The sequence below is a fragment of the Hymenobacter plasmatis genome, assembly GCF_020711255.1.
Classification (GTDB): domain Bacteria; phylum Bacteroidota; class Bacteroidia; order Cytophagales; family Hymenobacteraceae; genus Hymenobacter.
Genome location: NZ_JAJFAW010000021.1, coordinates 57,672 through 106,632 on the forward strand (window position 1 = coordinate 57,672; position 48,961 = coordinate 106,632).

General features: G+C 63.8%; 27 protein-coding genes (1 of these 27 running past the window's edge). 8 read left to right on the plus strand and 19 right to left on the minus strand.

What is annotated here, in order from left to right; genetic code table 11:
• Nucleotides 1-435, plus strand: partial view of an O-acetylhomoserine aminocarboxypropyltransferase/cysteine synthase family protein gene (locus LJ738_RS15180; protein ID WP_227787244.1) — the end only. Its footprint begins 945 nt before the window's first position; the window shows 435 of its 1,380 coding nt (coding positions 946-1,380); the start codon falls outside the window, past its left edge; it ends in the stop codon at nt 433-435.
• A gap of 118 nt (nt 436-553) precedes the next feature.
• Nucleotides 554-1,579: a homoserine O-acetyltransferase MetX gene (gene metX, locus LJ738_RS15185; protein ID WP_227787245.1), complete on the plus strand. Its 1,026-nt coding sequence runs from the start codon at nt 554-556 to the stop codon at nt 1,577-1,579.
• A 179-nt stretch (nt 1,580-1,758) separates the two neighbouring features.
• On the opposite strand, the gene LJ738_RS15190 is transcribed toward metX, so the two are convergent.
• Nucleotides 1,759-2,994 (minus strand): alpha/beta hydrolase, encoded by a 1,236-nt coding sequence (locus LJ738_RS15190; protein ID WP_227787246.1) that lies wholly within the window; start codon nt 2,992-2,994, stop codon nt 1,759-1,761.
• A 136-nt stretch (nt 2,995-3,130) separates the two neighbouring features.
• Nucleotides 3,131-6,088, minus strand: coding sequence for a DUF8693 domain-containing protein (locus LJ738_RS15195; RefSeq protein WP_227787247.1), 2,958 nt, complete (start codon nt 6,086-6,088; stop codon nt 3,131-3,133).
• A 174-nt stretch (nt 6,089-6,262) separates the two neighbouring features.
• Here LJ738_RS15195 and LJ738_RS15200 point away from each other — a divergent pair, with 174 nt between their 5' ends.
• Entirely contained in the window at nt 6,263-7,177 is a 915-nt protein-coding gene (locus tag LJ738_RS15200; protein WP_227787248.1) for a S66 peptidase family protein, read from the plus strand.
• Here LJ738_RS15200 and LJ738_RS15205 read toward each other — a convergent pair.
• The 4 genes from LJ738_RS15205 to LJ738_RS15220 all read right to left on the minus strand — a co-directional run bounded on the left by LJ738_RS15205 (nt 7,174) and on the right by LJ738_RS15220 (nt 12,524).
• The gene (locus LJ738_RS15205; RefSeq protein WP_227787249.1) at nt 7,174-8,538 is read right to left on the minus strand and encodes an alpha/beta fold hydrolase; all 1,365 of its coding nucleotides are present in this window, start codon (nt 8,536-8,538) and stop codon (nt 7,174-7,176) included. The genes LJ738_RS15200 and LJ738_RS15205 overlap by 4 nt on opposite strands.
• A 103-nt stretch (nt 8,539-8,641) precedes the next feature.
• A complete protein-coding gene (locus LJ738_RS15210) occupies nt 8,642-9,670 on the minus strand; it encodes a M28 family peptidase (RefSeq protein WP_227787250.1) in 1,029 nt (342 codons plus the stop codon).
• Between the two features lie 117 nt (nt 9,671-9,787).
• Nucleotides 9,788-11,272: a cysteine--tRNA ligase gene (cysS, locus tag LJ738_RS15215; RefSeq protein ID WP_227787251.1), complete on the minus strand. Its 1,485-nt coding sequence runs from the start codon at nt 11,270-11,272 to the stop codon at nt 9,788-9,790.
• Between the two features lie 64 nt (nt 11,273-11,336).
• Nucleotides 11,337-12,524, minus strand: a complete 1,188-nt coding sequence (locus LJ738_RS15220; protein ID WP_227787252.1) for an endonuclease/exonuclease/phosphatase family protein — start codon at nt 12,522-12,524, stop codon at nt 11,337-11,339.
• Between the two features lie 290 nt (nt 12,525-12,814).
• Here LJ738_RS15220 and LJ738_RS15225 point away from each other — a divergent pair, with 290 nt between their 5' ends.
• Entirely contained in the window at nt 12,815-16,321 is a 3,507-nt protein-coding gene (locus LJ738_RS15225; protein ID WP_227787253.1) for a DUF7948 domain-containing protein, read from the plus strand.
• Nucleotides 16,322-16,466: 145 nt separating this feature from the next.
• Complete coding sequence (locus LJ738_RS15230; RefSeq protein WP_227787254.1) at nt 16,467-20,531, plus strand: DUF7948 domain-containing protein; 4,065 nt, start codon at nt 16,467-16,469, stop codon at nt 20,529-20,531.
• Between the two features lie 237 nt (nt 20,532-20,768).
• Here LJ738_RS15230 and LJ738_RS15235 read toward each other — a convergent pair whose 3' ends face one another.
• The 3 genes from LJ738_RS15235 to LJ738_RS15245 all read right to left on the minus strand — a co-directional run bounded on the left by LJ738_RS15235 (nt 20,769) and on the right by LJ738_RS15245 (nt 26,984).
• The gene (locus LJ738_RS15235; RefSeq protein WP_227787255.1) at nt 20,769-22,037 is read right to left on the minus strand and encodes a lipopolysaccharide biosynthesis protein; all 1,269 of its coding nucleotides are present in this window, start codon (nt 22,035-22,037) and stop codon (nt 20,769-20,771) included.
• Nucleotides 22,038-22,197: 160 nt separating this feature from the next.
• Nucleotides 22,198-23,418: a glycosyltransferase gene (locus LJ738_RS15240; protein WP_227787256.1), complete on the minus strand. Its 1,221-nt coding sequence runs from the start codon at nt 23,416-23,418 to the stop codon at nt 22,198-22,200.
• Nucleotides 23,419-23,594: 176 nt separating this feature from the next.
• Entirely contained in the window at nt 23,595-26,984 is a 3,390-nt protein-coding gene (locus LJ738_RS15245) for a TonB-dependent receptor (RefSeq protein WP_227787257.1), read from the minus strand.
• Nucleotides 26,985-27,234: 250 nt separating this feature from the next.
• Here LJ738_RS15245 and LJ738_RS15250 point away from each other — a divergent pair, with 250 nt between their 5' ends.
• The gene (locus LJ738_RS15250; RefSeq protein WP_227787258.1) at nt 27,235-28,134 is read left to right on the plus strand and encodes a YicC/YloC family endoribonuclease; all 900 of its coding nucleotides are present in this window, start codon (nt 27,235-27,237) and stop codon (nt 28,132-28,134) included.
• Nucleotides 28,135-28,470: 336 nt separating this feature from the next.
• Nucleotides 28,471-29,007 (plus strand): hypothetical protein, encoded by a 537-nt coding sequence (locus LJ738_RS15255; protein WP_157780938.1) that lies wholly within the window; start codon nt 28,471-28,473, stop codon nt 29,005-29,007.
• A gap of 71 nt (nt 29,008-29,078) precedes the next feature.
• Here the strand turns inward: LJ738_RS15255 and LJ738_RS15260 are convergent, their stop codons facing one another.
• The 9 genes from LJ738_RS15260 to tatA form a co-directional block, all read right to left on the minus strand.
• Nucleotides 29,079-30,848 carry a M28 family peptidase gene (locus tag LJ738_RS15260; RefSeq protein WP_227787259.1) on the minus strand — a complete coding sequence of 590 codons (1,770 nt, stop codon included), beginning with the start codon at nt 30,846-30,848 and terminating at the stop codon, nt 29,079-29,081.
• 26 nt (nt 30,849-30,874) lie between these two features.
• Nucleotides 30,875-31,255 carry a glycine cleavage system protein GcvH gene (gcvH, locus tag LJ738_RS15265; protein ID WP_227787260.1) on the minus strand — a complete coding sequence of 127 codons (381 nt, stop codon included), beginning with the start codon at nt 31,253-31,255 and terminating at the stop codon, nt 30,875-30,877.
• A 154-nt stretch (nt 31,256-31,409) separates the two neighbouring features.
• The gene (sov, locus tag LJ738_RS15270) at nt 31,410-38,924 is read right to left on the minus strand and encodes a T9SS outer membrane translocon Sov/SprA (RefSeq protein ID WP_227787261.1); all 7,515 of its coding nucleotides are present in this window, start codon (nt 38,922-38,924) and stop codon (nt 31,410-31,412) included.
• A gap of 172 nt (nt 38,925-39,096) precedes the next feature.
• Complete coding sequence (gene ruvA, locus LJ738_RS15275; RefSeq protein WP_068190782.1) at nt 39,097-39,702, minus strand: Holliday junction branch migration protein RuvA; 606 nt, start codon at nt 39,700-39,702, stop codon at nt 39,097-39,099.
• Nucleotides 39,703-39,957: 255 nt separating this feature from the next.
• On the minus strand, nt 39,958-42,228 hold the full coding sequence (locus LJ738_RS15280; RefSeq protein WP_227787262.1) for an NADP-dependent malic enzyme: 2,271 nt from the start codon (nt 42,226-42,228) through the stop codon (nt 39,958-39,960).
• Nucleotides 42,229-42,342: 114 nt separating this feature from the next.
• Nucleotides 42,343-44,466, minus strand: a complete 2,124-nt coding sequence (locus tag LJ738_RS15285; RefSeq protein WP_227787263.1) for a LysM peptidoglycan-binding domain-containing protein — start codon at nt 44,464-44,466, stop codon at nt 42,343-42,345.
• Between the two features lie 136 nt (nt 44,467-44,602).
• Nucleotides 44,603-46,030, minus strand: a complete 1,428-nt coding sequence (gene gatA, locus LJ738_RS15290) for an Asp-tRNA(Asn)/Glu-tRNA(Gln) amidotransferase subunit GatA (protein ID WP_227787264.1) — start codon at nt 46,028-46,030, stop codon at nt 44,603-44,605.
• A gap of 31 nt (nt 46,031-46,061) precedes the next feature.
• Nucleotides 46,062-46,541, minus strand: coding sequence for a Sec-independent protein translocase subunit TatA/TatB (locus LJ738_RS21525; protein ID WP_317206805.1), 480 nt, complete (start codon nt 46,539-46,541; stop codon nt 46,062-46,064).
• Between the two features lie 14 nt (nt 46,542-46,555).
• Nucleotides 46,556-46,906, minus strand: coding sequence for a twin-arginine translocase TatA/TatE family subunit (gene tatA, locus LJ738_RS21530; RefSeq protein WP_317206806.1), 351 nt, complete (start codon nt 46,904-46,906; stop codon nt 46,556-46,558).
• Nucleotides 46,907-47,179: 273 nt separating this feature from the next.
• Between tatA and LJ738_RS15305 the strand changes: the two genes are divergently transcribed.
• Nucleotides 47,180-48,124, plus strand: a complete 945-nt coding sequence (locus tag LJ738_RS15305; protein WP_227787265.1) for a GAF domain-containing DNA-binding protein — start codon at nt 47,180-47,182, stop codon at nt 48,122-48,124.
• Nucleotides 48,125-48,367: 243 nt separating this feature from the next.
• Here LJ738_RS15305 and LJ738_RS15310 read toward each other — a convergent pair.
• Nucleotides 48,368-48,961, minus strand: a 594-nt coding sequence (locus LJ738_RS15310; RefSeq protein WP_227787266.1) for a murein hydrolase activator EnvC family protein, incomplete at its 5' end; no start/stop codon positions are given.

Consider the following 48,961-nt stretch of genomic DNA (forward strand, 5'->3'; position numbering starts at 1 on the left):
GAGCAGCACCCGCAGGTAGAAAGCGTCAACTACGCCGGCCTGGCCAGCAGCCCCTACCATCGCCTAGCCCAGAAATACCTCAAGCGCGGCTTCGGTGGCGTGCTCAGCTTCCAGCTCAAGGGCAGCAAGGAGTCGGCTACCCAGTTCATCGACAACCTGAAGGTTATCAGTCATTTGGCCAACGTGGGCGATGCCAAGACGCTCATCATCCAGCCCTCGGCCACCACGCACCAGCAGCTGAGCGACGCCGAGCAACTAGCGGCTGGCGTCACGCCGACCTCGCTGCGCCTTTCTGTGGGCATTGAGCACTTCGAAGACATCAAAGCCGATTTGCAGCAGGCCTTCGAGGCCATTGGCAACACCGCGGCGCTGCCCACCGAGGGCACCCAGGTAGGCGAGCCCGAGCTGGAGCACGCCCAACCCCTGGAAGTATAGCCCGATTGTCAGTTGTTGGCCGGGAGCCGCTGCCTATCAGTGGCTCCCACCATTAATCATCCCGATACCTAACCGCACCCGCCGATAACTGACAACAAGCAACTGGCAACTACCACCCATGAAAGACTATATTTTTAACCTGCCCGACCTGCTGCTGGAAAGCGGGGAAACCCTTTCCGGCGCGCACGTGGCCTACCGCACCTGGGGCCAGCTCAACTCCGACCGCGACAACGTGGTGTGGGTGTGCCACGCCCTCACGGCCAATGCCGACGTGCTGAGCTGGTGGCCGGGCCTGGTGGGGCCAGGCTGCTACTTCGACCCGGCCGACTGGTTTATTGTGTGCGCCAACGTGTTGGGTTCCTGCTACGGCAGCACCAGCCCACTCGATGCGGACCCGGCCACGGGCCAGCCCCGCTACCAGCACTTCCCGCGGCTTTCCATCCGCGACCTCGTGGCGGCGCACGAAGCGCTGCGCCAGGAATTGGGCCTGGAGGACATTCACACGATAATTGGGGGCTCGCTGGGTGGGCAGCAGGCATTGGAATGGGCAGTGCAGCGGCCGGATTTGTTCGACCACCTGGTGGTCATTGCCACCAACGCCCGCCATTCGGCCTGGGGCATTGCCTTCAACGAGGCGCAACGCCTGGCCATTGAGGCCGACCCGACTTACGCCGCCGGCCAGCCTGGCGGGGGCGACGACGGCCTGCGCGCTGCCCGGGCCATTGCCCTGCTCAGCTACCGCAGCTACTCGGCCTACGTCGACTCCCAAACCGACCCCGAAGACCACCTGCTGCGCGAGCACCGCGCCAGCACCTACCAGCGCTACCAGGGCGACAAGCTAGTGGCTCGTTTCGACGCCTACAGCTACGTGGCCCTGAGCCGAGCCATGGACACCCACAACCTGGGCCGCGGCCGGGGCGGGGTGCCGGCGGCCTTGCGCCGCGTGGGCGCCCGCACGCTGGTGCTGGGCATTACTTCCGACGTGCTTTTTCCGCTCAGCGAGCAGCGGGAGCTGGCCAATCACATTCCCGGCGCCATGTACGCCGAGCTGGATTCGCGCTACGGGCACGACGGCTTTTTACTCGAAACCGCTGCCATCACCCACTTTCTGGAGCTTTTCTACGCGCCCACGTTTGCGCATTGATGCGGTGAAATAGGTAGGGGCAGGGCTTGCCCCTGCCCGACCGTTCACGTTGATGCACGCGGCGCTGTCGTAGCTGGAGCTGCCAGTTGAGCTGGGTCAGGCTTGAACTCATTCGCGAAAAAAAGCAAAGGCCCCATTCGTACGAATGGGGCCTTTGCTTTTTCATTTCAGCAGCAGGGCTACTGGAATTCTATACGAACCGGTAGCTGCCCGGGAAACTTCAGCCAATACATGCCCACTTTTAGGGAGCCGCGCAGCACGGTTAGGTCCCGCCCGCTGGGGCTGAGGGTGCGCACTGCCCGCCCGGTGGCATCCAGCAAGTGGGCTTCGGCCAGCAGTGGCCAAGACTCGGGCAGTAGCACCCGCACGGCGTCTTCGGCCGGAAGCGGGTAGGCTTGTGCCACTGGTAATGCTTTAGCACTACCCGGTTTCATGGCGGTAATGACGGTGCCGGCCTGGCCCAGGCTGGGCCGCAGGAAATCGCGGATGGTGCGGAACGTGGTATCGGCGTAAGCGGCGTTGTTCTCGAAGGGAATGTGGCCAGCACCCCGCAACGTCCGCAGCGTGTTGCGGATGCCTACGGCCGTGGCCCGGGGATGCAGCCGGCCGCTGCCGTACACATACTTGGGTGGAAATACCGAGCCCACCCGGCCCTGAAAATACGGCACGGTGGCATCGGCGGTGCCATGGACGCTGCAAAGCGGCGCGTTCCCTGGCTCAATTAAGCTGGGGTTTTCGGTGGCACCGCTCAGGTTGAGCACGGCCAGCACGGCACTGCTGTAGCCAGGGTTGCCACTGGCCCCCTCGATGCCACCCAGGCCGGCGAGGTCTACATACGCCGGTACTTCGCTGGCCTTATCTAAGTAGCCCACTGCCAGCGCCGCAAAAGCCCCGGCCGACGAGCCGCCCACCGTAATGTAGTTGGGCTGAACGTGGTAGAGATTGGTGGTAGCGGCGTCTTTGCGGAAGAAGCGCACGGCCGCACGCAGGTCCTGCATGCCCCGAATAGCAGCCTTGGCCACTTGCGGCGTGTCGGCCGGCACGTTAAGGCCGGTGAACGGGAAGCCCAGCCGGTAGTCGATGCTAGCCGTGACGTAGCCTAACTTGGCAAACTGGGTGCACACGGCCACCATGTAAGGATCGGTGCGCGAGCCCAAGACAAAGCCGCCCTGGTGAGCGAAGATGATGACCGGCCGCTGGGGCGTTGCGTCGCCGGTGGGCTGGTAAATGTCCATCAGCAGTGTTTGGGTGGTGCCGGCGAAGGTCACGGCCGAGCCGTACGCCACGCCGGAAGCCACCGTCACGTTTGGGAAAATCGGCCGGTAGTAGCGGCCGCCCGTGGTATCAATCTGGGCCGAAGCGGTTTGCAGTCCCGCCAGCAGCAAAGCCGCGAAGAGTAGAAAAGCTGATTTCATAACATACAGTCTAAGACAGCAAAAGAATAAAATCAACCGGCCCACCCGGACGCCTCATCAACCCAGGATTTCACAAGCCCCAGGCCGGCCGGTATTATCAATAGTAATACCGGCCAGCAAGGCATTGGGTTTCCGCTTATTGCACCACCACGCGGCGCACCAGCGGGGTGCCCGCCACACGCAGATGCAGCTGGTACACGCCCGGCGCTAGCCCCAGCACGTTCACCTCGGCGTTGAGCAGCTGGCCGGTGGGCGCCGCCAACGACTGACTGCGTACGGTTTGGCCCAGGCCATTGGTGAGCCAAGCGGCCACCACCGGCACCCCGGCCGGCAGCGGAAGCTGCACCCGGAAGCTACCCGAAGCCGGGTTGGGGTACACCTGCAATTGGGCCGCCAGGGCTTGGGCTGCCGTGGTGGCCGTCACGTTGGCGGCGCGCAGCTCCAGCGCAAACCGGTTGGGCGCCGAGAGGCTGGCCAGCGTGAAGCGGTACTGGGTGCCAGCCGCCAGCGGGGTGCGGGTGCCGGTGAGGGCATCGGTCAGGGTGAGGGCGGTGCCGGGAGTGAAATTGACCAGGTCCTCGGCGGCCAGCACGTACGTGCCCGTGTGGGGAGCGGTGAGCGCCAGCGGCACCACGGTCGCGGCCGTGAGCAGGGGCAGCCCGTTGATGGCCAGTTCGTGGCCGGCCGCTACGGAGGCCAGGTTCAGGCCACTGGGGTTGGGCAGCTTGTCGGCATCGTAGGCGAGGTCGGGGCCGGCGGTCGCGCCGGCTTCGAGGTAGAGGTAGGTTTCGTCAAGGGAGCCGGGCGTGGCCGCATCGGCTAGGGTCAGGCGCAGGCGCGGCCGGGTATCGGCGGTGCTGCGCTGCAGCGTGGCGGCGTTGGCCCCCGCAAAGTCCGTGATTCGGGCGCGCAGGTTGAAAGTAACCGTGACGGGGGCCGTGGCGAGGGAGCGCACAAAGAAGCCCTGGCCCAGCGGCACCGTGCTACCGACACCGCCCATGCCGTTGAGGTACGTGCGGTACCGGCCCTCGTATTGCTTGGTGCTCACGAAAATGTACATGGCCGAGCTCATGCCCGCTGGCACCGTTACGTTGTCCCAGTTCAGGGCCGAGGCAAATGGGTTGCCGAGCAGGTGCCAGCCGGCATCGGGCGAAACCGCCGCGGCGAGGCTCACGGGAATGTCTTCGTTGTTGCGGCTGAGCGGCCCGGTGAAGGCCAGCGTCTGGTTGGCCTTCAGGTTGACGGCGTAGCCCTGGCCCCGCACCAGCGGCGCGGGGGCGTTGTTAAAATCAAGCGGCACAAACCAGCCCTTGTCGAATGCCGAGTAGCTCGTGGCGGGAGACGTCGCCACCCGGCCCTGCTCGTAATCGAACAGGTTGGGGAAGGGCACCACCAGGTCGGGACGGGTGCTGGTGTTGTAGGCCGGCGTGAGCACCGGCGTGAACGAGGCCGTGGCCAGGTCTACGGTCTTCACGTTATCGACCGGAGTGGCCAGGTGCCGGTAGCCCAGGCCTGGATTCACCGCAGGGTCTATATAGCGCTGCACGGTGAGTGCGCTGGTGAGGGTGCCGGGGCCGGGTGTGGACAGGGCCGTGCCGGCGGGGCCCGACAGCAAGGTGAGCGCGCGGGTGCTGTTGTTCAGGGTGCCGCTGGTGGGCAGCAGCCGCTGGCTGATGCTCAGGGCGTTGGTCAGGGTCACCGAGTTGGCGGCTGGCAAGGCTATTTCCAGCTCGCGCACCTGGGCGGGTAGGCCGGAGCCGGTTACCTGGTCGGTGGTGCCTTCGTAGGCATAGCCGGCACCGGAGCTGAAAATCCGGGTGCCGGTGTTACGGATGGCGCCCGTGGCCCCACTGGCCGCAATGCCCTCGGGACTGCAGATGCGCAGCGTGGCGCCGGCCTGCAGCTCAAAGCTGCCGGGGCCGTCTACTACGAAGCAATTGGTTTTCAGCGAGCCCGGCGTCTGGCCGGTCTGGCTTTTCACCACCAGCGTGCCGTACACCGTGATGTTGCCCAGCAGCACGGCCTGGCTGCTGTTGATGGTAATATCCTGGTAAGAGCCCCCGGCTACGTTGGTGGGCGTGCTGATGACCAGGCTGGGATACGACGGCGCCGTGACCGGAACCAGGAGCGGCCGCAGGAACTCGCGCATGTCGCGATACGCGGTATCGGCATAGGCCAGGCCCGCAGCGGTGGTGCTCTCAAAGGGCACGTGGCCCGCACCGCGCAGGGTGCGCAGGCGGTTGGGCACGCCCACCGTAGTAGCGTAGGGGTTGAGCCGGCCGCTGCCAAACACATACTTGGGCGGCAGCAGCGAGCCCACCGTGCCCTGCAAGTAGGGCACGGTGGCATCGGCGGTGCCGTGCATGCTGTACAATGGAGCATTGCCGAACTCAATGAGGCTGGGCCGCTCGGTGGCGCCGCTCAGGTTGAGCACAGCCAGCACCGCGCTGCTGTAGCCGGGGTTGCCACTGCTTCCTTCAATGCCACCCAGACCGGCGAGGTCCACGTAAGCGGGCACCTCGCTGTCTTTGTCTAAGTACCCAACTTCGAGGGCCGCAAACGCCCCCGCCGATGAACCCCCAACCGCGATACGGCTTGGGCTGACCCGATAGGTATTCGTAGTAACGGCATCCTTGCGGAAAAAGCGCACCGCCGCGCGCAGGTCCTGCATGCCCCGGATGGCGGCTTTGGCTACCTGCGGGGTATCGGCCGGAGCTCGCAAGCCCGTCAGCGCGAAGCCCAGCCGATAGTCGATGCTGGCCGTGATGTAGCCCAACTTGGCAAACTGGGTGCACACCTTCACCATGTAGGCATCGGTGCGCGAGCCCGTGACAAAACCGCCCTGGTGAGCGAAGATGATGACCGGCCGCTCGGCAACAATATCGCCGGTGGGCTGGTAAATGTCCATCAGCAGCGTTTGAGTAGTGCCGGCGAAGGTGACGGCCGAGCCGTACGCCACGCCGGAAGTCACCGTCACGTTTGGGAAAATCGGCCGGTAGTAACGGCCGCCGGTGGTGTCGATGGGCGTTTGGGCCGAAGCCGTGTGCCAAACGCTGAGCAAGAGCAACAACGCGAAAAGTAAAGTAGACTTCATAGAATCAGGAAAAGGGTGCCGATGGTAAAAGCTGTGCCGTGTGCTTGACGCAGAACCAGCCCCCGAGGTTGGCTCCTTGCTTCCCCAAACTTAACCGACAACACCCGCATATAGCACCACGGTAGCATAGCCGCCAAGTCCTGCGTTATTTGCGGTCGTTTTTTTCCGTTTTCTATGTCGGCATTATTTCCTCCCGCTTTGCAGCGTGGCCAGCGCGTGGCCATCGTCAGCCCCGCCCGTAAAATCAGCGCCGCCGAGCTGGCCCCCGCCATCGCCACCCTGGAAAGCTGGGGCCTGGAAGTGGTGCTGGGCGACAGCATTGCCGGCGAGCACCACCAGTTTGCCGGAAACGACGACCTGCGCCGCCGCGACTTCCAGCAGCAGCTCAACGACCCCAGCATTCGGGCCATTCTGTGCGCCCGCGGTGGCTACGGCACCGCCCGCATCGTCGACGGGCTAGACTTTTCGCGCTTCGCCCAGCAGCCCAAGTGGATAGCTGGCTTCTCCGACATCACCGTGCTCAACGGCCACCTGCTGCGCCTGGGCTACGCCAGCATCCACGGCGTGATGCCGGTGCTCTTTCACCAGGAAGGCGGCGAGCGGGCCCTCGAGAGCCTGCGCCGCGCCCTGTTTGGCGAACCGGCCCTGCCCATTGGCGCGCCCTGGCACGAGCTCAACCGGCCCGGCACGGCCACCGGGGAGCTAGTGGGCGGCAACCTAAGCCTGCTGCACACCGTCACGGGCACGGCCTCGCAAGCCAGCTTCGAAGGGCGCATTCTGTTCCTAGAAGACCTCGATGAGTACCTCTACCACATCGACCGCATGATGCTGCACCTGCACCGCAGCGGGCAGCTGGCCGGGCTGGCCGGCTTGGTGGTGGGCCACTTCTCAGATATGCGCGACAATGCCGTTCCCTTCGGCACCACGGCCGTGGAAATCATCGATTCCTACGCCCGGCACTACAATTTCCCGGTGGGCTACGGCTTTCCCATTGGCCACGAGCCCACCAACGACGCCGTGGTCGTCGGCCAGGTCATGCGCCTGGATGTGACGGACGCCGGCAGCACCCTCGAGCCCGAGCGGGCCTAGTTCGCGGGCCGAGTGGCTGGCTGCTCGGCTTGGCCCTGCAGAAACTTCAGTACCGCGGCGTTGAATACCTCCGGGTTCTCGCGCGGGGCGTAGTGCGTGAGGCCGGGCAAAATCTGCACCTGCCCGTGGGGCAGGCTGGCGGCAATGAGCCGCGTGTGGGCATCCTGAATGAGGTCGTGCTCGCCCGCCAGCACCAGCGTGGGCGCCGCAATACTGGCCAGGTCTGCGGCCTTCATGTGGGGGTAGTCGAGCAGGAGCACCATCAGCGGCCGCACCTGGCGCGCCTGCTTGTTAATGGGCCAGAGCAGCGTGGTCATCCGCTTACCCTGGTGCACTTCCTTGAGCGTGGCGGGCGTCACGGCCAGGGTATCGGCCCAAAGGTTTGCGCCCATGGTCACCAGCTTTTTCACTTGCTGCGGGTGGTGCTGGGCCAGGCTCAGGCCGGTGTTGCCGCCGTCGCTCCAGCCCACCACGTGGGCCGCGGGAATGTGCAGGGCCGTGAGCAGCGCGCTCATATCTTCAGCAAAAAGGTCATAGCTCAACGTCTGGCCATTGGTAGTCGACTGGCCCTGGGCGCGGGTATCCACGGCAATGACTTGGTAATGCTTGGCCAGCTCCGGAATTTGGCCATTGAAGGCACTGATGGACTGTCCGTTGCCGTGCAGCAGCAACAGTGGCTCGCCGCTGCCATAGGTTTCGTAGTACACCTTGATGCCGTTGACGGCCACGGTATGCCCGGCGGGGGCATTCTTGCCGTACTGCACCACGTTTTTACCGGTTATTTCCAGGTAGCGGTTGCCTGGGCTGCCGGCGTCTTCGGTCACGGTGCGGTAGCTAAAGCCAGGCACCAGCGTAATGGGCCGCCAACCGTTGGGGAAGCCGCTGACACTGTCGGCTGCGGCTACGTTGAAGTCGCCGTTGACCAGCGGCAGCGGCTGCCAGCGGCCTTTGGCCGTTTCTACTTCCACCGTAAAATCGTCGAAGCCAAACGCGCCGTTCAGGTACACTTGCCCGCACAGCGTGAGCGAGCCCGCGGTGCCGGGCAGCTTGCCGTGGCTCGTGTAGGTGCGCCAGCGGCCGTCGCGGTGCCGGGTACGCATCCGGCCAAACTCAGTGCCGCTGCTCTTCACGTATTTTTTGTGGGTATCCAACACCACCGCGAAGACGTTGGCATTGCTGCTGTCGCCGGCCAGCGCCGCTACTTTCACCCGGGCGCTCACGCGGTAGGGCCGGCCGGCGTAAGGCCGCACGTCTACCTGCTGCCGAAAGAAAAAAGTTGGGCTGACGACGGTCTTGAGCTGGGCCTGCGCCAGCGAAGAAAAACTGATTGCCAGTAAACCGAGCAGGTAGATAAGGCGCATGCCGCAGAAAAAAGAGTGCGTAAAAACAGTAGAGGCGGCGGGTGCCCGGAACGTTGCAATTCCGGGTACCCGCCGCCTCAAATCTCACTTAGAATCGGAAGCCTTAGTCGATGTACAGCGACTGCACCATGGTCTGGCCCACGGCCTTCAGGGTTTTGCGGTCGATGATGCTCATGTTGTCGGTGGTGGCGTGGTGGTAGGCCGGGAAGTAGTCGTCGCCGTAGGGAGGATGGTCGTAGATGTCCAGGGTCGGGATGCCGGCCTTGTTGGTGTACACGTGGTCGTCGGTGATGCCGCCGGTGTCCTGGAAGCGGAAGTAATCGGAGTAGCCCAGGCGGGCGGCGGTATTCCAGATTTTGTCGAGGGCGGTGCGGGCGTTGGTGCGGGAGGTTTCCTCGCGGGTGAAGCTGCCGCCTTTGGCGCCCACCATGTCGAGCAACACGCCGTATTCGGCCTTGTAGTTGGCGGGCAGCAAGTGGGTAGACCAGTATTGCGAGCCCAGGCACCAGGAGTCGGTGCTGCTGCCTTCGAGTTGGTTTTTCAGCTTGGCCTGGGTGCCGTCGTCGTGGCCCCAGTCTTCGGCGTCGAAGAGGATGAAGTCGACGCCCACGTTGGGGGCCAGGCTATCGGGCTGCTGGCTGAGCACGCGGGCTATTTCCAGGGCCACGGCCACGGCGCTGGCGCCGTCGGAGGCACCGTCCATGGGGGCGTTTTTGTGGGTCTTGTCGGCATCGGCAAAGGGGCGAGTATCCCAGTGGCCGAAGATGGCCACGCGGCGGGCAGCCTGGGGCTGGTACTGGGCGATGATGTTGCGGCCGTGGATGTTGGTGCCGTCGAAGGTCATGGCTTCGAAGGGCTGCTGCATCACCTTCAGGCCGTAGCTCTTGAACTTGGCCACCAGCCAGTCGCCGCAGGCAATGTGGGCCTTGGAGTTGGGCACGCGCGGCCCAAACGCCACCTGCTTGGCCGTGAACGCATAAGCCGAGTCGGCATTGAAGACGGGGGCCTTGGGCAGCTTGGCTTCGGCAGGAGCGGTGGCCTCGGAGGTTTCGGCCGCTTTTTTGTCCGGGCAGCCGGTGAGCAACAGCAGGCCGGCCAAGGCGGCCAGGGGAAGGCGAAGTTTATGAAGCATTAAAAGTGTCATCCTGAGCTTGCGAAGGACCTTATCACGCCTGCGCTACAATAGCTTACTAAATCTGACGAAAGCAGCCGTGATAAGATGCTTCCTGCGTCAGCATGACAAAATTCCTTATTCTTCGCTGTAGGCCCACTCCACCCCGGCTTTGGTGTCTTTGATGACGATGCCCTGCCCTTTGAGCGCGGCCCGAATCAAATCTACTTTGTCGTAGGCCTTGTCGGCTTTGGCTTCGGAATAAAAGCTGAGGGTGAGCTCCAGCAGTTGCTCGGCGTTGGCCCGCGGCTCGTCCTGCAAGCCCAGAATGTCAACAACCAGGGTGCGGTAAGCGGCCACCGCCTCGGCTAGCACCGGGCCCGACACCTCGGCCATCGCGGCCGGTGTGGTGGCCAGAGTATTGAACTTGCGCAACAGGTTGAACAGGCTCGCAATGGTGCGGGCCGTGTTCAGGTCGTCTTCGAGGCCCGTGAACAGGTCGGCCATGAGCTTGCGCAGGTCGGCGTCGCCGGGCAGTTCGGCCCCGTCGCTGCTGGGCACCAGCTTCTCTATCAGGCGCAGGCCGTTCATCAGCTTGCGGTAGCCCTTGCGGGCGGCCTGCAGGGCGTCGTCGCTCACGTCGACGGGCGAGCGGTAGTGGGCCTGCAGCAGGAAGAAACGCACCACCATGGGCGAGTAGCCCTGCACCAGCGGCCCGGCCGGCCCTTTGAACATCTCGCCCAGCAACACGAAGTTGCCCAGGCTCTTGCTCATCTTGGTGCCGTTCACGGTAATCATGTTGTTGTGCATCCACACCCGCGACTCGTCGGTGTGGGTGTGGCTGGCCTGGCACTGCGCGATTTCGCACTCGTGGTGCGGAAACATGAGGTCGAGCCCGCCGCCGTGAATGTCGGACAGGTCGCCGAGGTACTTACGGCTCATGGCCGAGCACTCGAGGTGCCAGCCGGGGAAGCCTTCGCCCCAGGGCGACGGCCAGCGCATGATGTGCTCGGGCGCGGCCTTTTTCCAGAGGGCAAAGTCCAGGGGGCTGCGCTTTTCGTCCTGGCCGGCCAGGGTGTCGCGGGTGCCGCCCAGCTGGTCCTCGATGCTGCGGTTCGAGAGCTTGCCGTAGCGGTGGGCCTCGTTGTACTTGGGCACGTCGAAGTATACCGAGCCGTTGACTTCGTAACCGAAGCCGTTGGCCACGATTTCCTCAATCAGCCCAATTTGCTCGGTGATGTGGCCGCTGGCCTGGGGCTCAATATCGGGCGGCAAGCAGCCCAGGGCCAGCATGTTCTGCCGGTAGCGGTTGGCGAAGTGCTGGGCCACCTGCATGGGCTCGATGCGGGCCGCGCGGGCGGCTTTTTCCATCTTGTCTTCGCCGGTGTCGGCGTCGCTTTCGAGGTGGCCCACGTCGGTGATGTTGCGCACGTAGCGCACCTGGTAGCCCAGGTAGCGCAGGTAGCGCGTGAGCACATCAAACACCACCGGGCCGCGGGCGTTGCCCAGGTGGGCTTCGCTGTATACGGTGGGGCCGCACAGGTACACGCCCACCTGGGGCGCGTGCACGGGCTGGAATTCTTCTTTCTTGCGGGTAAGCGTGTTATAAAGCGAGAGCGGCATGGAGCAAAGGTAGCGGGCGGGAAAACGATAAGTCCCTTCTCAAACGGGGAGGAACACTTCTGGTTCAGCGACGCAGCTCGTAGAGGCCTTCCACCGGAAAATGGTCGCTCCACGTGATTTCGCGGTGCACCTGGCAGCCCAGCACTTCCCACTGCGGGCTGGCAAACTGCTGGTCGATGCGCAGGCCGGGCAGCTTGCCATTGTAGGTAGCCCCGATGCCGTTGCCCACGGTGGCCCAGGCATTCTGGAGGTGGTCGGCCAGCTGGTCGTAGGGGTAGGAATAGGGCAGGTCGTTGAGGTCGCCGGTCAGCAGCACGGGGTAGGGCGAGCGGGCCACGTGGGCCAGCACGGTATCTATCTGGGCCCCGCGCGCTTTGGCCCCGTTACGGAAGCGCCGCAGCAGGTTGGGGGCTTTCTGGCGCAGGCCGGTGCGGCTTTCGGTGGCGGCCACGATGTCGGTTTCGGCCATGCTCATGCTTTGCAGGTGCAGGTTGAACACGCGAATGGTATCGGGCCGGCCCCGGCCGGTGCGGTTGGCGGGCCGGGCCAGGTCGGCCCACATGGCGTGGTTTTGCGAGAGCCGGCCGAAAGGAATGGTGCCCCGCCGCACAATGGGAAAGCGCGAGAAAATGGCCAGCCCAAACTCGGCGCCGATGCCGTTGGTGAGCGTGACGGAGATGAAGGAGTGGCGGCCGCTGCCGCGCCCCAGCTGGTCGTCGGTTTGGAAGATGTTCTTGTCGTCGCGGGAGCCGTGGGGCTCGTTGTAGTACTCCTGCAGGCAAAGCACATCGGCTGGGCTCTGGGCCAGCCAGCGGATGAAATCTTTGGACGAGGCATTGTTGGCGTCGCGCAGCTGCGAGTACACGTTGAAAATGCGCACGTTGGACGAGAGCAGCAGCACATTGCCCGCAGAACGCCGCGTCAGAAAAGACGTGTGCAAGGTTTTCCCACCGGTGAGCTGCACCTGCTTGGCTTGCACCGCATCGGCCAGATGGGTGGGGTGCAGTGGCAGGCCGCGCTGCACGTGGGGCCAGGTAAGCCCCAGGGCTAAAATGGGCAGCACCGCCACGCGCCAGTTGCGCCGCAGCCAGTACAGCGCCAGCAGGGCAGTGAGGACCAGAGCAATGGGCGTCGTGAGGGCTCCAAACACCACGGGCCAGAACGCGCTGGCGGGCACCTGCTCGCAGGCAATGGCCAGCAACAGCCAGCCCAGGGTGAGCAACGTAATTTTAAAGGCAAAAGAGCGGCGCACGGCACGAGCAACAGGGGCCGCAAAGGTAGCGGCCGAGGTTGAAGGCCGCAGCCGGCTAAAAGTTTATTTATCTTTCAAACCCCGAGCCCAATCTGGCTTTAAATGCAATAAGCTCTACTTGAAATGATACCCGGGCCCAGGCCTGCATGAAATTTGCACGGCCGCCGCTCGGGCCGCTGGGCATCTTCACATTTTGCGCCGGCTGCTCACAATTTCCACTTCCCCTCTTTCCTGCCTTCCGCGCTTATATGGCTCCACTTTTCCGCGCTGTCTACCAACGTCTTCTGGTCTTGCTTTTACTACTGGCATTGCAGCCGGCGCAGGCGGCACCGGCCCGCCCCGCTTCGGTGGAGCCGGCCGCGGCCAGCCTCGAGTTTATTCAGAACAAAGGGCAGTGGGACCGCCGCGTGCGGTACGAGGCCGCGTTGCCGGCCGGCCGGCTCTTTGTGCAGGCCGATGCCCTCACCTACGCTTTTGTAGACGCGGCCCTGATGAGCAACCACCACGGCGGCGGGGGCACGGCCAACAAAACGGCCGCCAGCTCAAGTGGAGCCAGCTCCAGCTTTGCGGCCCACGCCTACACCGTGCATTTTGAGAAGGCCAGTTCCCGCGTTCGCCTCACGGCTGAGACGCCCACGGCCGGGGAGCGCAACTACTTTGTGGGCAGCGACGAGCGGCGGTGGGCCCGCCACGTGGGCGCGTTCCGGCGCCTGCACTACGCCAGCCTGTGGCCCGGCATCGGCCTGACGCTGTACGAAAACACCGGCCAGCACCTGGAGTACGACGTGGAGCTGGCCCCCCACGCCAACCCTGCCCAAGTGGCCCTGCGCTACGAAGGCGCCACCTCCCTGACCCTGGACGCGGCTGGCAACCTGCTGGTGCGCACCACGGTGGGCAGCACCACCGAGCTTGCGCCGAAAGCCTGGCAAACCACGGCGGCGGGCGTGTGCCAGCCCGTGGCCTGCCGCTACGTGCTGGCGGGCAGCACCGTACGGTTTGCGCTGGGCGCCTATGACAAATCCCGGGCCCTGACCATTGACCCCACCGTGCTGTTTGCCACCCTAACCGGCTCAACGGCCGACAACTGGGGCTTCACGGCGACTTACGACAACGCCGGCAACCTGTACTCGGGCGGCATTGTGTTCGACAACTACGGCGGCACTTTCCCGGCCACGCCGGGCGCCTACCGCACCAGCTTCAGCAGTGCGATGGACATGGCCCTCATCAAGTACAACACCACGGCGACCGGCCCGGCGGCGCGAGTGTGGGCCACCTACCTGGGCGGCAACAGCGCCGACTTCCCACACAGCTTGGTGGTGAACACCCAGAACGAGCTGGTGATTATGGGCAGTACGTCGTCGACCAACTTCCCCACCACGGCCGGGGCCCACCAACGGCTCTTTTACAGAGGCACGCCGCTTGACCCCTTCCGGGCCGGGCGGACGCCGTATGACATGCCCAACGGCTCGGACATCGTGGTGAGCCGCCTCAGCGCCGACGGCAGCGCGCTGCTAGCCAGCACTTATATCGGCGGAAATGGCAACGACGGGGTATTAGCGGACGGCGCGCTGGCCGCCAACTACGGCGACACCTTTCGCGGGGATGTAGTGCTCGATGGGGCGGGCAACATCTACATTGCTTCCACCACAAACTCGCGCGATGTCTTTCTGGGGAGCCAGGGAAATCCGCTAGACAGATTTTTGGCACAAGGTCCTGGCTATAATGTTCTTGTGTGCAAACTCACACCGTCGCTTTTTATGCAGTGGGGCGGTATTTTCGGGGGGAGTGGGGCCGATGCCGCCTACTCGGTGCAGCTTGATGGCCAAGGGCGCGTGTACGTGTGCGGCGGCACTACCTCGACCAACTTTCCGGCCACGGCCGGGGCCTACCGCAGCAGCCCGCTGGGGGGCATCGCCGATGGGTTTGCAGCCCGCATCAGCGCCGATGGCCGCACGGTGGAGCGCGCCACGTACATCGGCACGAGTGGCTACGACCAGGCCTATTTTCTGCAGCTCGACGCGGCCGGCAACGCCTACCTGCTGGGGCAAACGCTGGGGCAGTTTCCCATCACGACCGGCCTGTACGGCACGGCCGGCGGCCCGCAGTTTATTCAAAAGCTCAACCCCGACCTCACGGCCAGCCTTTACAGCACGGCCTTTGGCAGCCGCGGCGGGGCGGGCAACGGGCCCAACCTGGTGCCCACCGCCTTTCTGGTGGACGACTGCGAGCGGGTGTACATCAGCGGCTGGGGCGGTGTGGACAACGGCGACTACCTCGGCGGCACCACCAGCGGCCTGCCCGTCACGTCCACTGCCGTACAGCCCACTACCGACGGCTCGGACTTTTACCTGGCTCAATTTGGGGCGGGCATGACCAAGCTCGACTACGCCACCTTCTTTGGGCAGCTGGGCGGCCCGCCCGACCACGTGGACGGCGGCACGTCGCGGTTTGACAAGCGCGGCATTGTGTACCAGGCCATGTGCGCCAGCTGCGGCGGGGGGCCGGTGGGCTTTCCGGTGCCGCCGGGCGCGGGCAGCTACACCGCCCGCAACGGCAGCGCGCGCTGCAACAACGGCGCTTTCAAAATGAACTTTGAGGTGATACAGGCCGACCCCGGCCCCCGGCGCTACGTGTGCGTGAACGACGGGGCCGTGACGCTGGGCGGCAGCCCAGCGGGCGGCGTGTGGAGCGGGCCGGGTGTGCAGGCCATTCCGGGCGGGGGCTACCGCTTTGTGCCCACAGCCGTGGGGCCGGGGCAGTACGTCATCAGCTACACGGTGGCTTCTACGGGCACCTGCCTCAGCACCAAGGCCGTGCGCTACCTGGTGGCGCCGGCCATTGTGCCCACGCTGGCCCCAGTGCCGCCGCAGTGCATTACGCAGCCGGCGGTGGCCCTTACGGCCACGCCGGCCGGCGGCACGTTGAGCGGACCAGGGGTGGCAGGCGGGCGCTTCGACCCGGCCGCGGCCGGCGTGGGCACCCACACCATTTCGTATGCCGTCTCCGACTCGTTGGGCTGCGGCGTCATCAGCCAGCAGGTGACGGTGAGCCGGCCGCCCACCGTGACACCCGGGCGCGACACCACGCTCTGCGCCGACCTGCGCCAGCCGTTTCAGCTGCGGGGCCAGTCGCCGGCGGGCGGCACCTGGACGGGCAATGGCGTGACGGCCAGCGGCTTTTTCACCCCGCCCAACACCAACAACCGCGGCGGCATTTTCCCGCTCACCTACACCGTGGCGCAGGGCCCGTGCCAGGTCAGTGCCACCCGCACCGTGGTGCTCACGCCCACCTCGACCCAAAACGTGGGCCTAAACCTGCCGGTGTGCGCCGCGGCGCCCCAGTACGCAGGCCTCGCGCCCTTCGACCTCCCGCTCACGCCCGTGCTGCTGGCACCCAACGCTATTTACCGCTGGGACTTTGGCGATGGCAGCCCCACCAGCACGGAGGCTACGCCCACCCACCGCTACCTGAAAGGCGGCAGCTACCACATCACGCTCACTGCGCGCTACGGCAACTGCCAGGTGCTCACGGGATTTTCGCCGGTGGAAGTCGGCGAGGTGTTCGTTCCCAACATCATCACGCCCAACGGCGACGAGAAAAACCAGACTTTCCGGCCCCTGTTCACCTGCCGCCCGGCCTCGCTGGAAGTGTACTCGCGTTGGGGCCAGCGGGTGTACCAGACCGACGAGTACCACAACAGCTGGGACGCCTCCGGCCTGCCCGATGGCATCTACTACTACCTGCTGCGCGACGCCGACGACCGCAGGGTGAAAGGCTGGGTGGAAGTGCGCCGCTAATACCGGCCGCTGAAACCCCGCGAAAATTTCAGCTCAATTCCAGCAGGCTACCTCTTTTTATCTCAAGCCCGAAAAATGGTGCGCGACCCGCCATTTTTCGGGCTTTACCTTTATGGTTCTGCTCTATCTCTATTCATCGATTTGAATGAAACTACCGCTACTTTTTAAGGCAGCTTCCCTTCTACCCTTCCTGGCCATTGCCAGCTTAGCTCAAGCCAGCGAGCACCCCCACCCGGCCGAAAGCAGCCTGGAATTTATTGAAAACAAAGGCCAGTGGGATGCGCACGTGCGGTACGCCGCGCCTCTGCCCGGCGGCCGGCTGTTTGCCGAAGCCGATGGCTTGACATTTTCCTTGCTGGCCAACGGCGGCCCGGCTCAACTGGGGCACGACGGCCCCAGCACCGCGACTGAGGGCCCGGTGCGCGGCCACGCCCTGACGCTGCATTTTGAGGGTGCCGCCCCGGCCTCCCTCACCGCCGCAACCCCCACGGCCGAACACCGCAACTACCTGCTCGGCAACGACGCCCGCCGCTGGGTCCGCGACGTGCGCGGCTTTCGGGAGCTGCACTACGCCGGCCTGTGGCCCGGCGTGAGTGCCCGCGTGTACGAAAGTGCCGACCAGCACCTGGAATACGATTTTGAGCTGGCGCCCCGGGCCAACCCGGCGGCCATTGCCCTGCGGCACGACGGCGCCGACGGGCTGGCGCTGGACCCCACCGGCAACCTGCTGGTGCGCACCAGCGTGGGCACCATGACCGAGCGGGCCCCGCAGGCCTGGCAAACCGACGCCGCCGGCCGCCGCAAGTCGGTGGCCTGCCGCTACGTGCTGGCGGGCAAGCTGGTGCGCTTTGCCCTGGGCACCTACGACCCCGCCCGCCCGCTGACCATCGACCCAGTAGTGGTGTTTGCATCCTACACCGGCTCTACGGCCAATAACTGGGGCTTTACGGCCACTTACGACGACGATGGCAACATGTACTCGGGCGGTATCGCCTTCAGTGAGGGCTACCCCACCAGCCCCGGGGCCTTCCAGACCACGTTTGCGGCGTTGATTGACATTGCCATCATCAAGTACAACACCAGCGCGACGGGCCCGGCGGCTCGGGTGTGGGCCACCTACCTGGGCGGCAACGGCGCCGACTTTCCGCACAGCCTCGTGGTGAACAATCAGGGCGAGCTGCTGGTGTTGGGCTCGTCGGGTTCCAGTGATTATCCGACTTCGGCCACTGCCCTGCAGCAGCGCTTTGCTGGGGGCACGCCGTCGTCGCCCTTCGGCTCGGGCCCGCCTTTTAATTCGCCCACCGGCTCTGACCTGGTGATTACGCGCCTGAATGCCAGCGGCTCCGGGCTGGTGGCTTCCACATACCTGGGCGGCAGTAAGAACGACGGCCTGCTGCCGCTGGACATTTTCCTGTCGCCTTCCGGAAGCACGCTGCAGCTGGCCCACAACTACGGTGACGCGTTTCGGGGCGACATTCAGGTGGACGCCGCCGACAACGTGTACATCGCCTCGCACACCATGTCGGAGGACTTCCCGCTGGGCACGGGCTTCGGCCGCACCTACCGCGGTGGCTCTTCCGATGGGGTGGCGTGCAAGCTCACGCCCACGCTTTCTAGCCTAGCCTGGGGCGGGTTTCTGGGCGGCTCGGGTGCCGACGCGGCGTATTCCATTCAAATTGAGCCAACCAGCGGCGACGTGTACGTGGCCGGCGGCACCATCAGCCCTGACTTCCCGGTGACGAGCGGAGCCTACCGCACCACCCGGCCCGGCAACGTGGACGGCTTTGCGGCCCGCATTGCGGCCAATGGCGCTAGTGTACTGCGCGCCACCTACGTGGGCACCAACGCGTACGACCAAGCCTACTTCCTGCAATTGGGCACCGACGGCGGGGTGTACCTGCTGGGCCAGACGCTGGGGGCATTTACCCTCACGCCCGGTCTGTTCAGCACCACCAACGGCACGCTTTTCATTCAAAAGCTGGACGCCAACCTGGGCCAAAGCCTGCTATCCACCGCCTTCGGCAGCACCGACCCCGCCAACGCGGGCAAGGTGAGCGTTGACCCCACGGCGTTTCTGGTGGACCGCTGCGACCGGGTGTACGTGTGCGGCTGGGGCGGCTCATCTAACCGCAGCGGCCCGGACACCTACCTGGGAAGCAACGGCAGCACCACGCGCCTGCCCACCACCGCCGACGCCGCCCAGCTCACCACCGACGGCTCGGACTTTTACCTGGCTCAATTTGCGGCCGGCCTCACGGGGCTGACCTACGGCACGTACTACGGCAGCAGCACCGGCGCTGGCGAGCACGTGGACGGCGGCACGTCGCGCTTCGACCCGCGCGGCATTGTGTACCAGGCCGTTTGCTCGTGTTTTGCGCGCACGGGCTTCCCCATTCCGGCGGGCGCCCACACCTACTCCACCACCAATAACAGCGGCACTGGCCAGAGCTCGCTCTGTAATAACGCCTCCTTTGTATTCAACTTCCAGCCCGGCACGGCCAACGCCGGCGCCGACCAGGAAGTGTGCGCCACGGCGGGCCCGCAGCCGCTGGTGGGCACGCCGGCCGGCGGCATCTGGGCGGGGCCGGGTGTAAGCGGCAGCTTGGCCACAGGCTTTGTGTTTACGCCTTCGGTGGCCCTCGTCGGGGTGCAAACCCTGACGTACACCTACATCAGCACCGGCCTGTGCACTACTACCGATGCACGGCGCGTGGCCGTGGGCCAGCCGCCGGCGGCTGTGGTTATCTCGCCGCTGCTGCAGGCGGCTTACTGCCGGCCAGGGCCCGGCTTGCCCCCGCTACCGCTGGTGCCGTTGTCGGCCACCCCGGCGGGCGGCACCTTTAGCGGCCCCGGCGTGAGCGGCAGCCTAGCTACGGGCTTCGTGTTCTCGCCCAACCAGAGCACCGGCACTGTGCAAATAGTGTACACGCTGAACGCCGATGGCTGCGTGGTGCAAGGCTCGCGAGACGTCACCATCGGGAACGGCGTGAGCGCCGGCGCCGACCAGACGCTGTGCGCCGAGGCCGGCGCGCAGGCGCTGGTGGGCAGCCCGGCCGGTGGCACTTGGTCGGGCCCGGGCGTGAGCGGCAGCCTGGCCACGGGCTTTGTATTTACGCCGTCGGCGGCGCTGGTGGGCCCGCAAACCCTCACCTACACCGCCACCAGCACCGGTACTTGCAGCAATACGGCCACCCGCCTCGTGACGGTCACGGCACTTCCAGTGCTCAATTTTGCGCCCTTGCCCCAGCCGGCTTACTGCTTGCCCGTGGCCGGCGCCCCGGCCCTACCCGCAGTGCCCTTGGTGGCCATGCCGGCGGGCGGCACCTTCAGCGGCCCCGGCGTGAGCGGAAGTGCTGCCACGGGCTACTTTTTCTCGCCCACTCTCAGCGCCGGCACCTATCAACTGGTGTACACCCTGAGTTCCAACGGCTGCGTGCTGCAGGCCAGCCAACCGGTGACTTTGACCAGCCCGTTTACCGCCACCGTGGCCGCCGATACCGTGCTGTGTCCGGGCAGCACCCGGCCCTTTGCGCTGCGTGGCAGTCCGGCGGGCGGCACTTTCACCAGCCCGGGCGTGAGCGGCAGCGCGGCTTCGGGGTTTGTGTTTACGCCGTCGGCCAACTTTTCGGGCTCGGTGAGTTTGACCTACGCCGTAACCCGCGGCGGCTGCACGGCTACGGCCACGCGTCGGGTATCAGTGGCAGTACCGCCTACTTTGCTGGCCTCCTGGCAGCCCGTGGCGTGCCCCGAAACCCGGCTAGCGCCACTCACACTACGCTTCGCGGTGGCTAGTTCCAGCGGCTCGGCGGCCCCGTCGGTGGTGTGGGATTTTGGCGATGGCAGCAAGTCCACCGAAGTCAGCCCCACGCACACGTACGCCACCCCCGGCCTGTATCAGCCGCGCGTGCTGGTGCGCTACAACCAGGACCGTTGCGACATCACGGCCACGGCCCCGCCGGTGGAGGTGAAGGAGCGCAACATCCCCAACATCATCACGCCCAACGGCGACGCCCAAAACCAAACCTTCAAAATTGGGCCCGACTGCGTGCCGCGCCTACAGGTGTTTTCGCGCTGGGGCCAAAACGTGTTCGAGTCCGCGAATTACCACGACGAATGGGACGCCCAGGGCCAGCCGGCCGGCGTGTACTACTATCTGCTAACGTATCCCGACGGCCACCGCCTGAAAGGCTGGGTGGAAGTAGTGCGGTAAGCGGCGCGGCGCTTAATGAAGAATGAGGATTTGGCGGACAGCTCCCCTCCTTACCAAGGAGGGGATGTTTGAGCGTTAGCTCAAACGGGGGTGGTTAAGCCGTTGCACGATTCCAGCCCAACTCGTTCGCCCATCGTTCAACGAGGGCAACCACCCCAGCTCAACTTGGCAGTTGAGCGTCCCCTCCTCAACTGAGGAGGGGAGTTGTCCGCCGTGCCCGGCCCCATTCCTCATTTTTCATTCCTCATTCTTAAGAAAGCGCCGCGTCACCCATTGCACGTCGTTCCAGCCGGGGAGCAGGTCGCGCCATTTGGCGTTCATGGCTTGGCGGTAGTGCCAGAACAGATAGGCCACGCTGGCCATGTAGGAAGCCGACATGCCCAGCGCCGCGCCTACCATGCCCAGCCGCGGTACCAACAGCAGGCACACGGGTACCGTCACGGCCAGGCCCAGCAGCGCGGCGCGGTTGTTTACGCCGTAGCGGGCAGTGCCACTGAAATAGGTGCTGGCCTGCATGCCGGCGCCGTTGATGAGAATGCCCGGCGACAGGGCGAGAATGACGCTGCGCGCCGCACCGAACTCCGGGCCGAAAATGGCCGCCAGCCACCCGGCCGGCACGGCGGCCAGCACCAACACCGCCCCCGCCGTGGCCAGGAGCGTGAGCCGGCTGCCGCGCAGGGCCGCGTAGGTTTGGCCGCGCTTGTCAGCGGCGTTTACCAGGGCCACGTACTGAATTAGGGCCGTGCTGCGCGGAATCAGCCAGATGGCTTCGGCCAGGGCTACACCTACCGAAAGGACGCCCAAGGCCCGGGCATCGGCCAGATAAGCCACGGCGTAATAGCCGAAGCGGTAGTTGGCAAAGGACAGCAAATTGGAAAAGTGCGCGCCCCGGCTATGGCGGGCGAGCTCGCGCGCCGAGGCGTGGCGGCGCACCCAGCGGCTCCCCCAGGCATCGGGCAGGTGCAGCAGCAAAACGATGCTGATAAGCCACGGCAAACCGTAGGCCACGTAGTTCGCATAATAGTACGCATCTACCGTGAGCCAGTGCCAGGGCCCGAAAGCCAGCACCAGCGCCCCGGCCAGCAGTGCCGCCTGGGCGGTGGTCAACACGTTGTAGGCACGCTCGCGCTGCCGGCCCAGCAGCAGAAACACGTTGACGGAAAGCAGCACCTGCACCAGCGTCACGGCTCCCAGATGCAGCGCATACTGCGGGCCGACAGGCCGCAGCAGGTACACGGCGGCGGCTCCTGCCACGCTCACCACCAGGGCCCAGCCATAAGCCGGCAGCAGCAGGTGCCACACGTTGCGCCGCGGCACCAGGTATATCAGCGACGAGCCGCCCACCAGCCCAGCCAGGAGCACCAGCCCCGACATATCGGTGAAGAATAAACTGACCTGGCCGCGCCCCGCTGCCCCCAGATACCGCGCCGTGAGCCACACCACCGCAAAGCTGAGCCCCGCCGTGAGGACCCGCGCCGCGAAGTGCTGAAGGATGCGTTTTATCATAGGGGCGAACAGGCCGGCAAACTTAGCTTAGCCGCCTACCATGTCCTGCCCTTGCGCACAATGCCCGCCGAAGAGCGCTAGACAGAGGCCGGGTTGAAAGCTAGGTTGAGCTACTGATTTTGGCCCAATCCGGTGCTTTTATACCCAATTCTCACTTTTATTACCCGTTTAATACTTTTCGATATAATTGGCCGAATTTCTGGCCCACCGCTGCTGGGGCGCACTTGGCTGCGGCATCGGCATGTAGTTGAGCTGCATCGAAGCGGGCGGTGCCGGCGAGCACTGCCGTCAGGGCTTTTTCCAGCCCAACCTCGTCATCGGGCTCCACCAGTAGGCCGAAGGCATTATCGGGCTGGAATAGCTCGGGGACACCACCGGTGCGCGTGGCCACCACCGGGCAGCCGCAGGCCCGGGCTTCCAGCAGCACGCACCCAAAGGTTTCGGCCCGGCTAAACGACACCAGGGCTGTGGCGCGGGCCATTTCCGCAGCCACTGCTTCGTGCGGCAGCTTGCCGAGGAACTGCACGGTGCTATCGGCCAGCAAGCCTAGGGTAGCGGCGTATTCGTGTAAATACGCTTCATCGGGCCCGTAGCCGGCTATGCGTAGGCGCAGCCCTGGCCAGGCCGCCCGCAGGCGCGCTACCACGCGCAGCACTCCCGATAGGTTCTTCACCTGGTCGTGAAAGGCCGAAACGTGCAGCAGCGTGGGAGACTCCACGGCCTGAGCTGAGGCTTCTTGAGCTAAAGTGACTGGAGCGCCGGCCGAGGCCAATTGCCGGGGCTGGAACAGGGCTGTATCCACCACATTGGCGATGACCACGGAGCGGGCATTCACAAACCCAAGCGCCGCCATGGCATCGCGCAGCCCACCCGATACGGTGTGCAGCGCGGCCGCCCGGCGCACCACGGCACGCGTGAGCACCCGGCGCAGCCAGGAGATGCCGCCGACGCGTTGCGGCAGATACAGCGTCCAGTGCTCGGTGATGACGAAGGGGATGTTGCGCGCCACCTTCAGGGCCCAGGCAAACAGGCCCGTGCGCAGCAGCACGTGCACGTGCACCAGGTCGGGGCGCTGGCCCCAGTGGCGGCGCAGGCGCCGGTAGCCGCGCAGCAGGCACCAGAAGTAGAGCAGCAGCTTCAGCGGCTTGTCCAGCGCGGCCAGGCCGGTGGGTGCGGCTCGGTAGCAGTAGCGCAGCGTAGGCCAGGGTCCGCTGAAATCTTCTTCTGCGTCAATCAGCCCCGGCAGCGGGCCCCGGGCCACGGCGGCGAAGAGTACGGCTCCTTCCACGCCTCCAAACGCGGCAATTGCTGCCACGTGCCGCCCCACAAAGTCGCCGTCCTGGTCGTCGTAGCGGTGCGGGTACCACTTGGGCAGATGCAAAACACACTTCTTCAATGAAGAATGGGGAATGAAGAATGAAGAATGAAGAATTCTCACAAATAACGACCCCATTCAATTCCTCATTCTTCACTCCCCATTCTTCATTGCAATTCCAAACGCAAAAAGGCCGCCGCATCAATTGATGCGGCGGCCTTTTTGCGTTTGGAATTGCTGCGTTAGAACGAGTAGCGCAGGCCAAGCTGCCCCTGCCAGCGCGAGGCCAGCTGGTCGATGGAGTAGGTGGCCGGCGTGCCGTAGGTGAAGGCCGGGCGGTTGAAGGTGGCCGTGTTGTAGTTGGCCGAGATGTTGCCGGCGGCATCGGCGAAAGCCACTTGCGTGAGGCCGGTGCCCAGGGTCGAGTTGAAGGTGTTGGGCACGAAGTACTGGCGGCCCCAGTCCTTGTTCAGGAAGTTGCCGAAGTTGATGATGTCCAGCGAAATCTGCAGAGTGTGGCCGCTGGGCACTACGCCGGCTTCGTTGGCTTCGAGCTTGCCGAGCTTGGCTTCCATCATCAGGCGCACGTCGGCCTGGTTGTTCCAGGGCGTGCGGCCGGCGTTGCGCTCGGCGTACTGGCCGCGACGGGTTTTCAGGTACGAATCGTTGTTGAGGAAGCTGTTGAGGGAGGCGTATTGGGCACCCGAGGCATCCAGGGCGTAGCCGTTGGGGTTGGCCGTGGTGACGGGGGCCGCGCCTTTGTTCACCAGCACAATATCCGAGTTGCTGCCGGGGATGTAGGCCAGCTCCACGTTTTGCTGGCCGTTGCCCAGGAAGTTGTTGTTATACACCCAGGTATAGGGCGAGCCGCTGGCGTAGGTGAGCACCGAGGTGAGGAAGCCGGTGACGCGCGGCGTCAGGGCCTTGTGCAGGTTGAGCGAGGCCACCACGCGGTGGCGCAGGTCGAAGTTGGAGTAGGCCAGGGCCGGGTCGTTCACGTTCAGGGCGGGGTTCAGCTCCCAGTTGCTCTGCGGCGAGTTCCGGATGCCGTTGCTGATGTCTTTGCTCTGGCCGTAGGTGTAGGCCACCGAGGCGTCGAGGATGTTGCTCACCGTTTGGCCCACCGAGCCGGTGAGCTGGTAGCGGTAGCCTTTCTGCGTGTTGGTCAGGAAGAAGGCGTTGGAGAAGCTCGGGTTAACCTTAGTGCCGAAGGTGCCGGCCGTGTAGCGCGGGCTCTGGGTGGGGCCGCCGGCCAGGTAGGTCACGTTGTCGGCCAGGTTGATGTTTTCAAACTTCACGTCCTGCAAGGTCTTCGTGTACAGGCCTTCTACCGAGAGGCGCGTGCCGGTAGGCAGCTTGAAATCGACGGCCAGCGACGAGCGCCACACCTGCGGCATCTTGAAGTTGTTGTCAATCAGGTTTACCTCGGTGGTGCCGGCCTTCAGGTTGGCGGGGTTATAGGCCGCGGTGGGCAGCTGGGCGTAAATCTTGTTGGGGTCCTGGTTAAGCGTGTACACGGTGCCCGCGCCGCCGTTGGTGCCGCGGATGTTGTTCACATCTACCGAATTGAAATTCACGCCGTTGTTGTAGTAGGCATAGCCGAACCAGGCAAACGGTACCCGGCCGGTGAAAATGCCCGAGCCGCCACGCACCACCACCGACTGGTCGCCTTTCACGTCGTAGTTGAAGCCCAGGCGGGGCGACGCCTGCACCTTGCCCAAGTAGCCGTTGCTCAGGTCTTTCCAGGCCGTGTGCGAGTACGTCTGGTTCAGGGTATTGGCGTCGTTCTGGGGGTTGTTCACCAGGCCAGAGTTCAGGGCCGGTTTGGTGGGCAGCGAGGCGATGTCGAAGCGGATGCCCGGGGTGATTTTCAACTTGTCGTTCACGTTCCACTCGTCCTGCAGGTAGGCGCTGTAGAAGTTGATGTTGAACTGAGCCGAGGGGTTGTTGAAGTTATAGGCGTAGGAGTTGTCACCGGCCGTGCCGTTGTTGTAGGTGCCGCGGATGCGGTTGGGCTTGTCGGCCAGGAAGTCGGCCACGTTGTTGTACTCGATGCGGCCGTTCCAGGAGTTGATGAAGCCGTAGTCGATGTTGTAGAACTCGTTGTGCGTGCCCAGCGTGAGGGCGTGGGCGCCGGTGTAGAACGTGAAGTTGTCGGTGAGTTCAAAGGTCTTCTGGCGTTGGTTGAAGATGCTGGCTTCGCGGTCCGAGCCGAGCAGAATCTGGTTGGAGCCGCCGCCGAAGCCTTTGCTGGGGTCGGTGCTTACGGCGTTAATCTGCACCGCCGGGAAGAGCATGGCCTGGCCGCCGAGCAGGTCGCGGTAGTCGTGGATGTTGGTGTAGCCCACAATCAGGTTATTGGCCAGCTTGCTGCTGAAGTTGCTTTTCACTTCCAGCACCGTCGAGTTCTGGATGTTGTGCTGGGTAAAGTCCTGCGAGCCAAACTTGAACAGGCTGCCCGAGCGCTCCAGGTTGGTGGCTTCGGAGCTGATGAAGTTGTGGCGCAGGGCAATGCTGGTTTTGTCGTTGAGGTTGAAGTCCAGGCGCCCAAACACCTTGTTGCTGTTTGCGTGGATGTTGTAGGCGCCCGCCTCGCCCACGTTGTAGTTGTAGCTGGTTTGCAGCTTGCTGGCAATCTGCTGGGCCAGCTCGGCGGTGATGGGCGAGTTGGCCTGGCCCACGCCGTAGAACTGCGGCTCGGTGCGGCGCGCGATTTCGGCGTTGGTAAAGAAGAACAGCTTGTTTTTCACCAGCGGCCCGCCCAGGCGGAAGCCGGTCTGGTAGTCGTGGTAGGCCGTGCCGATTTTCGATTCGGCCCCGTCGATGCTTTTGCCGGTCACGTTCTGGTTGCGGCCGTAGCCGTACACCGAGCCGTGGAAGTCGTTGGTGCCGGAGCGCGTCACGGCGTTGATGGAGCCGCCGGTGAAGTTGCCCAGTTTCACGTCGTAGGGCGCCACCTGGGCCTGAATCTCCTGAATGGCATCGAGCGAAATGGGATTGGCGCGGGCCGAGCCGCCGGGCAGGCCGCTGGTGCCGCCCTGCCCGCCCAGCGAGGGCGAAAAGCCGATGGCGTCGTTGTTCACGGCACCGTCCAGGGTGATATTGTTGTAGCGGAACGAGCTGCCCGCGAAGGAGTTGTTCGAGTTGCGCGGGTCGAGGCGGGTGAAGTCCTGGATGCTGCGCGAGATGGTGGGCAGCTGCTGCAGCGCCTCGCGGCCCACGGTGGTGCCGGCGCCGGTTTTGGTGGCTTGGGTGTTGCCCACCACCACTACTTCGGCCAGAGCCTGGGCCTCGGCCGCCAGCACCAGGTTGAGCCGGGTGGTGTTGCCCAGCGTCAGGAAGACGCCGCCGATGGTCTGGGGCTTGTAGCCCACGTAGGTTACTTGTACTTCGTAGGGCCCGCCGGGGGCCAGGTTCGGGATGTTGAAGCCGCCGTCTACTTCGGTGGCCGTGCCGCGCTTGGTGCCGGTGGGCTGGTGCGTGGCCACCACCGTTACGCCAATCAATTCTTCGCCTTTATCAGAAACCGCCTTGCCGCTCAAAGCGGAGGTGGTGACCTGTGCAGAAACCGCCTGCGACCAGGCCAGAAGTACCAGCAGAAACAGATGGGTAAAAAAATTGCGAATCGACATAAGTCAGGGGTTTGATTTCGGGCACAAAGTTCTGGCCCCAAAACGGCTAACCCTTGCTCAGGTCCATTTCCTAATTGTTGTATTTCAAGCACATACTTAACACAGCGGTAACATTGCCCGCAGCAGCTCCAGCGCCTATTGGCCGCCGTACCCTGGCGCGGGCCGGCAGTTGCTTATCCAAGCCGGGGTTTCTTTGTTGGCTCAACGGCTGCATGCGGCCGATTCCCCGACACCTCAGCTCATTGACCCCATGCTTATTTCCATGACCGGCTACGGCCAGGCCCACCGCGAAACCGATTCCTACACCGCCGCCGTGGAGCTGCGCTCCGTCAATTCCAAAACCTTCGACCTGACCCTGCGCCTGCCCCGGTTCCTGATGCCCCACGAGTTGGAAATCCGCAACACCCTGGCCAAGGCCCTGCTGCGCGGCAAAGTCAACCTCAACCTCGATTTTGTGCGGCCCGCCGCGGCCCGCGCCGCCGCCACTCTTAATAAGGAAGCCCTGGTGGCCGCCTTCCAGGAGCTAAAAAGCGTGGCCGACAGCCTGGGCCTGCCCACTGGCGAAGACACCCTATTGGCCGCCCTGCGCCTGCCGGGCGTGATTCCCAGCGCCTCCGAAGCGCGCGATGCCGAGCCCGCCGCCGAAGAAGTGGCCTGGGTTGAGCTGCAGCCGCTGCTCACCGAAGCCATTGCCGCCATGCAGCAGTTCCGGCAAGACGAGGGCACCACGCTCACCGTCGAAATATTGAGCTACGTGGCCACCATCCGCCAGCAGCTGGCCGCAGTGGAAGAGCACGACCCCGCCCGCATCGAGCACGTGCGCCAGCGCCTGGCCGGCCACCTGGCCGAGCTCACCAGCCACGAGCAGTTCAACGCCACGCGCTTCGAGCAGGAGGTGCTCTATTACATCGAAAAGCTCGACATTGCCGAAGAGAAAGTGCGCCTAGCCGCCCACTTAGCGTATTTCGAGCAGGCAATCCACCAGCCCGACGAGGCCGTAGGTAAGAAGCTCGGCTTTCTGGCCCAGGAAATCGGCCGCGAAATCAACACCATCGGCTCCAAGGCCAACGATGCGACCGTGCAGCACCTGGTGGTGGGCATGAAAGAGGAGCTGGAAAAAATAAAAGAACAGCTAAATAACATTCTTTAAGAATACAATATTTTACCGGTTTAGAACTATTCAAGCAACGCCACCCGTGACCCATCCCTCAAATAAACGAGGATAAATTGTACTTTAAGGTTAATATTTACAATCTAAAAAGTGTATAAAGCATTTTGGCAGGAGATTTGAGTAAGGCAACGCATTCCTTTTGACTATTTACAACCCACCGAATCTTAAGCTGTTATTGATAAAAAGGCTGGGTCAGCTCCGGCACTTTAAAAAATAATTGCAATATTTGTGTTCGAAAAGTTGGATACCTGATTATTGTATCTAACTTGGGTCTAACAAAGGCTTTTTAGTTACTCACTTTTTATCCCCTTTAGTATGAAATCTACACTTCTACTCTGTATCCTGGGACTGTTACTTACGGCTGCGCGTCCGGCATCCGAAATTGAGCTGGTTAAGAAGCGCGTGCTAAGCGAGCGGGTGGAAATCCTGATTCCCAAAGGCTTCGAGGTGATGACCGAAGAGCAGATGGACTTCGCCTATGCCAAAGCCCAGAGCCGCCCGAGCGTTATTTTCACCAACAACAACCTGGTGAGCCTGGCCTTCAACTACAGCGACAACGACGCCGACCAGGACATGGTCGACATCTACGCCGCCTCGTTTGGCAAGACCTACCACAAGCAATACAAAGACGCCACCTGGTTTGGCGACGGCGTGAAAAACATCAACAACCGCAAGGTGGGCTACATGGAATTCATGAAGCCGGAGATGGGCCACGAAGTCTACACGCTGGTGTTCTTCACCGATGTGGAAGGCAAACTGATGATTTGCACCTTCAACTGCGCCGACCGCCAGAAGCCCGAATGGGAGCCCATCGCCAAGCAAATCATGCTGTCGGTGAAAGCCAAAGGCTAAGCAACCCCACTCGATATAATTATTCGTTAGCTAAAAGCCCCTGCAGCCACTGCAGGGGCTTTTTTTGTGCGTTATCGGGCGGCGCCCAGCTCGTTCAGGAAGTCGCGCACGAGGCCAAACGCCCCAGCAAAGCCTGCCAACGACAACGCTTCCGGCCGGTCGTTTACATCGTGGTACGCGGTGCTCCCGCCGCGCGTGTAGATGAAAAAGGCGGGCACGCCGACCTCGGAGAAGGGAAAGTGGTCGGAGTTGGCAGCGCGGCCGCGGGCGCTCAGCGCAGGCAGGTAGTGGTGGGCCTCGTTGAGCGCCAGCAGGCGCTGGTAGGGCACCTCAAACACTTTGCCGTTGACGACGGTGGCGCCCTGCTCGCCGGTGCCCAGCAAGTCCAGGTTCACCAGAAACTTGATGCTCTTGAGCGGCAACAGCGGATGCGCCACAAAGTAGGAGGAGCCCAGCAGCCCGGCTTCTTCGGCCCCAAATAGGAGAAAGACCACCGAGTAGGCGGGCCGGTTTTCGGGGCGGGCGTAGTGCGCGCCCAGCTCCAGCAGCAGGGCCACGCCGCTGGCATTGTCGTTGGCCCCGGGGAAGTAGGTGCTTTTGCCCATCATGCCTAGGTGGTCGTAGTGCGCCGTCACCACCAGGAACGAATCGGGCTGGGCGCTGCCGCGCACGATGGCGGCGAGGTTCTGGGTTGGGTACTGGCGAATCAACTTAGCCTCGACTTCCAGATGCACGCCTTTCATCTGGTTCGGCTCGGTGGTCGCCGCCGGCCAGTCGGCCGCGGTGGGCAGGGCCAGCAGCTTTACCTGGGCGCTTTGCCCACTGGCCAACGAGGCCGTCAGCTTGGGCACGAGCGTGATGCGGGCGGCGGCCGTTTCCAGGGCCTGGCGTAGGGCCGGCCAGTGGGCCAGCTGGCTTTCGTCGCGCGCTGTGAGCAGCACAGCCCCTGGCAGGCGGGTAAGTTGAGCTATGCTGCGTTGGCGTACCAGGGAATCTGTGAAGGCCAGCGTATCGAGCCGCACCAGCCGGCTGCCCCAATCCAGCTTGCCACTACCCGAATTGGGAGCGGCGATAAAGTCCCGGCCCGGCTGCAGATGCCTGGGCTGAGGCTTCCCGCGAACGGGGCCGGAGGGCAATACATCGAGTTGTAGCTTCCCCGGAAAGGTATTCACATCCAACGTAAACGGCTGGGTATAATCCTGAGCCAGCGGCTGCAGCTTCAATTCACGCAAGCGCCCCCGCAGGTAGGCGGCCGCTTTATGCTCGCCCTGCTGCACGTAGCCCCGGCCGTGCAATTCCGGCGAGGCCAGCTTCGCGATGGTGCGGCGCGCTCGGAATAGGTCCTGAGCTGCCGCCGGCGCGGGCCGGGCGCCAATCGCCGCGCCGGCCAGCAGCAGCCCAACCCAAGCTGGAAACCGGAGCGGCGAGCGGCGGGCCAGGCGGGCCGCCCCGGCCGTGGCTACACCCACCGCCAAGGCGGCGCCGATGGCGTCGCTCAGCAAGTCGGTCCATTCGCCGTGGCGGCCCAGGGCCATGTTGTATTGCAGCACCTCAATCAGCCCACCGAATACGATGCTGCCCAGCAGCGCGGCCCGCCCGGCGCGGAGGGCCAGCGCCGGCCAGCGGCGCTGCCGCCGCAGCGAAAACCAGCTCAACCCGGCCAGCACCAAAAACACGCCCGCGTGGGCGGCTGTGTCGAACGACAACAGCTCCCACACGGGCGTGACGGGCATCTTATCGGCGGGCGTGAGGGTGAGCACCAGCACCACGGCGGCCCAACCCAGTGGGAGGGACGCATACGGGCGTGGGGCCGGCCGCTCCGGCTTGCCGAGGGGTAGCATAGACAAAGCGGGCCGAACGGCCGGGCTTAAGCGCCTACCAGCTCGCCGTAGGTTTCGGCGGTCAGCAGGTCTTTCAGCTCCTCGGGGTTGGCAATGGAAATCTTCACCATCCAGCCATCGCCATAGGGGTCCGAGTTCACGGTTTCGGGGGAGTCGGCCAACTTGTTGTTCACTTCCAGCACGGTGCCGGTGATGGGGCTGAACAGGTCCGAAACGGTTTTCACAGCCTCCACGGTGCCAAACACGTCGTGCCGGGCCACTTCCTTGTCGAGCGTGTCAATGTCGACGTACACGATGTCGCCCAGCTCTTTTTGGGCGTGGTCGGTGATGCCAACGTAGGCGACATCGCCTTCAACGCGAATCCATTCGTGGTCCTTGGTGTAGTGCAGGGTGGCGGGCAGGTTCATAGAAAATGGTGGGGTGGTGAGGTGTACGGATAGGTTGAGCCAAAATTAGGCAATCCATCCTTGGGGAAGACGCCTGAGCCGAAATTGTTTTGGCCCAAGCCGCGGGTGGGACCAGCTCGCCTGGCTCCCACCCGCCGGCCTTGCCAGCTCAACTTTACTGCGTGAGGCTATAGCGCAGCTGCACGCCGCCTTCGGTGGCCGAGTTGCGGAAGGCGTTGCTGATGCGCGGCGTGGTGATGGTCTGGCTGTAGTAGAGCTGCAGGTTGAGCCGGGTGTTCAGCAAATAGTCGATGGTGGGGCGCAGCTGGAAGGTTCTGGAGCCGTTCGTAATCTGGCCTTCGGCGCGGCCCACCTGGCCGGGGTCGCCGGGGCCGGTGGGGTCCACCACGTCGAGAATGCTGCGCTGCACCGTGATGTTGTCGCGAATGCTCAGGTCGAGGCGGGCGGTGAGGTTGTTGCGCAGCACCCGCTGCTCGCCCTTCACCCGGAAGGGCAGCTTGAGGCTGTTGGTAGCGTAGCCCAGGCCCAGCACAATTTCGTTGGTGTACAGCTCGGTTATCTGGGCATTGGTGGTGTTCAGCACCACGGCCCGGTCGGTGCGGTACTCGAGGCGGCCCGTGGCCCGGCTCACGGTCTGGAAGTTGACCCCCACCAGCGGCGAGAGGCGCTCGATAATGCTCACCTGGCCCACCACGTAATACGGAATGAACTGGCCCGCCGTGTTCAGGCGGTTGGGGAACTGGTTATCGGGATTGAAGTCGGACTGGTAGACCGTGGACGTGGTGTAGCTGCCCACGCTGTAGGTAGACGAGTAGGCGTGGTTGAGCGTAAACGAGGAGAAGTAGCGCTTGATGAGCGGCAGGTCGGCAAAGCCGTTGTAATCCAGGCGCCAGTTGGGCAGCGGGAACATCGCAAACGGGTCGAACTTCTTGGCCTGGTAGCCGTCGGACGACCGACCGTGGTAGGCATCGATAAAGCTCTGCACCAGCACTTCCTGCGAATTGAACCCGTAGCCTGCCTCGGGGTTGCCCGAAGCGGGGTTGGCCGAGGCCAGGCGCTGGCGCACAAACGCCCGGTTTTTCACAAACTGGCTAAAGGCCTTGGACGTCTCCCCGTTGGCCCCCAGGTCGCCAAACAAGGTCTGGATGGTGATGGTAGAGGTCTGGAACGAGCCGGTGCCCAGCAGCGGGTGGTCGGCCAGCACAAAGCGGCCGGTGCGGGGGTCCACCACGGGCGTGAGCAGCACCGAGTCGAGCAGGGTGCGGTAGTACACTTCTTTGTTGCGGGCCAGCTGCCGGCGGGCGTCCACCTGGATGTTGAAGCCGCGGAAGGGCTCCAGGGCCGTGCGCACCGTGAAGGTCTCGGTGAGCAACGAGCTCAGGGGCGTGTTGAGGTACTCGCTGTTTTGGGTGTACCAGCCGTTGTCGCGGGCGCGGGTGTACAAGTCGTCGAGGCCGTACTGCTTGCCCAGGATGAAGGGCACGCCCGGCGCGGTCAGGTCCTGGTCGAGGCCAAAGAGGTGGGTTTTGGGCAGGTAGCCGGGCAGCAGCGTGCCATTGGTGCGCACGTAGGTGAAGTTGATGGAGCGGGCCGTCATCAGCGAGCGAAGCACGGCTTTCACAAAGCGGTTTTTCTCCTTCGTGGTGTCGGCCGGCGCGGCGGCTTGCCGCTGGCCGCCTTCGCTGGGCTGGGCCTGGTTCTGGAGCTGGGGCCGGGCGGCGGGCGGCGGCGCGTTGTTGATGATGTTCAGGAACCGCACCTTGTTGTAGAGCTTCACCAGGTCGATGCGGCCGTTGGCGCTCACTTCGGCGTTGTTCTGCACGGTGTTGCCCAGCTGGAGCGCGTAGGTCAGGGTATCCTTGGCTTCGTCGCCGGTGGGCACCGGGTACCGCGGCGCCCGCAACGACGCCGACGACGCCTGCCAGGTATAGTTGGCCGAGTAGCGGGTGTCGGCGCTTATCCAGTCGGTGAGCGGGAACTTGTCCAGCGGCAGCCGGTACGTGAGCGAAGCCACCTGGTTGAAGTTGATGGTGCGGCCGCCGCGCAGCAGGTTGCGCTTACGCAGGCTGTCGTTGCGAATGGCATCGGGGCTGTCTCCGATGCTGCGGCCGCGGCCTTCGTCTATCACGCCGCGGTTGGTGGCGGTGTAGTCAAAAATCAGGCTCTTGGTCAGGTCCCACTTCAGGTCATAGATGCGGCTGATGAAGAACGATTTTTGAATCACGGGCGCAATGCCTTCGCTGCTGGGCAGGGTGCCCGGCTGCAGGCTGCGCTGCAGAAACCGCTCGTTGTAGCGCCGGTCCAGGTCGGTGCGGAAGGAGAAGCGCGAGGGCAGGGGCGTGAAGTTCAGGTCCTGGAAAATCTTCAGGTACGGGTTATCCAGGGCCTTCACCTTGCTCAGGAGCGTGTAGTTCTTGGGCGTGGTCTGGTACACGTAGGCCAGGGCGGCGGTGTAGGCCTTGGTGTAGTCGCGCTCAGTGCGGATGTCGGAGTGCAGGCGGTCGGTGAGGGAGTAGCTCACGGCTAGGTTTTCCACGTCCCAGGGCTTGGGGGTGGCGGCCGGGGCACCGGGCTTGCCGGGGCCGCGCTCCTTGCGCACGTTCAGCACCGAGATGCTGCGGCTGGTGGTTTGGTCAATCACCTTTTTGCGGTACTCGGCCTGCGCGGTGGCGTCAATCTTTTTGTCCTTGTCCACGAACTTCTGTAGGCTTTGCTCCAGCTTGGTGTCGGGGTCGAGCGGGTCGTATAGCGGCGCGCGGCTTTCGTGGCCCAGCTGCAGCAGCACGGGCACGCGCAGCTGCAGCTGCTGGGGCAGGAACTTCTCGGCCGCCACGGTAGCCTGCAAGTCGCCGCGGAAGGCGTCGTCGATGGAGCGCTGCTGCACCTTGTCCTGCAGCCCGCCGAAGCCCACGCTGGTGTAGCTGCCCGTGGCCGTCACGTTGGCCACGTCGGCCATCTTCACGTTGAGCCGGGCGGTGGCGGCGTAGCCGGCCTGCTGCTCAAAGTCAAACACCCGGAACTCATCGGCCCACAGGTTGGCCGTGATGGAGCTGGTGCTGGGGTTGTTGGCGTCGCCGGTGGGGTTGAGCATGCCAATCATCACGCCCTGCACCGCCGAGAAGTCGGGGTTGCCCACCACCGTGATGGTGCCGCCGTTGGGCAGCGTTTTGGTGTAGGGAATCAGCAGGTTGGGGTTTATCTGCCGGTTGCGCTCCGATTTGGCGTCGATAAAATCCTGAAACGACACGTCGATGCGGTTCTCGGTGGGCCACACATCGTCTTGGCTGGTTTTGCCGGGCTGCGTGAGCTTCAGCGGCAGCGCGTACTGGTAGTAGTTCTGGGTGTAGTCGGTACCGATGCGGATAAAGGCCTGCACGTCCTTGTCGGTCAGGCTGGCGTCTTCCGAGTCGCCGTGCAGGAACAGGCGCAGGCGCTTGTAGCGCAGCATGTTGATGCTAAGATTCTTGTAGGCCGCCTTGGCGTAGCCGTCGCGCAGGTTGGTTACCGAGAGGCGCAGGCTTTGCTCGTTTTGCAGGCGCGAGGTGCTGCTGCTGCCGTACTCCTTGTCGCGCAGGATGCCGGGCGGCGAGATGTAGGGGATTTTGCCCGACGCAGCGCCCTTGGGGTTATAGGAAAGGCCGTTTTCCTCCACGCTCACCGTCGAAATGTTGAAGGCGTCGGCGTCGGTGAGCTGGCCCACCGGCGGCTGGTTGCCCTGGCGGGTGTCCACGATGCGGTAGAGGAAGCGGCGCCACTGGTTGGCCACGAACTGCGGCTGCACCAGGCGCAGCACCACCGGCTGCTGCCAGCCGGTCATGTACATGCGCAGAAAGCGGATGGACTTGAAGCCGAACTCCTGGGTGGCCCCGCGCACGGTGTAGCCCTCCCGAATCGGTATGCGGAACTGGTACCAGGTCACTTCGTCGCCGTTGGTGCGCTCGTCCTTGTTCGTCACCTTGTCGATGATGAAGTTCTGGCCCACTTCCAGGCCGCCCCCGGGCACCGTGGGCGGGCGCAGCGAGATTTTGTATTCGTAGTAGCGCTCCACTTCCTGCACCACGTTGTCGCGGTTCAGGTCTTCCTTGTCGGGGTAGGCGGTGGAGCTGCGCTGGTCGTTTTCGTTGGAGTTGCCCTCGTAGCCGTTGTAGTTCTTGTAGCGGCCCAGAATCTTGGCGTTGGCCTGGTCGTAGCTGGGGTCGAGGTGGTGGCGGAAGTCGTCGCCGGAGGGGTCGGGCAGGGCGGTGTACTGCGGGCCAAACTGGGGCTGGGCCTTTTCGTTGGCGTCGTTCACGCCGTCGAGGCCCACGTCTTGCCGGGCCCGGGCGCCGGGCGCCGCGTTGAAGGCATCGGTGAGAAACTGCTGCTTGGTCACGCGGCCCCACACGGTGGCCTTGCTGTTGTCGGCTATCTCCTGCGGGTCGTCGGACGTGGGCAGGCCGTTTTCAAACTCGTGCTGGTTGTCATCCTTCAGCACGTCTTCGCTCACGTTTCCGAGGTTGATGAGCAGGTCGCCGCCGGTGGTGTTGGCCTGGTCGTTGCCGTCCTGGTCGGTGATGTTCACCCGCGAGGCCGGCGCGTTGGGGTTGGTCGCCTTCAGGAACGGGTCCATCATCCAGAACTCCAGGTACTCGATGTTGGCGTTGTCGAAGTCGGTATCGAACGTAATGGCCCTGCTGATGCCGCCGAACTTGTCCTCGGGCCGCTCGGCGCCGGTAAACTTCTTGCCGTCGGTCTGGATGTTGGGGTTGTAGTTATAGGGGCCCCGCTCGCCGGGGTAGTAGGCCATGTCAAACGTGTACTCGTAGCCGTTGCCGGTCGAGCCCAGGTCCTTGTTCGGGAACACCTCGTCGCGCTTCACGCCGCGGGTGTAGTGGTTGGCCAGGTCGGCCGTGCCGATGTTGCCGGGTACGTTCTGGCCGCCGGTGTAGTAGCTCTGGTCCACGGTGTACCAGGCCAGCTTGGCGCGCTGGTAGTTGTAGGCCAAGCCCACGGCGGTGCTGCCCTTCACGGGCAGCGGCGTGGAAGCCAGGCGCCACGCCGGAATGGAGGCCAGCCCACCGAGGGTGTAGGGCGTGCGGGCGTTTTCGAAGTCGTCGATGTACGACACGCCGTTTTCGCCGTTGCCCAGCTGCGAGCGGCCCGGCAGCAGCTTGGCAAACTCCCCGCTGAAGGCAATGGTCGAAATCTCCTTGGTCGAGATAAACGGCAGCATGTCGAGGTACTTGGTCAGCACCCGGCTGTCCTTGCGGATGCTGCCATCCAGCCCAATAATGGTGTTGTTGCCCGGCTCGTCGCCGATGTTCACGCGGTTGATGCCCGGGGCCTGGTTTTCCAGCAAGTGCAGGGCCGTGCCGCCGATGTTCACGTCCTTGTTGAGCCGGTAATCCATGCGCACGCCCACCAGCTTCCGCGGCTGCACCTGCACCAGGGCATTTTTCTCAAACTCGACCCGCAGCTCGTTGGCCGAGTTCAGGTAGGCCGGGTTCAGGATTTTCACCTTGGCCTGGTCATAAAACACCTGGTAGTCCACGCCTTCGGTGAGTAGCGTAGAGCCCGAGCGCACCCGCACCGAACCCTGCGCAATGCCAATGCCGGGCAGGCTGATTTCGTCGGAGCCGGCCCCGCCCTGGAAGCGCCCGCGCAGGAAGAACTTGTCCTTTTCCTGCCGCTGCTGCGCGTCGCTCTGGGTCTGGTTGTACAGCTCCGAGTACACGTACCGGTCAATCAGGTCGGTTTCGCCCACCAGCTGGGTTTGCAGGTAGGAGCCAAACGGCTCAATATTCGGGAAGATGATTTTGCCTAGCTCCGGGTCGATGGTGATGCCGGGGAAGTAGTCAAAGTTGCCGTCCGGGTTGCGGTCGTTGTTGGAGTTCACGTGGTCGAGGTTGAGCACCTCAATCAGCGGGCGGTTGGCAATGCGCGCGCCTTCCTTCAGCGAAATCAGGTCGACCCCGGTCGCGTCGTCTTTGTAAATGATTTGCAGCTGGAAGTTGTCGCGCTGCAGCTGCGAGGCGTTCAGGGGATAGATGTTTTTCATCATCAAATCCCAGGTCGGCGTGTTGCGGGTGCGCAGGTTCGGGTTCTGCGGGTTCTTGGCGGGGTCGGCAATGCCCACGCCGGGGTTGCTGGCCCGCAGCATCTTCAGGAAAATAACCTCGTCCTCCTTCACGTTGCCGTAGTCGCTGGCCGTCTCGCCCACCTTGTAGGTCTTGCCGTTGTAGAGGTACTCGTAGCTCACGCCCAGCACCTGGTCGGGCAGCAGCGCCGTATTCAAGGACAGGTAGCCGAGCTGCGCGTTGTAGGTGTATTCGCGCGGGTCGAGCTTGCGGGCCCGCACCCGCTCAAAGTCCACGTTCTTGGTCAGGCCCTGCCCTATCTGCAGGAAGTTGTCCACGCCCAGGTTGTCGCGGGCCGCGGCCCCGGCGCCCGTGATGGTGCGGTACTCCAGGTTGGCGTCGTTGTTGGCCGGGGCCTGGGCGCTGGGGCTGCCCTGGCGGTACTTGTCCTGGTACAGCCGGAAGGGCTCGGCCAGGTCCATCAGCGTCACCACGTTGCGCAGGTTCTCGGTGGTGCGGTTGTCGTTGGTCACGTACACCTCCAGGCGCGTGATGGACACGCCGCTCTGGATGGTGGGCAGGTTGCGCAGGGCCTGGTCGTAGCGCTCGCGGAAAAACTGCGACAGGAAGAAGTGCCGGTCCCGCTCGTACTGGCTGGCCTTGATTTCGTACTGCCGGTTTTGCGCCCCGTTCTGGATGCGCACCTCGTCGGCGGTGCCGCGCACGGTGGCGGCCACGGCCGTCACGCCCAGCTTGCCAAACTGCAGCTGGGTTTTGATGCCGAACAGGTTTTGCCCGCCCTGCACCAGCGAGTTGGTCAGCGGCAGGCTCACGTTGCCCAGGTCCACCTTGCGCACGATGTCGGTTTCCTCACCGGCGTAGTCGAACTTCATCTGGTTGTCGAAGTCGAACGACGCCTTGGTGTCGTAGTTGAACACCAGCTTGAGCTTGGTGCCGATGGCCCCGGTCAGGTTGACGTTGATGTTCTGCTCAAACAGGAAGTCGCCCACTTTTTGCTGGCGCAGCGTGAGGGCCGGGTTCTCGTTTTTGTTGAAGCGCGCGCCAAACTTGAGCGTGACCGAGCCCGCGGGCCGGATGTCGACGTAGCTGCCCCCAAAAATGCGGTTGGCAATGGGTCCCAGGTAAATCTTCGGGATAAGGCGCTGGGCCTGGGGCGTGCCCGCCGCGGCCGCTGGCCCCGTGATGCCACCCTTGGCCTTGGCCCGGTAATAGTCGCGAATGGCCTGCTGCCGCTGAAATTCCTCGTACTCCTTAAAGCTGAGCACGCTGGGGTCGCGGTAGTCGATATTAGCCCCTACTTTTTCTTTGACGTCGAACTGCTTCAGGCTGTCGTCCACCGCAACGTCGAGCTTCACGTTCTTGGGCAGCGGCAGCACCAGCGGCGACTCGCGGCGGCGCAGGCCAAAGGGGCTGCCGGGGCGGTCCTGGGCCCGCACCCGCGGGCGGCGGCTGGGCTTGTACGGCCCCGTGGTATCCACCGCCGGCCGCACCGGCCGCGGCGTATCGGCGGCCAGCACGCGGCTGGCCCGGAGCCACGCCCCCGCCAGGCGCACGCCACCCACGGGAGTAGCCTGAGCCCACCACGCGAGCAAGGACGCGACCGCAACAACTGACGCAGGGAGTAACTTTTGACCGATTTTCAAGCGGGATAAGGGTATAATGGCGTGGGCTAAAGGGCCCACGCCAGGCACGGCAGTTCAATAAGGTAGCAAAGTCGGCCGAGATAACCCGTTCGGTGGCACGAACCCGAAAGTTCGCCCAAACTCAGTGCGACTTCAAAGCAAACTTAATCATTTCCTCTACGCTCAGTTCACCGCCGTGCTTATGCTGAATCTGGTCCAGATTCTTCTCAGCAGCGGCCCTTGCAAAGCCCAGGGTAACCAAGGCCTGCAACGCTTCCGAGCGGCGCGTATTGTGTTGGCGAGCCAGCGGAACGGTGTCCACGCCGGCTTTGGCCAGCAGTTCGTCCTTGCGCAGCTTGTCTTTTAGCTCAAGTATCACGCGTTGGGCCGTCTTGGGTCCCACGCCCTTGATGCTCTGGATGGCGCGCACGTTTTCGTTCACAATGGCCTCGCGAATTTCGCCCACGCTCATGCTGCTCACCATCACAATGCCCGTGCCCGGCCCAATGCCCGATACCGAAATGAGCAGCATAAACAGCGCCTTTTCGTTGGGGTCGAGGAAGCCATAGAGCGTCTGCCCGTCTTCCTTGATGTGCTGATAAGTATAAATCTTGGTGGCCGCGCCCTCGGCGGGCAGCTTGGAGTAGGTGGCCAGCGAAATACGGACTTCGTAGCCCACGCCCAATATGTCAACAATGGCGAGGGTGGCGTCTTTGTAAGCGAGTTTACCGTCGAGGTAAGCTATCATAGGGTCGGAAAAAGGGAAGGAAAGAAGCTCTTCAGTAGTTAACCAACACAAACGCCGGGTTTTTACTTCCCAAACATACTGGCTTTTTAGCCAAAAATATTGGGCTAAATAAGGCCGGTGTTCAGGAAATCGAGAAGCCAAAAACAACGTCATGCCGAGCGTACCGAAGCTTCTTTACCGCGCCACTCATCAGAGTTAGTATTGAGGAAAAGATGCTTCGCCACGCTCGGCATGACGTCCCTTTAGCAGGCTACTCTACAGTGCCCGACTGCCCGTCTGCGCGTCGACCACCGCAATGGCGGCCATGTTCACGATGTCGCGCACCGAGGCGCCGAGCTGCAGAATGTGCACCGGCTTGCGCATGCCCATCAGCACCGGCCCAATGACCTCGGCGCCGCCAATTTCCTGCAGCACCTTGTAGGCAATGTTGCCCGACTCCACGTTGGGGAAAATCAACGTGTTGGCGCCTTTCTCGGCCAGGGGGCTGAAGCTGTAGTGGTCCTGCAGCAATTGCGGGCTCAGGGCTACGTTGGCCTGCATCTCGCCGTCGATGAGCAGGTTGGGGAAGCGGGCCTTGGCCAGCTCGGTGGCGCGGCGGGTTTTCTCGGGCAGCGTGCCGGAGTTGGAGCCGAAGTTGGAGTAGCTGATAACGGCCATGCGCGGCTCGGTATCGAAGAAGCGTACCGCCCGGGCCGTCAGCCCAATAATCTCCACCATCTCCTCAGCCGTCGGGTTGATGTTCACCGTGGTATCGGCGAAGAAGTACGGTCCTTTTTTGTGCTGAATGATGTACATCGAGGCCACGCGCCGCACGCCTTCCTCGGTGCCGATGACCTGCAGCGACGGAATGATGCTCTTGCCGTAATCCTTGGTGAGGCCGGTGATGCAGGCATCGGCTTCGCCGGTTTCCACCATCATGGCGGCGTAGTAGTTGCGCTCGCGCATCAGGCGGCGGCCCTCGTAGAGGGTCATGCCGCGGCGCTGGCGCTTCTGGTACAGCAGGGCAGCGTACTCGTCGCGCTTGGCGTCCTGCTTCAGAATGTTAATGATTTCGCAGCCTTCCAAATCCAGGCTGTTGGCCCGGGCAATGGAGTCGATTTTATCCTGCGGGCCCAGCAGAATCGGCTTGCAGATGCCTTCATCAAGCAGAATCTGAGCTGCTTTCAGGATTTTGTAGTTGTCGGCTTCGGCAAACACCACCCGCTTCGGGTTGGCCTTGGCCGCCGACGTCATGCGGTTCATCAGCTTCTGGTTCACGCCCAAGCGGGCACGCAGCTGGTCTTCGTAGGCCGCCCAGTCTTCGATGGGCAGGCGGGCCACGCCGCTTTCCATGGCCGCCCGCGCGACCGCAGGGCTGATGGTGGTGATAAGCCGCGGGTCGAGCGGCTTCGGAATCAGGTAAGTTGGGCCAAACGCCAGCGTGTTGTCGCCGTAGGCCTTGTTCACCATGTCGGGCACGGGCTCCTTGCTCAGGTGGGCCAGGGCGTGCACGGCGGCCAGCTTCATGGCCTCGTTGATTTCGGTGGCGCGCACGTCCATGGCTCCCCGGAAAATGTAGGGAAAGCCCAGCACGTTATTCACCTGGTTGGGGTGGTCGGAGCGGCCGGTGGCCATGATGAGGTCGTCGCGGGTGGCCATGGCCAGCTGGTAGCTCACCTCGGGGTCGGGGTTGGCCAGGGCAAATACCATGGGGTTGGCGGCCATGCGCAGCAGCAGGCCGGCCGGCAGCACGTTGGCCGCCGAGAGGCCCAGAAACACATCGGCGCCTTCCATGGCCTCGTCCAGCGTGGTGATGGTGCGGCTCGTGGCAAACTGCATCTGGATGGGGTCCAGGTTGGTGCGCGCGGCGTTGATGATGCCGTCTTTGTCGAATACCACCACGTTGTCCTTATTCAGGCCCAGCGCCAGGTACAGCCGCAGGCACGACACGGCCGCCGCTCCCGCGCCGCTCACCACCAGCTTGATTTCGTCGATTTTCTTGCCCACCACTTCCAGCCCGTTCAGCAGCGCGGCCGACGTAATAATGGCCGTGCCGTGCTGGTCGTCGTGCATCAACGGAATGTTCATCTTCTCCCGCAGCTCGGTCTCAATCCGGAAGCACTCCGGCGCCTTGATGTCCTCCAGGTTGATGCCGCCAAACGTGGGCTCCAGCGCTTTCACAATGCGGATAAACTCGTCGGGGTCGTTGGCGTCTATCTCAATGTCAAAGCAATCCAAGCCCGCAAATTTCTTAAACAGCACGCCCTTGCCTTCCATCACCGGCTTGCTGGCCGAGGGGCCGATGTTGCCCAGGCCCAGCACGGCCGTGCCGTTGGTTATTACCGCCACCAGGTTGCCCTTCGCCGTGTACTTGTACACGTCATCGGGATTGGCGGCAATCTCCTTGCACGGCTCGGCCACGCCGGGTGAGTAGGCCAGCGCCAAATCGAGCTGCGTGCTCATGGGTTTGGTGGGCACCACTTCCAGTTTGCCCGCGGGCTCCTGGGAGTGGTAGTTGAGGGCATCCTGTTTGTTTATTTTCAGCATCGGCTTCTTCGGAAATGAAAACGGCCGCGCGGGCAGCGCGGCCGTGTAAGGCGAAATTAGCGCGAAATGCGCGGCAAGGCCACGTTAATTTTTATCCGGCGGCGCTACAAGCAGTTAGCTCTGCGGCACCAGCAGCTTCTGGCCCAGCTTCACCTCGTCGGAGGTGAGGTGGTTGAGCTCGCGCAGCACCTTCACGCTCACCCCAAAGCGGCGCGAAATATTAAACAGCGTATCGCCCTGCTGCACCAGATGCACCTGCGGCGCCCCCAGGGACTTCAGCGGAGCACGCTGCGGCTCCGTAGCGGCCACGACTTTGGCCGCTCCTTTCCCCTGCTTGCGCGGGGCTTCCTGAGCAACCTCAGCGGCTGGCGCTTCGAAGACCAAGCGCTGGCCCGCGGCCACCGTTTCCGAATCCAGCTCGTTCCACGCTACCAGTTGGGCCACGCTCACATTGTGCTGGCGGGCCAATTTGGTCAGGTTGTCGCCTTTGCGCACGGTGTAAGCACCGGTGGGCTGCTCGGCCGCAACCGGCACGGAATCGTCGGCGGCGGCTTCGGCGGCCTGGGCTTGCGCCAGGCGGCGGGCCGCCACGCGGGCCTGCGCTTCGGCCGCCGCTTGCTTGATGGCTTGCCGCTGCCGAATGGCCACCAGGCGCGCTTCCTGTGCTTTTTCCTGGCGGGCAATATCCTGCAGCCGCGCCACTTCGCGGGCGTTGGCTTCGGCTTGCGCCTTGCGGGCCGCTAGCTCTTCGGCCGATACGGCCGGGCGCACTGGCCGCGCAACGACGGCAACGGCCTCGGGCGCAGCGGCTGCTTCCATAACCGGCGTGCGCTGCGCCGGCAGGGGTACAAATATCACCAGCTGCTTGCCGGGCTTGAGCGGCCGGCCTTTGGGCAGCTCGTTCCACCGGCGCAGCTGCGCCTGGCTTACCTCAAATCGCTCGGCCAGACTGGCCAGGGTTTCGCCCCGGCGCACCTTGTGTGGCACCCGCCGGAAGCGTGGCGCAGCGTCTTCCTCCCGGGCGCGCGGGCCTTCAGTGGCAGCCAATAGCTGCCGGCTCGTCCACGGCTCCATGCCTTCCAGGCGCGGGGGCAGAAAAGCCAGGGGCTGCGGCAGGGCCTCCGTGGGCTGGCAATAGTCCAGCAAAGTAGCCCGGTCGACATCGCCCAGGTGCTCGGCGGCCGCGGCGGGGTACCGCACCACGTAAGGGCGGTAGCCAGCGGGCAGCGCAGCCCGCCGCAGCTCCGGGTTGAAGCGGCTGAGGTACAAGGAGTCTTCGTACCCACAGGCCCGGCTCAGGCGGCGCAAATCAAACGCCTGCCCCCGCAAGCCCAAGGTATCCAGGGGTTCGGCGCGCTGGTAATTCAGGTTGGCGGTGCGCAAGCCGTGGGCTTCGGCGTACTTCATGCTGTACATGATGGCCGTGAAGGTGGGCACGTAGTTGCGCGTCTCGGCCGGCATGTGGGGGTACAGGTCCCAGAAGGTCTTTTTGCCGGTGCGGCGCATCACGCGCTGCACGCTGCCGGCGCCCCAGTTGTAGGCCGCCAGCACCAGCTCCCAGTCGTGAAACACGCCATATAGGTAGCGCAGGTGCTTGCAGGCGGCTTCGGTAGCTTTTTCGGGCGCCATCCGCTCGTCTATCCACTCGTCGCGTTTCAGGCGCAGGTCGCCGGCGGTGGGGCCCATAAACTGCCACAGGCCGGTAGCGCCCACCGGCGACTTAGCCGTGGGAATCAGGGCCGATTCCACCACGGCCAGGTATTTTAAGTCGAGGGGCAGATTGTATTGCGCCAGATACTTCTCGAAGAGGGGGAAATACAGGTTTTCGCGCTCCAGCACCCGCTGCAGGTAGCTGCGGTTGCGGGCCGTAAACAGCGTCACGTAGGCCATCACCGAGTTGTTGAACTGGTGGGGCACGTCGGTTTCAAAGCAGCTCACCCGGTCGCAAACCAGGTCGCGCATGGTGGGGGGCGTGCGCAGCCACTCCAGGCGCGCCGAGTCGATGGCCTCCGGGCCCATAGGCACCGCCACCAGCGAATCGGGCTGCAGCTCCAGGCGCACCCGCACGGTATCGCCCAACAGTGCTGGCATGGTGGAGTTTACCGGTTCCGCAGCGCTGGGCTTGGGTACTTGTTGGGCCCTGGTTTCTGTCGTTTTCAGCAGCAGCCAAGGCAGCACCAGCGCCAGCCAAAAACGGCCACCCCGGATGGTTTTCACTCGCATAATCCCTTGCTTCATAGCACTAATATAGGGCAAGGGTAAAGAACTTGTAGAGATGCCTATTCAAATTTTTACAAGACAGTAACGTAAAGCGGGGTGACTGGGTGGCCATCTGGCCTGCCACAATCACCCCGCCGTCGGCTCAAAAATGGCTCTACGCCAGCACCTCTTCCGTAAGCACGCTGGCAAAAGCCAGCAGTTCCGCTTCGCGGAAAGCACCGGCCATTACCTGCAAGCCAATGGGCAGGCCGGCGGCATCCTCCCCTACCGGCACCGAAATGGCCGGCACGCCCGCCAGAGAGGCCTGCACCGTGAAAATATCGGCCAAGTACATGGACACGGGGTCCTGCTTCTCGCCGATTTTGAAGGCCGTGGTGGGGGTGGTGGGCAGCACCAGGAAATCGTACTGGCGCAGCAGCTCGTCGGTTTTGTCCTTAATCAGCCGGCGCACGCGCTGGGCCTTAGTGTAGTAGGCGTCGTAGTAGTTGGCGCTGAGCACGAAGGTGCCCAGCAGAATGCGCCGCTGCACCTCGGCCCCAAAGCCCTGGGCCCGGCTCTTTTTGTAGAGCGACTCCAAGTCCGTGGCATCCGGGGCGCGGTAGCCATACTTCACCCCGTCGAAGCGGCCCAGATTGGAGCTGGCTTCGGCTGTGGTGAGGATGTAGTAGGTCGGAATCATGAAATCCAGGTACGGGAAGTCCACGGCCTCTACCACGTGGCCCTGGCCGCGCAGTATATCCAGCTGGGTTTCCAGTGCGGCCTTGATTTCGGGGTTCAGGCCTTCGTTGTCGATGGCGTCGGCGATGTAGCCGATGCGGTAGTGTGGCGCGGGCGTGAGCTGCTGGCTGTAAGCGGGCACCTCGCGCTGACTGGCGGTGCTGTCCATACCATCGGGGCCGGCCATTACCTCCAAAAGCAGCGCGGCGTCCTGTACCGAGCGGGTGATAGGCCCAATCTGGTCGAACGACGACGCAAACGCCACCAGGCCGTAGCGCGAAATGCGCGAGTACGTTGGTTTTAGCCCAACGACGCCGCAGAATGCGGCCGGCTGGCGCACCGAGCCACCGGTATCGGAGCCGATGGAAGCCAAGCACATGTCGGCCTGCACGGCCACGGCCGAGCCACCCGATGAACCACCGGGCACCCGGTCGGGGTCGGCGGCATTGCGGGCCGGACCGAAGTAGGACGTTTCGTTCGAACCGCCCATGGCAAACTCGTCGCAGTTCTGCCGGCCGATGATGATGGCGTCGGCGTCGAGCAGGCGCTGCACGGCCGTGCCGGTGAAGAGCGACTTGAAGCCGTCGAGCATCAGGCTGCTGCTTTGCAGCGAGTGCCCGGCGTATGCCAGCACGTCCTTAATGCCGATGACCATGCCGGCCAGCGGCCCGGCCGTGCCAGCAGCCAGCTTGGCATCCACGGCATCGGCCTGGGTGCGGGCCTCGTCGGGCCACACTTCCAGGAAGGCGTTGAGGTGCTGCTGGCGCTCGATGTTGCCCAGATAATACTCAACGAGCTGCCGGCAGGACGTGGTGCCCGCCGCCAGCTCGTTACGAACTTCGGATAAAGAATGAAAACGCTTCAAACTACTTGCAGATTAGGTGGCCGAAAAGGCGTTATGCGTTGGGATTGGGCGAAGCCGGAATGTAGGGCTGCCGGGGCTGGGTGCCTTCGGGCGCCAGGTTGGGCGGCAGCGTAGGCGCCACGGGCGGGGCGGGCTCGTCGGTTTTATTCTCGAAAGAGTAATCAGCATCGGCCGTGGGCGCAATCGAGGCCGTGGCTGGGGCTGCCCAGGGGTCGAACCCCGAGCCGGTTTCGGCTACCGGCGCCGGAGGTATCGCAGGGGTCGGGTACTGGTTCTGCGCGTTGTAGTTGGGCTGGGGCTGCGTGTAGTTGGGCGGCGTGGGCTGGCCGGCCTGCTCAAACTCGCGGCGGATTTCGGTGCTGGCGTCCTTGAACTCGCGGATGCCTTTGCCCAAGCCCCGCGCCAGCTCAGGAATCTTATTCGCCCCAAAGAAAATGAGGATGACGACCATGATGAGCATGAGCTCGGAGCCGCCGATGTCGCCTAGGAAGAGGATGAAAGGGGTTTGCATAGCAATAAGTGCGCTTATTGGCGCGGCTGATTATTTGGGTCGTTGGGATTGTACACAGGGGGCACCGGCTGCTGGTAGCCCTGCTGAGGCGCTCCCTGCTGGGGGTAGCCTTGCTGGGGATAACCTTGCTGCTGGTACGGCTGCTGGTAAGGCGGCTGCACGGGCGGAGCCGTGGGCTGGTCGCGGAACTGGGGCTGCTGGGTCTCGTCTACCTTGCTGGCATCCTTGAACTCACGCACGCCTTGGCCCATACCTTTGAACAGCTCAGGAATGCGCTTGGCCCCGAACAAAAGGATAACTACGAACAGGATAAGCAGCATTTCGGTTGTTCCGAAGCTACCGATTAGAAACAGGGAATGAAGCATGAACGGGAGGGCGATGGCGCCCGATTAGGGTGATAAAGGAAGATATACGTAGCCAAACACCTTTTGGAGTCTCAAAGATACCCGATAGTAAGGTTTTAGCAGATGAAGCCGAGCTTTAGCGGGTAAATTGAGCCGGTTGGCCGCGCGTAGTTTGCGGTTGAGCGGAATCCGGGGGCCCACGCCCGCCGACCCATTAGCTTTGTAACCTTTTCACTTCGAGCTTTATCGGCCCACCGGGGCCAGCACCGAAACACCATTACTTTACGATACCACGTGACCACACCCAAGCGTACCACCCAAGCGGATTCGGCCCTGCGCCAAGTAAATGAGCCGGAACGCATGGATGTGCTCCAGAGCTACCAGGTGCTGGACACCGCCCCGGAGCCGGTATTTAACGACCTGACGCAGTTGGCGGCGTTTATCTGCGGCACGCCCATGTCGCTGGTGTCTTTGATTGACGGGGAACGGCAGTGGTTTAAAGCCAAAGTGGGCCTGAACGCCAACGAAACGCCCCGCGAGCACGCCTTCTGCCAGTACGCCATGCGGGCCAGCGACGTGTACGAAGTGCCCGACGCCACCGCCGATGCCCGCTTCGCCAACAACCCGCTCGTGACCGGCGAGCCCAACATCCGCTTCTACGCGGGCGCGCCGCTGCTCTCGCCCGAAGGCCAGCCCCTGGGCACGCTGTGCACGCTCGACACCGTGCCCCGGGAGCTAAGCACCGACCAGCGCGAGGCCTTGCGCATCCTGGCCCGGCAGGTGATGGCCCACCTGGAGTTGCGCCGCGTCCGCTTTCAGCTCGAAGATGAGCGGCAGAAGCTCGAAGGAGTGCTGCGCATGGCCAACAACTCCGGCGATTCGCTTTACGCGAATACCCGTTCGGAAATTTTTGTCAAGCAGGACCAGCGCCTGGTGCGCATTGCCACCGCCGACCTGCAGTACGTCGAGGCCCTGGGCGACTACGTGAACCTGTACACCACCCGCGAGCGGCTCACGGTGTATGGTACCATGAAAGACCTGGAAACCAAGCTGCCGGTCCGCGACTTCGCCCGCGTGCACCGCAAATACATTGTGCGGCTCGACCGCATTGTAGCCATCGAGGCCGATGTAGCCCTGCTCGATGGCGTGCGCGACGCCAGCCTGAGCCGTTTGCCGGTGCGGGTGCCCATCGGCAGCTCCTACAAACCCGGCCTGCTCGGGCGGCTGAATCTGGTATAGGCGGCGGGCCAGCCCAACGGCGCTGCTGCTGGCATAGGCAAATCGAACGTTCGCCGCTCCAATTCGGCGATTCGCCGAAATACGCTCCGGCGGCGGTCCGGCTCCGGCCACCTTTGTTCTGGTTATCGGGAGCAGCTGGCTAATGGCCACTTTTGCCGACAGCTAAGTTTGTTTTCATAGCTCAGAAAGACCCGCACCTTTGGTTCGGGTTTTTTTTTGAGCTAGCCCCACCGGCCGCGCCCGCTAGCGGTGGCCCAACCAGCTTTCCGGGTTGAGGTTGGCCGAGTTGTGCCACACCTGAAACTGCACTTCCGACGTGCCTTCACCATCGGTGGCCACGGTACCGATGACTTCCCGGGCGCTCACGCGCTGGCCTTCGTGCACATTCACGGACCGCAGCTTGGCGTACACCGTGAAGAAGTCGCCGTGCTGAATCATCACGATGGTGTTCATGCCGGCGATGTTGGCAATGGTGAGCACCTTGCCATCGAAACAGGCCCGCACGGCCTCGCCGGCCCCGGTCTGGATGTCGATGCCCCGGTTCTCGACGGTCACGTTTTTCAGCACCGGGTGCGGGTGCCGCCCAAAGCGCTGGCTGATAAACCCACGCCCCACGGGCCAGGGCAGCCGGCCGCGGTTGCCCGCAAAGGAAGACGAGAGCAGCGCCGTTTCGGGCGTGAGGGCCACACGCACGGCCCGGCGGTCGGCTGCGGCCTCGGCGGCGGTTTCGGGCGCGTCGGATTCGGGTGCGGCCGTGGCGTTGTCGCTTTCCGTGCCATTGGCGCTGGCGGGGGCATCGGGCTCGCGGCGCGCGCTGGGGGCGCTGCCCGCGGCCGC

Coding starts and splice junctions, on each gene's coding strand:
- LJ738_RS15255 (WP_157780938.1), top strand. CDS start 28,471: ATGAAATCTACACTTCTACTCTGTATCCTGGGACTGTTACTTACGGCT.
- cysS (WP_227787251.1), bottom strand. CDS start 11,272: ATGCCGCTCTCGCTTTATAACACGCTTACCCGCAAGAAAGAAGAATTC.
- LJ738_RS15210 (WP_227787250.1), bottom strand. CDS start 9,670: ATGCTTCATAAACTTCGCCTTCCCCTGGCCGCCTTGGCCGGCCTGCTG.
- LJ738_RS15205 (WP_227787249.1), bottom strand. CDS start 8,538: ATGCGCCTTATCTACCTGCTCGGTTTACTGGCAATCAGTTTTTCTTCG.
- gcvH (WP_227787260.1), bottom strand. CDS start 31,255: ATGAACCTGCCCGCCACCCTGCACTACACCAAGGACCACGAATGGATT.
- LJ738_RS15260 (WP_227787259.1), bottom strand. CDS start 30,848: ATGCTACCCCTCGGCAAGCCGGAGCGGCCGGCCCCACGCCCGTATGCG.
- ruvA (WP_068190782.1), bottom strand. CDS start 39,702: ATGATAGCTTACCTCGACGGTAAACTCGCTTACAAAGACGCCACCCTC.
- LJ738_RS15230 (WP_227787254.1), top strand. CDS start 16,467: ATGAAACTACCGCTACTTTTTAAGGCAGCTTCCCTTCTACCCTTCCTG.
- LJ738_RS15245 (WP_227787257.1), bottom strand. CDS start 26,984: ATGTCGATTCGCAATTTTTTTACCCATCTGTTTCTGCTGGTACTTCTG.
- tatA (WP_317206806.1), bottom strand. CDS start 46,906: ATGCTTCATTCCCTGTTTCTAATCGGTAGCTTCGGAACAACCGAAATG.
- LJ738_RS15250 (WP_227787258.1), top strand. CDS start 27,235: ATGCTTATTTCCATGACCGGCTACGGCCAGGCCCACCGCGAAACCGAT.
- LJ738_RS15195 (WP_227787247.1), bottom strand. CDS start 6,088: ATGAAGTCTACTTTACTTTTCGCGTTGTTGCTCTTGCTCAGCGTTTGG.
- metX (WP_227787245.1), top strand. CDS start 554: ATGAAAGACTATATTTTTAACCTGCCCGACCTGCTGCTGGAAAGCGGG.
- LJ738_RS15285 (WP_227787263.1), bottom strand. CDS start 44,466: ATGAAGCAAGGGATTATGCGAGTGAAAACCATCCGGGGTGGCCGTTTT.
- LJ738_RS15190 (WP_227787246.1), bottom strand. CDS start 2,994: ATGAAATCAGCTTTTCTACTCTTCGCGGCTTTGCTGCTGGCGGGACTG.
- LJ738_RS21525 (WP_317206805.1), bottom strand. CDS start 46,541: ATGCAAACCCCTTTCATCCTCTTCCTAGGCGACATCGGCGGCTCCGAG.
- LJ738_RS15280 (WP_227787262.1), bottom strand. CDS start 42,228: ATGCTGAAAATAAACAAACAGGATGCCCTCAACTACCACTCCCAGGAG.
- LJ738_RS15200 (WP_227787248.1), top strand. CDS start 6,263: ATGTCGGCATTATTTCCTCCCGCTTTGCAGCGTGGCCAGCGCGTGGCC.
- LJ738_RS15235 (WP_227787255.1), bottom strand. CDS start 22,037: ATGATAAAACGCATCCTTCAGCACTTCGCGGCGCGGGTCCTCACGGCG.